Below are 46,481 nucleotides of genomic sequence, written 5' to 3'. Positions count from 1 at the left end.
TTCTCAAACATCGCCTCAAAGCAAATCAACATCGTCCTGCTATTGAAGTAATTAAAAATTATGGAGATTTACCAAAAATTGATTGTTTTCCCGGTCAATTAAATCAGGTATTTATGAATATTATTGCCAATGCTATTGATGCTTTAGATGAATCAAATACTGGTTTAAGTTTTGCAGAAATTGAGGTTAATCCCAACCGAATTAAAATTACAACTTCAGTAGAAAATCAAGGAGTGAAAATTACCATTTGTGATAATGGTCCGGGGATGAATGAAGAAGTTAAAGCCAAGATTTTTGACCACTTATTTACAACTAAAGATGTGGGAAAAGGGACGGGTTTAGGATTGGCGATCGCCCGTCAAATTATCGAACAGAAACATGGAGGAAATCTTGATGTGGCCTCAACTCCTGGAGAAGGAACAGAATTTACAATTGTCCTTCCTCTTCAGTAAACAATAAGGTACAAAATTCTAGGTTTCAGGGAACAGGGAACAGGGAACAGGTATGGAGAGAATAGAATAGAAATAAAGATAGGTGTACCTCATTAGCCTGGGAAACGCTATAGAAAAGTCTTTATTTGAAATTATACAATCTAAAAACATGAAAGAATCACTGGAACTATATCGAAATCTTATATCAAATCCATTGGCTACGGTTCCCAAGAAATCGGAGTAATATAATTCCTTCGATCTTCATACAATGCGTAAGGGCGAATGGCCATTCGCCCCTACTGACTTTTAACTTCCGCGTAGCGGCACTACCACAATTCTATCAAACTCTATTTATTTTAATACTAAATTTTAACATTAATCAAGGAAAAAATGGCAAGAAATATTACAGAATCTTGGAACTCACACAGCAACAAAAATCAGTCCCAACATTGGTTGAGAACGACAATTGTTTTGCTCTGCCTGCTGTTAGCAGGGTATCTGGGTAATTACTTAAAAATCCCCATAATTCTCCATATAGACTGGTTATTTGGCAGTATTTTCACCATGCTGGTTGTTAGACTGTACGGGTTTACTTGGGGCACAATAGCAGCAGCAATTTCCAGCTCCTATACAATTTTGCTGTGGCACCACCCCTCTGCCTTTATTCTCTACACCCTGGAAGCGATTTTTGTCGGTTGGGGGCTGCGACGGCGCAGCAGCAACTTATTACTCCTCGATGTTTTTTATTGGGGAATTATCGGATTTCCACTCCTGTGGTTCCTCTATATCTTTGTCGCTAACATTCCCCCTCAAAGTGTTTTATTCATTTCCTTCAAAAATCCACTCAATCAAATTTGCAATGCCTTAATTGCTAGTCTGATTCTGACTCACACACCCATTGTTCAATGGTTTAGCATCAAGAAGATTAAAACTCATGCCTTTGAGCAAACCCTCCTGAATTTGCTAGTAGCTTTTGTCTTGCTACCAGCAATATTACTGACCATTTGGAACTGTCAGGATGCTACCTATGCTCAAGAGAACAACGTTTTAGTTCGCCTAGAAGACACCAGAAAAAATGTCAGTTCCGATCTACATAACTGGTATCATCACAACCTGGAAAAGTTGCAAGCACTCGCATCCAATATTCAAGATAGCGATCTATTCCGGAATAGTTCAAACCGTTCCCAACTCCAGGAAATAATTCAAATTGCTCAACAAACCGTTCCCGATTTCCGCAATCTTTACATTACAAACACAGATGGGCAGATTCTCAATTCAACCACTGTCGAAAACGCCAATCAAAATGTTACTCAACTAAACAGTTTACCACTTCAGGCCTTATTCACAGCAAAACAGCCAATGCTCTCTGAGGTGATGATGATATCCGATTCGCCGACGATATTTCAGAGTATACCCATTTGGCAAGATGACAACCTAGTGGGTCAATTTGTTGCAGAAATTGATGTAAGTACCCTGAAAGAAAGATGGCTATCCAGTCAGTCTACATCAAATCGGCTAGTGAGTTTATTAGATCTACGAGACCGGGTCATTACTACCACTCGCGAAGAACTGAAAGTAGGGCAACCCTTCGATCGAGACCGGAATGGTGAAATTTATCGGCTCGATCAAAATAGCCACCTTTGGGTACCGAATATTCCCAACATAGCTAAAGTCCGGCTCTGGAGAAAGTCATTTTACGTGCATAAAAGCGCTATTGGCGATGAACTTCCATGGATAGTGGCGATCGAAACACCGACTGCTTCCCATTTGGTAAAACTTGAGGGATTTTATACCAAAAGTTTCGCTATTCTGATGGCGATCGCTATCCTGGCACCTCTTTTGGCAAAACCCATTAGTAGCAGTCTAGTCAAACCTTTACTGCAACTTGCCAATCTCACCAGCAATTTACCCGATAAACTCACAGAACATCAATCGCTACAAATTCCAGCCAGTTCAATTACTGAAATTGAAACCCTATCTAATAATTTTCAACTCATGGCAAGTGTTCTGCAAGATAAATTTCAGGAAATTCAGCAAGCAAGTTTGGAACTTCAGCAAGCAAAAGAAACTGCTGACAGGGCAAACCAAGCCAAAAGCGAATTCCTTGCTAGCATGAGTCACGAGTTACGCACTCCGCTCAATGGTATTCTTGGCTACGCCCAAATCTTAAAACGCAGCGAACCTCTCACCCAAAAAGGGCAAAACGGCATCGATATTATCTACCAATCAGGTTCTCACTTGCTGAACCTAATTAACGATATATTGGATCTTGCCAAAATCGAAGCCCGAAAATTAGAACTGCATCCCACAGCCATCCATCTGCCTTCCTTGTTGCAAAGTATTGTCGAAATCATCCGCATTCGTGCCGAACAAAAAGGAATTACTTTTAATTTCCAGGTTAGCTCCCAATTACCTACAGGGGTTTGGGCGGATGAAAAACGTTTGCGTCAGGTGTCGATCAACCTTCTGGGCAATGCTATTAAATTTACCGAACGGGGTAGGGTGACTTTTAAGGTTGAATCCATCGGGGCAAAAATTCGCTTTCAGATAGAAGATACTGGGGTGGGGATGACTCCAGAACAAATCGAAAAAATCTTCTTGCCTTTTGAGCAAGTAGGCGATAGTAAAAAGCAAGCAGAAGGCACGGGACTCGGACTAACTATTACCCGTCAAATTGCTGCGTTGATGCAAAGTGAAATCCAGGTTCAAAGTGTATTAGGTGAAGGTAGCACCTTTTGTTGGGAAGTAGAACTGCCTGAAGTGAAAAATTGGGCAGCTACTTTGAGAGTCATGGAACAAGGCGTCATTCAGGGTTACGAAGGCGATAAACGCAAAATATTGGTCATTGATGATCGTTGGGAAAACCGTTCCGTATTAATTAATCTTCTAGAACCCATCGGTTTTGAAACTATCGAAGCTAACAACGGAAAAGAGGGTATCGAACAGGTATTGAAAACATCGCCGGATTTAATTATTACTGACTTATCTATGCCTGTAATGGATGGGTTTGAGTTTTTGCATAAGTTGCGTTCAGGAATTGACTCTGAAGGAGTATTCCATCCCCAACTGCAAAACCAAATTGTGATCGTCTCCTCTGCCAGTGTCTTTGAGAGCGATCGCCACAAAAGCCTAGATGCCGGGGGAAATGATTTCTTACCTAAACCAATACAAGCCAATACTTTACTAGAACTCCTGCAAAAACATCTGCAATTAAATTGGATTTATAACACACATAACACTGAGAAGCAAAATATTGAGGTTGATTCCGATGAAATTCAGCCACCTGAAAGAGAAATATTGCAGCAACTCTGGGAATTAGCTCAAGATGGAGAACTTGATGGCATCATTGAAATCACCGAACAACTTCAGGATACCAATACTACTGCCTTTAGCCAAGAACTGATTCGCCTGGCAGAAGCTTGCGAAATCAAACAAATGCGGGCATTTATCCAAAACTACCTCGTTTAAGATCAAATCCGGATGATTAGTTATCGTATTGCTCAGGAGTTAGGAGGGAAGAAAGAAGAATAAAGACAGGACTTACGCAAATTAATCTTTAAAACGCCATATGTAGGGGCGAATGGCATTCGCCCTCACGGGATTTATATCATGTTCAGATAATCAGTTATAAAAAACCTTCTGCCCTCTTCCTTCTGCCTTTGGCCCACAGATATTATAAGTATTCAACCGAACATAATATTAGTATCCGTGCGTAAGTCTTGAAAGAAAAAGTTTTTTTGACCGCGCTATTATCCGGACATGATATAACCGGATTTTATATAATAAGGAACACAAATCAATGCCAAATCCAACCCAACCATTTATTTTGATTGTAGATGACAACCCTACTAATTTGTCTGTGTTGTCAAAAGCATTGAAAGCATCAGGCTATAAAGTACGCATGGCAGTTGATGGTGAAGATGCTCTAGCTCAAGTGCAACGCCACCACCCAGACCTGATTCTGCTGGACATTGAGATGCCGAAAATAGATGGTTTTGAAACCTGCAGTCGTCTTCAGGCAAATCAAGCAACTAAAGGAATTCCAATCATTTTTATGACTGCTATAGCTGATACTGAAAACAAAGTCAAAGGTTTGTCATTAGGTGCAGTCGATTACATCACTAAACCCTTTGAAGAAGCGGAAGTGTTAGCTCGCGTCCAAGTCCACTGGCGATTAAAGCGACTGAGCGACACTTTAGAACAGCAGGTCAATGAACGCACTCAGGCGTTGCAAGAAGCTCAAGTGCAATTGGTACAACAGGAAAAACTCTCGGCACTGGGACAATTAGTGGCTGGGGTTGCCCATGAAATCAATAATCCTGTTGGTTGCATTGTCGGTAATGTCAGTGTCGCACAAGATTACATCAACGATTTATTAAGTATCATCGATCTCTATCACGAGAAATTTCCTCAACCCGGTGCGGAAATTGAAGAAGCACTCGAAGCGAGCGACCTAGACTATGTGCGAGAAGATTTACCCAAGTTAGTTAGTTCCATGAAAGATGCAGGCGATCGCATTAAATCAATTAGCAAAAGTCTTAGCTCCTTCTCCCGCGCTGATAGCGATACAAAAAAACCTTTTAACTTACATGAAGGTATCAATAGCACCATCCTGATTTTACGCCATCGCCTCAAAGCTAACGAAAATCGTTCCGCCATTGAAATTGTCACTGACTACGGCAAGATTCCGGAAATTGCTTGTTTTCCTGGACAACTCAATCAGGTGTTTATGAATATTATTGCCAATGCCATTGATGCTTTAGATGAATCAGAACTGAGAATAGATACAGAAAATCAAGCCGTTCCTCATCGCATTACCATTAAGACGCAATTGATAGATAAATGGGTGCAAATTGCGATCGCAGATAATGGCAAAGGAATTTCTGAGGAAGTGAAAGCTAAGATTTTTGATCATCTATTTACGACTAAAGCAATAGGGAAAGGAACAGGATTAGGGTTAGCGATCGCTCGTCAAATTGTGGTAGAAAAACATGGTGGTATAATTCAAGTTAACTCTGAACTAGGAGAAGGAACTGAATTCATCATCACCTTACCTCTTTCTTCTTCCTTTTTAAATTATAACTGTTAAACCCAATATGGTATTATTGAACTCCACTTGACTAATATCTGATAATTATGGAAGCAATTTGGCAAACCATCAAAAATCTCACAATTCTGAATATACCAGTAAGAATAATATTTTTTATAGTCCTGGTTTTAATAGCCACATTAGCCTTAAAACAATTATTAACCACAATTGTAATTAAGCGAATTGAGGCTTCAACTCGTAATACAAAAACCACCCTTGACGATCAATTAATTGCAGTTATTAAAGAACCTATCGCATGGTTCATATATTTACTGGGATTTCGAGTTATACAATTAATCTTAACAGATTATATTTCTCCCCAATTCAATCAAACAATTACAGGAATTATTAGCCTAGCAATAGTAGGTAATGTCACACTAATTATCTACCGTACATCTCCAATTGTAGGAGGATTTTTGAGAATTTTATCAGCTCAAACAGACACTGAATTAGATGATATTATTAGCCCCTATATTCCGAAACTATTGAGGTTAACTGCCATAGTAATTTTTGCCCTAAAAGCAGGAGAAGTATTATTAGGAACTTCTGCTACTGCAATATTTGGTTTAATCGGCGGTTTTGGTCTGTCATTAGGCTTATTATTTAAGGATGTTATTGTTGATTGGGTAGCGACAATTATAATTTATACTGACGCTTTGTATCGAGTAAATGACTGGCTTTTACTGCCAAGTGGTCTGAAGTGTACTGTACAACATATAGGTATTAGAAGTACAACAATTTATATACCCGATGAGGGAGTTACCCAGAAAATTCCTAACTCTAAAATGATTGATGGTAGCATCAAAAGTTTCTCTCAACAGCCAATTGAAAATAAGACAGGAGCTTTTATGTCGTATATTAAAATTGATGGTATTTCATCTAAAAAAATAGCTCATATCAGGGATAAAATTCGAGAAATACCAAAATCAATTGATATTTTATATGATTCTTGTTCAGTTAGATTTGAGGGATGTCAAGGAAATGCTCGTGTTATTAGAGTAATTGGATTTACTAATGATTTAAAGAATTATTCGAGTGCTTATGACCAATTAAATTTGGCAATATTGGCTTTATTGGAGCAGGAGGGAATAGATTTATTTCATGTGAATATTTTGAGTGATACAGAAACTTATAAAACTTGGCAGTATCGTGAAAATTAGGCAATATAATTTAAGTTCATTTCCGGTTGAATAGTTATAAATAATCAGGGAGGAGTCAGTATATATCTTTGAAAATTAATCTTGTTGCCTCTTCCTTCTTCCTTCTTCCCTCTTCCTTCTTCCTTCTAAATTTGGCAATATTGGCTTGATTGGAGCAGGAGGGAATAGATTTATTTTATGTGAATATTTTGAGCGATACAGAAACTTATAAAACTTGGCAGTATCGTGAAAATTAGGCAATATAATTTAAGATCATTTCCGGTTGAATAGTTATAAATAATCAGGGAGGAGTCAGTATATATCTTTGAAAATTACAGCGGTTTTCATATGAATAAACCACAATGATACTAACTCCTTACTCATTACTCCTTACTCCTTACTCATTACTCATTACTCCTACAACAGTTTTGTGGTCTACTCAACTGAAAAGCGCTGTAATCTTGTTGCCTCTTCCTTCTTCCTTCTTCCTTCTTCCTTCTTCCTTCTAAATTTGGCAATATTGGCTTTATTGGAGCAGGAGGGAATAGATTTATTTCATGTGAATATTTTGAGCGATACAGAAACTTATAAAACTTGGCAGTATCGTGAAAATTAGGCAATATAATTTAAGATAATTTCCGGTTGAATAGTTATAAATAATCAGGGAGGAGTCAGTATATATCTTTGAAAATTAATCTTGTTGCCTCTTCCTTCTTCCCTCTTCCCTCTTCCTTCTTCCTTCTAAATTTGGCAATATTGGCTTGATTGGAGCAGGAGGGAATAGATTTATTTTATGTGAATATTTTGAGTGATACAGAAACTTATAAAACTTGGCAGTATCGTGAAAATTAGGCAATATAATTTAAGATAATTTCCGGTTGAATAGTTATAAATAATCAGGGAGGAGTCAGTATATATCTTTGAAAATTAATCTTGTTGCCTCTTCCTTCTTCAGCAGAAATTAGTAGGATAAATTGAGAAATTTCCTATGGTTTTGGAAACTAAACTTCTACATTGATGATCGGAAAATAAAACCGAAAAATACTTACTCCAGTCCTCCCCTTTCCAAGGGGGGTTAGGGGGGATAGACTCACTATATATCTTTGAAAATTAATCTTGTTGCCTCTTCCTTCTTCCCTCTTCCCTCTTCCTTCTTCCCTCTTCCTTCTTCCTTCTTCCTTCTTCCTTCAGGATTGAATTAATTTTTCTGCTAATTGAATTGCTTCAGCTTTAGTAAAAATCTTCTCCTCAGCTCGTGCTATTTGAATTTCTGTTAATAGTTGACCAATTATCGGACCTTTAGGTAATTTTAGAGCTGCAATTAAATCATTTCCTTTCAACAAAGGAGTGGGGTGAGCAACTGGGTCTTCTGGATTAATATAACGTTTAATTAAACAATCAATTTCTGTTATGGATATTCCTTTTCCTACTCCTACAACTGCTAGAGCAGGAAAATTTTTTCCTATTTCTTGAAAGAAAAAATATTGCTTTCTGACAGACATTTGAGAAATTTCTATTTCTGACAGTTTAGCTAAACCTTTAATAACTGCTATTGTACTTCTAATTTCTGCATTGCTATACTTCAACCCCATCAACTCAACTTCCGCTTTTTCTGGATCGGAATTAACTAATATTGCTAATTTAGCGATCGCCAATAAAGAGGTTTTTACTGTATCGCGCACCCCCCTTGCTAACTCATCTTTTAACTGAGACCAATTTTTTCCTAACTCCTCTGCTACTATGTCTACTTGTTTTGCTATTTCCCAATTTTCTCCCGCAGTAGGAAAATAACTAGAAAGTAAACCATCTTTCCCAGCTTTTTCTATCCAAACCATACCTTGGGGATGACTCAATAAATAACCTAATTCTGTCTGCACTCTTTCTGCTGCAACTTGGGTCAGCAAAGGTGCAAACTCTCGAATAACTGTTTGAGTTTCTGGTGAAATAATAAAATCTAACTGCGCTGCTTGACGATATGCGCGTAATAGTCGCAGAGGGTCATCTCTGAGATTAGCAGACCTTACCATTCTAATGATACCATCCTGTAAATCCTTCAGAGCATTAAATAAATCTATCACCTCATCATTAAAAGGATTATAAGCGATCGCATTTATTGTAAAATCTCGTCGCCATAAGTCTTCTTCCAGACTATTACCTTCAATTTCAGCAAAATCAACTGTAGTCTCTTTAAATACTACCCTAGCAATTTTTCGTTCGGCATCCAATACCACAAACCCTGCTTGATACTGTTTCGCAATACTTCTGGCAATATTAACTGCTTGGTCGAGGAGAATAAAATCTAAATCCAAATAATCACTTTTGCGCTTCAGCAAAGCATCCCGCACAGATCCACCGACCAAATAAACAGGTTGGGGCAACATTTTTCGGTCAAATGGCCAATTTTCCGGAGATAAAGCAGACAGTGAATTTATCAACATTGCTCAAAAAAATCAACTAACTAAAGCAATATATCCAACATAGATTTTAGATTAACCTAGATATTTAAGGATATAAAAGTCAAGATACCAAATGGCTTCTATATACTATCTATAGCAGTCCTAAATCTCTAGTGAGAATTTGACTTTTCCCTATTCCCTCAAACTCTAAAATATCTCACAGGTCAAATTAAGATTGCTATATATTCCTTCTGAGTAAAAAATCATACAGGATAAAATTAATTTGAGCTAGAATATACACTCATAAAATCATTAAAATAGGGAATTATTGCATCAATTAAGATTAGAATTTAGCATCAACGAGGTACTTAAAAATGTGTATTTGTGTTAACTGCCACTATGTAGATCGATGTGTCACCTACCATGCTGTAGAAACTCAGCACGAACAACTTCATTTAACAGAAAATCCAGACTTTGAACCGGTTGAACCTACAATCAATGTTAACATTCGTCCTCAAAATAATGAAATTGAAATGGAGTGGGATGTTGTTGGTTGTGAAAGTTTTAAAGAAGAAATGGGTAAATGGGCAAAATTAAGACCAGGTGAACTTATCCCTACTTAAGGTAATTCTAATTCTTTATTTGGGTGCATCTCAATTTTGAATCAAGCCAAAAATTTATCGCTTTTAGGGAACAGGGAACAGGGAACAGGGAATATATAGGAAAAAAGTATTTTTGCTTGCTATGAGATGCACCCCTTTATTTCCCCTCCTTTTTATAGATAGAGGGGGGTTCAACAATTAATAATTAATAATTAATTATTGCTCTGCTGAATAAATCTAAAAGCATTAACATATAAAGATTTTAGCCTTTTTGGAATCAAAAAAAGTGCGCCTGTTTCATTCTAAAACACTCAAAAAGTTAGTATTTTAGGTAAGATTTGGGCAGAACAACTTTGGGACAATTTTTACTCCTACCTCCTCGCTCCCAAGCCATTTCTCCCCTCCCCTCCACCGGAGGGGTTAGGGGTGGGTTGGGAGGGGGAAGGGCTAGGGGTGGGTTGTCTCCTGTCTCCTGTCTCCTGTCTCCTGTCTCCTTTTTCCTATCTCCTATCTCCTATCTCCTATTTTATTCTAATGAGTTATTGCTACTTTCCCACCTGCAAAAATCCACAAAATCCTACTAAGGCTGAATTTTGTCAGAGTTGCAACTCACCATTGTTACTAATTCCTCCACTAAGTGCTGAAGATGAAAAAATAGAAACAAATAAAATTATTACTTCGCCAGATAATAATCTCAAAATAGCTAACCAGTCTCGCTACCGTATTCTTAAATTAATTGGGCAAGGTGGTTTTGGTAGAACTTTTTTAGCGGTAGATGAAAAAGATTCTATTCGACAAGTTTGTGTAATTAAACAGTTTTTTCCTCAGAATACAAATTATTACCATTATGACCAAAATTCTCTTCAATCTTCAGAAAAAATTTCTGGCAGTGAGTCTCTTCAAATAAAGACAAAAATTCAAAAAGCTTCAGAATTATTCCTGCAAGAAGCACAACGGTTAAAAACTCTAGGTATTCATTCTCAAATACCCAAACTGCTGACTTATTTTCAAAAGGATGGGCAACAATATCTAGTTCAAGAATATATTGAAGGCAAAAATCTCGCTCAAGAATTAGCAGAAAAAGGTGTCTTTACTGAAGCTAAAATTCGGGAATTGTTAAATGATTTATTGCCAGTATTACAGTTTGTACATAAGTCTAAAGTTATTCATCGAGATCTTAAGCCAGAAAATATTATTCGTCGCACTACTGGTCAACTGGTTTTAGTAGATTTTGGTGCTGCTAAGTTAGTAGAAAAAAAAGGTTTACCTAAAACTGGAACTATTATTGGTAGTGCTGCTTATACCGCTCCCGAACAACTTATGGGTAAAGCAGTTTTCGCTAGCGATATTTATAGTTTGGGTATTACTTGTATTCATCTTTTGACTCAAGTTTCACCTTTTGATTTGTTTGATAGTAGAAATAGTAAGTGGGTATGGCGAGATTATTTAAAAATGCCTGTTAGTAAAGAACTCGGTCTAATTTTAGACAAGATGTTGGAAGGTGCAACAAATCGACGTTATCATTCTGCCACTGCTATTATTAGACATCTTAACCCTCAGTCTAATTATATGGAAAATGTTTATTTCTCTCCTTCTTCAGCAGTGCCGAAAAAGTTGACTGAGCAAGCAGAAATTAGACGGGAGTTGCAGGAAATTTTGGCTAATGAGTCGGTTAAAGTTCAGGTGAGTCGTGTCAAAAAAACTTTGACTGTTGTTATTAGTAGAAATCCAGGAAAAAAGACTAATTATGCTCAAATTTTAAAGACTATTTCTGCGAAGTTAACTGATTTAAGATTGCAAAATATAGATAAGGTTAAATTACTAGGTAAGCTTCAGGGTAAGACTGTGCCAGAGTGGCAACAAATATTGAGAATGGACCGTAAAGCTAGGTGGAAAAATAAAATTTTGAGATTACAAAAAAATGAGCATTTCGTTCAGCTCTCACAGTTAGGAACTCAGAATTTTTGGTTGGCTAGATTTAAGGAAAAAGAATTTTGGTTAGATGCTTTGATGTTTGCTTTTGCTTGGTTTATTTTTGGCTATCGGATAATTATTTGGCATCCGATAATTGCTGTGATAATTGCATCAGTTTTTATTACGGTTAAACATCAGGTTATAAAACAGAATAAATTGGCGACTAATAATTTATTTTCTACTGTGGCAACAGTATTTTTAATCGTGGGTTTGTTAGGGGGAAAATTATGGATTTCTGATATTTTTGGGTTGCTTTTAGGTTGCTTATTTGTGGCTTTACCAATATTTTATGCTAGAGAGGAAATTTGAAGAAGGCAGAAGGCAGAAGGCAGAAGGCAGAAGGAAAAATTGCTTATACTGACACCGGAAGTATTTGTAGAAAATATTTATCACCCCTGGTATAACAGTTGATTTTAGCCAAAAATCAAGTTAATATTCTTTCTTTGTTCCTTGTTCCTTCTTCCCTCTTCCCTCTTCCTTCTTCCTTGTTCCTTCTTCCTTCAAAATCAATGACAAATACAGATAAAAAATACGGTTTAAGAATTCATACAAGTAGTAAAATTGATTTTAGCCAAAAATCAAGTTAATCTTCTTTCTTTGTTCCTTGTTCCTTCTTCCCTCTTCCCTCTTCCTTCTTCCTTTTAGGAATTCATACAAGTAGTAAAGTTGCTTTTAGCCAAAAATCAAGTTAATCTTCTTTCTTTGTTCCTTGTTCCTTCTTCCCTCTTCCTTCTTCCTTCTTCCTTCTTCCTTCAAAATCAATGACAAATACAGATAAAAAATACGGTTTAAGAATTCATACAAGTAGTAAAATTGATTTTAGCCAAAAATCAAGTTAATATTCCTTCTTCTTTCTTCCTTCTTCCCTCTTCCTTCTTCCTTCAAAATCAATGACAAATACAGATAAAAAATACGGTTTAGGAATTCATACAAGTAGTAAAATTGATTTTAGCCAAAAATCAAGTTAATCTTCTTTCTTTGTTCCTTCTTCCTTCTTCCTTCTTCCTTCTTCCTTCTTCCTTCTTCCTTCTTCCTTCTTCCCTCTTCCTTCTTCCTTCTTCCTTCAAAAAAATGACAAATACAGATAAAAAATACGGTTTAGGAATTCATACAAGTAGTCCCGAATTAGGTTTAGCTATTACTGATTTTGCTGAAGATATTCGCTGGGAAACTTGGAATTTAGGGCGAGACTTATCTACTCATTTACATCAGAAATTGCAGGAATTTATACCACCTCAAACTTGGCAGGATTTAAGCTTTATTGCTGTTGCTAAAGGACCAGGAAGTTTTACTGGTACTCGTATAGGAATAGTAACTGCTAGAACTTTAGCTCAACAGTTAAATATTCCGCTATTTGCAATTTCAACTTTAGCAGCAGTAGCTTGGTCATATAAGAATCAAAATCAGGATTTATCTCTACAAATGCCAGCTCAAAGAAATCAGTTATTCACAGCTATTTATCAACTTGAAAAAATGGGTATAAATCCTCTTTTAGAAGAAACACTAATGACTCCAGAAGCATGGGAAGAAACTTTGAAAAACTGGCAAAATTCCTATCAGTTAATTAAGGTTGAAAATGGTTTAGGAAAATCTGTTTTAAACCTGTTAGAATTAGCTAATTTAGAATGGCAAAAAGGAAAGCGATCGCATTGGTCTGAAGCATTACCTTTTTATGGACAACATCCCGTTCTTGAGCGGAGGACCCACCCCTAGTCTCTTCCAGGAGGCAGGGTCCATTTATTGTCACTAAAGAAAAATTGATAGGGATACGGGAAGATGGGGAGATTCTTAATATTTGCACAATTTCTTGTATTTCATATCCATATAAATATTCTCGCTACGACAAAGAATTAGCTTTGTCTCCCAGGAGGGGCAGGGTCAATTTATTGTCACCAGAGAAAAAAGGAGGGGGGTGGGGAGTGTGGGAAGCACAGGATCTCAAAAAAATATAGGGTTGTAAATATTCTCGCTACGACAAAGAATTAGCCCTGCCCAGGAGGGGGAATTGGTAGGGACGTTGCATGCAACATCCCTACAGAGAAGTAAACATAAAAATAATTAACAATTATTACTGCTTCGCAATGACATCTACTGGCCTTTTTATGCACTAATAATCGGTACTTTATTACCTGCAAATCCCTAATATATCTTTAAAAGATTAGTGAACTTCGCTTATTTCTGAAGAACTGAAGTTCTCAAAAATATAGCATTCTTTTTAAGAATTAGTCTTATACTCCTTACTATTTTTCTTCCTGCGTATCATCGTTTTTTTGCTTTTTGCGATTTGCCTCATTTTTTAGCTCTATTTCTGCTCTTGCATTTTCTTTTTCTTCCATTTTTTCTTGCCAATCATTCAATTTTTTGAAAAGTTTTTGATTAACCTTAAATACTGGTTTTTCAGACATTATTTTAACCTAATATATCTATGAAAAAAAAAATCAAATATATAGATACTATGTTAACCACTATCTACTTATTAGAGCTATGAAATATTTTTCCACAGGGGTAGTAAAATTCCGACTAAAGCGCCTATCAATAAAGCTATAATAGCTAAAGAACTAATACCAAACCCTAAAGCTCGCTTCTCCGCCGCCTGATAATAACCCCAGGCAAATAAAATTCGTCCCACTACCCAAACTGTGCCAATACCAGCACCCCATAGTGGGCTAATAGACAGAGAAAAAAGCCACAAAGATGGTAAAAATAAAATTATTTGTTCTACAGTATTTTGTTGTACTCTTAATACCCGTTCAAAATTTGGATCTCCAGTCATTTGAGGAGGGATAATGTTGTATTTTGATCTAGCTCTACCAACATTAATAGTCACAACAAAATACATGAATAAAGAGACAACTGTTATTAAACTCGGCCACAAAACTCCTTGTGTTTCTAGCATAGCGATCGCTTTTGAAAGATTATTTATTAAGGCAACTTTATTCACATAATAGTTTTGATGTTTATTTTTGACAAGTAGGCGATCGTCACCATTTTATTCTGAATATTATAATAGAAGTAAGAAGGAACAAAGCAACTATACCAAGGGTGAAAAAAGAATGTGACGAATAATAAGGGTAGTAAGGGCGAATAGCCATTTGCTAACCTAGAAGCTCTCCGCTTTACGTGTTGCGGAGCAAAACGCCCCTACTTTATAGGAGATATCTCTTGGACTAAAAAGATAAATTCCTACCTAAAAACTGTTATTAAAGCCATTCCCATACGACTCCTGACTCCTGAGTCCTGACTCCTGAGTCCTAAGAAATATCCTAGCTATTTGTAGCAAACATTTATCAAATTGGTATTAGTTATCTAGGACAGAAGAAATAAGGTTGATTATTGATATTTTGTTGTTTCTCCTGCGGAGTGCTACACAAACAGATATTCCATAACTCAAGAGTAGTAATGATAGTTACTATCAGAACTGGACTTTATTGAACTTTGTTGCATAGCAGTTGCCATTACTGTATTTGACATATCAAAAGCTTAAAACTTAGACAACTCCAGATTTTTCCTTTTCTCCTAGATAACTAAAGCCTTCTTTATTCTTCCTTCTGCCTATAGTTTACCTCCTGACAATAAAAATTTTGTACCGACCAATATTACTACTTTTGCCAGACTACTATTTCTTAAAAATGGTATTAGTCGTAATTATTTAATTATGAATTATCCGTATTTATACCCAAGTAATACCTCTTACATTTACAGCATCTCAGTAAACTTATCATCAAAAAATCTACTGAACTCTTAGATTATTCATCAAATCTTTACATAAAATTAAGTGATTATAGAGTAAGATTTATAGTTAGGGTGTCATCTAATTTTTATACTTAATCAGGCTGATAAAAATTAGTTTATAGATAGTACTAAGATTGTAATAGGCAAAAGTTATCAACCAGGGTGAATATTACAAACTTTAATCTGTATTTCACATTTTACCTAATTCATCACACATATTTTCAGGTAAATACGGATATTGAGCAGATTTTTATAGTAGCTCAATTTACTATCATAATCTCAAAAGTATAGGTCTAACAACTCAGTTCAAAATTCCAATTTAATTGTTATTTAAATATCTATTCTACTAAGCCAGATATAATCATCAACCATCGCAAAAATCAACTTTATTGAAGAGCAAGTTAAATTAGCTGATAATTAATTTCATAGGGGATGTTTTAAGAATGTCAAATTATAATTTAAACTCTTTATCAAATAATAATAATAATAATAATCGTAAATCTGCCAAACAAGAACAGCGACTTTATCAGCATTTACAAGACTTAGCTCGCCAACAAAACCCCGAAGAGTCAATTGGTAATTTTAGAGTTCTATTTATTGATGCTTCTGGATACTTTATCCCTGAAATATGGCAGGCAATAGAAACAATTATTGATGCCGATCCTGATGAAGAAGAATTTCATAACATTATCAATAGAAGTTGCTATATATTGATTAACTGTTGGTTACAAAATCCACAATTACAGAAATCAATCCCAGAGTTAGTAAATATATTCCAGGAAAAACCAAATAAACTACCCTCTTGTTGGACTTCTAAACGTGTACGCACTTTAATTCGCAGTTTTACTGAAACTGAAAAATATATTGCCTTACAACGTTTGGCTAAGATGTTTATCAGGGAAACTCAAGAAAATACAAAAATTGTAGACCGGAAGTTAGAAAAATTAATCGATCGATATCCATATCTATATGAACATTGTTTTCTCAATGATGAGAGTACCGATGAAGAGCAACAAGAAATTAAAATGATGAGGCTAAAAAAACAGCAAAAATATGAAATAAATTTATCTAAATATATCACTTATCAAAAATTGCGCAGGAAAAGCAATTCTGTTGAAAATCCTACTTTAATGAGAGACGAAGAATTGAATCAAGCAATTAAGTATTTTACAACAAAAATTTATGACCGCCAAACACTACGAGACCAAGCTCAACAGTTTAAAACTTATTGTGATTTAACTTGTTCTTATCGTAATTTTAAAGATGGGCTATATGAATACTTAACTGATACAATCGATCCTGGTTATAGTAAACGTCAATTTAATCGTAAATTATATCATAAATTACAAAATACTTGGTCTGATAATAATACTCAAAAACCCAATGATTCTCTAATTTTAGGTACTTGCCAAAAAATGTTAGATTTTCTCGTTGTTGAGAGTCTTGAGCAACCAAAACATTTTATTTTTTATGACTTGATTAATAATCTTGGAGCAACAATAGTAATTGGAATGTTGTTGAAGATTGTACTATTTTGTCACCAAGCTAAACCTTATTTAGAACAAAAATTTTCTATTCTGTTTAATCATTATCAAGGAGCTACCACTGGTAAAGTTTGGTGGTTAGTAAAGTCAATGGAAACTCTTAATGTTGCTTTTAGCACTAACTTAGGAGGGATAAACCGATGCTGTTTTTAATGATTTATTCTGCCTGCTTCCAATATTAAAATTATAGTAATTCATTTGATTAATTCTAGTTCCCATTTCCCCTGCTGATTCCAGTCCGCCTCTAATTCCCCTCCTGGGAGGGGGAGGGGCGAGGGGTGGGTTAGGTCCCCCCTGCTGATTCCAGTCCGCCTCTAATTCCCCTCTTGGGAGGGGGAGGGGCGAGGGGTGGGTTAGGTCCCCCCTGCTGATTCCAGTCCGCCTCTAATTCCCCTCCTGGGAGGGGGAGGGGCGAGGGGTGGGTTAGGTCCCCCCCTGCTGATTCCAGTTCCCCTCTAATTCCCCTCCTGGGAGGGGGAGGGGCGAGGGGTGGGTTAGGTATCCCTCCAGTCCCCCTCCAGTTCCCCTCTAATTCCCCTCCTGGGAGGGGTTAGGGGTGGGTTAGGTTGGCTAGGTTGCGCTAGGAGTGAGTCTTAATCCAATCCTCAATCACCCCCAAAACTCCCTCCACCTCACCACAAACTTCTTCTTCCTGAAACCGCAAAAATCGCACTCCCAAGGACTCCAAACGCCCTTGTCTTTCTGCATCCCGTTGTTGTGCTTCAGGACTATCATGGGAAGAACCGTCAATTTCAATGGCCAGCATCAGCTTTTTGCAATAAAAGTCAACGATAAATCGATCAATGGGACGTTGGCGATCGAAGTCATGGCCACACATTTGCTTTCCTTTAAGGTGTTTCCAAAGAGTTGCTTCTCCAGGGGTCATGTTTTTGCGAAGTTCTCTGGCTCTTTCTTTTAATATTGGATTGTAGGGAATAATTTTAACTGCCATAAGAATGGTAACGCTTTTTTTGAGTCCTACTCTAACACACTTAACCCAACCCCTAGCCAAACTAACCTCTAAGCAAATACCCCTAAATCTAACCCACCCCTAGCCTAACCCAGCCAACCAAACCCACCCCTAGCCCCTCCCAGGAGGGGAATAAGAGGGGAACTTAAAGGGAATAAGAGGGGGGAGCGATCGCCTTCCAATTAGAAAGAGCGATCGCCCTATTTCCTCACTTCAGAATTAGGTGTCATGTAGGGGCGAATGGTATTCGCCCACCGAGCGCGATCGCCTGACCGTTAGAGAGAGCGATCGCCTTATTTCCTTACTTCAGAATTACCTCAAATCCTTTTAGTGATTGCCCTCTTTCCTGACTTGAGTTCACATCCTTAGCTTTGATAATCCAATTGACATAGATATTCTTGGGGCGAGTCTCATCTCCACCGGATGACTCTGTCGATAAATCACCTTCCTCGTCATACACTCCTTGACGACCGCCACTATTGCCCTTACTTTGGTTCCTATCGCTAAACGGGAGTGGGTGCGTATGCGGTCCCACCGCATCCTCCTGGTACGAACCAACCTTATCGCCAGTATTTGAACCTGGAGCGGACTCTGTACGGCCTTCAGCATCTGGATCTTGTCCTGCTCCATGATCTACGCCTCGGACAAAGCGTCCTCGCAAATCGGGTACATTGAAGGTTGTGACATTATCACCAGTTCCAAAAGAACCACCTATGATTTGATACAGTTCTGAATATTCATCCCTTAAATATGCATCGCCATCGCAGACAAGCCAACCTTGACCTTCTAATTGTCCTTTGGCGCTACCGTCAACCAAGCCTCCGTAGGCAGTTATTGTTCCAATAGGGACTTCACCAGCACTAGCAGAATTAACTTGTGTACCGAAGATGAGAGTAACAGCGAGAAGTATGGCGATCGCTGCGCCAAAAATACGTTTTTTGTTCATAAGTAAAGTAAAGATGTTCTTTAGTTTCAGTGTTTACTTGATTGTTCGATCCAATTTCCTTGGACAAGAAATAAGGGTTTGATATTTCCTGTTATGGGGGTCGGATCGATCGCTTTTGATTGCGAATTTTCATAATTTCAGATTCTCCTTTGTCTGCTTAAAGTGTAGATTTGATATTTCGCTTCCCATTCAAGGATTCGACGTCGGTGTTACCATCCCCTTGATTACTACTGAATATTTTCCACAAACGGCTAATTAAATAAGGGTTTGAGCCATCTCCATCAAAAATATAGCGTTTGCGCCAAGATGTTTGTTCGGGATAGTTGGGATCGGTATCTGCTTTTTCTTGTAGTTCGGTTCCATCGTCCCAATCTCCGGTAAACCAACCTTCTTCAGTTAAACGTCCGACGATATCATACTTTTTATAGAAGATTATCTGAGATGTTAACGCTACTGCATCTACCATAAATCGAGGATTACCTGCGCGATCGTAGATATATGAGGAAATCGTACTGCATTATGATTTCCCAAGCGTTCGGTTGTGAATCTTCGGGTGGTACAAACTGATTAGGAAGTAAGACTTTTACTACATTTCCTGCATCATCATATATACTGCGAGTGGTTTGATAAACATCGCTTCCTGCTTCAATGGGACCTGTTTTTTTGGCTAAAGTACGTCCTAATTTATCTGTGAGAGTATAAACAGGTGTTCCGTCTGCATCTGTTAGCTTTTCGACTAAATATTCTCCTGATGGATAAGAATCTTCTGCAAAAAATCCTTCTGTATTTGTGCCATATTCCTTGCTAACAATATGGGTGTTACCATTGCCGATAGCAAATGCTTTGCCTGGTATTCCTTGCTGTATCGGACGACTCAAGGGCGATGCTTCATATACTGTCCTGCTGTAGGGATAACCTTCATCATCAGGATAATAATTCGCAACTTCTCCTGTTAATTCTCCTGACTCCCAATCAATACTCTCAACGAATGATGTTCGATAACCGAAGAAAGTATTATCAAATTTTGCTGCTTTAGTAGCGATCGCCTGACGACTTAAAGTGTCATAAACGATTTCTGTTACTAGACAGTTGCTTCCTTCTAATGCTTGAGTTTGCTTTTCTTTCCCAGCACCATCACTGTAGGTAATCGCAATTTGAGGATTTTTAAAGGTAACGATATTGGCAAAAGCTACTTCATCCGCAGTGAATATTTCTACCGCTCCGGTAATATTATCTGTTATTGTCTCAGCAAATATTTGTTTACCGTCAGCATAGAATAAAACGGTATTATTGGCAGCGACTAATAACCATTCATGGGGAATTGAACCTGTATTAGGAACTTCGGAAGCGGTACCATTCAGGGTTAGAGTCCAACCTTGATTTTGCGTCCAAGTTACAGTTAATTGACTACCAATGCGAATACCTAAAGGTTGTTCTGGTGTCTTGCTAGGATGAACTGACAACCTGACTCCATAGTTACTAAAGGATGCAGTAGATTGATAAGTAATGGTGTCTAAGGTATTTCCTGTATGAACCAAAGCATTATTTTCTACCTCCCAATTATTCCCCTCCTGTTCCCCTCCAGTTCCCCTCCTGGGAGGGGTTAGGGGTGGGTTTTCCCCTCCAGTTCCCCTCCTGGGAGGGGTTAGGGGTGGGTTTTCCCCTCCTGTTCCCCTCCTGGGAGGAGTTAGGGGTGGGTTGACTGTTCCCCTCCTGGGAGGGGTTAGGGGTGGGTTGACTGTTCCCCTCCTGGGAGGAGTTAGGGGTGGGTTGTCCCCTCCGGAGGTAGATTGCCAATCTTGCCGCCATTGTTCACCATTAATAAAGTTAGCATAGACTCCTCCTCCTGCGGCACCAATAGTCAGAACACTATTAGGTTTATTTTGAGAAAAGACATAATTTTCATCATCATTTTCTTGTCTAGTCAAATAAGATGTCGTAACCGCACTAACTGTTTCAGCAATGCCAATTTCTGCTACTTTTCGTTGAAAAGAGTCATGGAAATTACGGATGGTATCGCCACTATTTCCAAGTTGCGCGCTGACAATTTTGTACTTAGGTTCATAGACATTTCCTTGGAAACTACCGATCAAAGGAATAAAGCAAATATCATCAATTAAAAGATATTTTGATGTTTTTTGATTTGATATTTCTAATTCTAAACTTGCCCCTTGAATTTGATTAGGACTAATTACAGACTGCCAATATTTCCACTCGCTGTCAGTTGCTTCAATGTCTACAACAACAAGATTTCCTACAGGCTCATTATTGCTGTAAAATTGTAGTTTTACTTCAGCTTTACCACCATCTGTTTCAAAACCTGTTTCTGTTTTAAACCAAGCAGAAATAATATAACTTTGCTGAGTATTTGTTATTGTCAGATGTGTTTTTTTAGAAAGAGTAATGTTAGGATTAAGTTGCAAACTAGCAACTCCTGTATGAGCATCTCCCGTGATAATTAAATCAGTTATATTCCCCTGATTTATACTCCAATCACTGAGATTTTCGTAAGCTTCAAAACCTGTATAGGTTGCTTCTTCAAAAGTGGCATTACCAAACTGAGCAATAGGATAAAATTGCTGGTTATCTAAAATAACTGAACTGTGAACTCCATTCACATCAATTGAATCTTGTTCTACTCCATTTGAAGTCCGAGAAATTACTTCTGAAACCTTCAACCAATCTGTTGTATTGGGTTCATTTGAATTATCCCATTGTTCAAAAACAGCATTTTCATTAAGTCCTTGATAAGTTCTGTATAAACCCCATTTTTCCTCTCCCCAATCTTTCCAAGTAGAAACAGCAATAGCGGTTGTTTTATCATTAGTTTGGTTAATAGTTTGCACAACAGGAGTCAAGATATTTTGTTGCCTCAATCCATCATATTTTTCCCAACCATAAACAGAAGTTTGTATCAGTGTATCCTCTTCGCCTAAACTGTTGTAATTCTTAGTTGTCTGTGTTTTTAAGAATCCCGTTGCTGAGTCATATTCATATTCAACCTGTTGTTTAACTCCCACATAGGAGGCATTTTCATTAGAATTTGTGCCGCTAATTTCTTGACCATAGATAATACTTTCTTCCTGTTTTTGTTGGGCATAAAACCCGTACAAATCAACTTCACTTGACTCTCCTAATAGCTTTCTTCGGGTTATTACTTCATACTCAATAGTTTGAGAACTTAGCTCATCACCTGTGGAATTATAAACTTTTTGTTGATGCAGATAACCATGTAACAAGCTATAGTAATATTCAGAATTTCCTGGAAAATCCTCTTCCTTGAATCCTAAAACTGCTCTTGAAAGTCCATTAAAGAAGTAATATTCAGTCTTTCCAAAAGGAGTCGATTGTGAATTGTCACTACCTTGAATTACCGTAACCTGAGAATATTCAGTAACAATTCCTTGAACACTAATAACTATCTTACTTGTATCATAATCATAGTTAGTCTGAACTTCTTGATATCCATCATTAATAGTTACTTGAACAACCGGAAAAGCAGTAACGTTGCCTTGAATTGATTGATTAGAAACATAATATAAATTCAAGCTAGAAGCTTGCTCAAAATCATCACTTCTGTAAGTAACAAAAGCATTAAATCCAGCTAATATTGTTCCAGATTTACCCTTACTATTTTCATCATCAACATAGATTCTTTCCGCCGTAAGATATTTAGTATCAACAACTTTGCCATTTTTTAATAACAATATCTGAGTGTCTCCATTATCCATCTCATAAGCGATATAAGAAGGTGCGCGGTTAATGATACTTTCAGGTTTAACTCCTGATGAAATTGATTGTGTATCTTGATTTAGCGATCCTTGATTATCTTTGTAAAATATACCATTTCCAATTGTTACAAAATTACCATTAACAGTTGGTTGATACTCATTTTTTGACCAAGAACCATTTATACTAGGGTATTCCCACTGATTATCGTAAGGATTGTATGCTTTTATATCAGTAGAATTAGAATTTGAAGCGATCGCTAAATCCGAACCATAACCAAATTTAGTTACTTCATCCCCACTACTAGAAACATTCAGATTACTATCTATCCAATCGCTGCCATTGTATCGCCAGAGATTACCAATATTTCCTACTAAACTACCTGTAGTAATAGAAGAGAAAAAAGGTTCTTCTGTCTCTTGAGGTACATCGTAGTAATTAGTTACAGGAGAACCGATATTAAACTCAGCATCCCATCTATAGATTTGCACTTCATAATCAATATTAGTATCAAAGGATTTAATAAAAGTTGCTGTAGCAGAACTATTACCTAAACTCCAATTAAAATAGGGATTATCTTCATCATCTTTTTCAACTGAACTGATAGTAGCAATTTCTTTTCTAGTCCAATATTTGTAAATTTCATCTTGGTAATATAGCACCAGTTCACAGTTTTTAGAAGCAACATCATAGATACTGATAGTGAAATAATTATCGAAAGCAGCTAAACTATAATTCCCTTGATTTATAGTTATACTTTGATCCTCCCACCTTTTTAACTGCTGATTCCAAACATATCGGCCTAATTGTGTCGTACCAGAAGCACAGAAAACCACAAAATTATTACCAACAGCAAGGTGTGTTTGAACATCACTTGCAGCTAAATCTAAAGAGTAATTTTCATAAGTCCATTCCCCAAAACGTCCCATCTCTTGATGAAATAAAAAAACATTCATCAAATTTTGATTTGTTTGCTTAAAACTCAGGGCAAAGAAATCTGCTTGAGTTACTACCTGCAAACTATCAATATCTAGCTGAAAATTAAACCCTCCTGTGCTTGGTGAATCATCTATCCAATTACCATTCCAACTATAGACTTTAACATCTAAATTTCCCAGACTATCATCATAATAAGTAACTACAACATAATCATTTCCAAACCAAACACGAGGAATACCTTCCCCATAAATAGTCGTTGTGTGAGAAGTCCCGACTAGATTCTTTTTTTCATAATTCAAAGTAGCTATACCACCCGCAGGATAAGTAATATTCTTTAATGCACCACGATGGATATTGTTATTTATTTCCTGGGTTTCATATTCAAATTTATAACCCGGTAAAGACTCTCCCTCTGGATTTTTCTGAGTTATTCTCGTGAGATAACGTTTATAGAAATCTGGGTCATTAAAATCATTCAAAGAAACATTATTAAATTCATAATCAAACTGAAGAGAAAATAATAGTGAATTAGATTCTTCTTTCACTTCAATAGAGCTAAGAAACCTCGTTTCATATCTATCCTGATAAGCATAAACATTTCCGCTAGGTTCATGGGGAATTTGATATTCTCTTATTTGGTTATCATACTGTTTATCTTCATAGTTAAAAGTAATAGTACGTCCATCTAAAGCAGTAATTTTTGTTAAGTAAGGAGCTTGGGTATATTCATAACCGCCACTGCCAATTTGTTTTGAATCAACTAATTCATAGCTAAAAGTAACTTTTTCTCCCCAAATATTTTCGATTTCTGCTAAATTCCAACCTAGTGCAAAAGGTTCTTGTCCTGATATATTCGTAGTGCTATCAATCCAGTTACCATTCCTGCCACCCCATTTTACTCCCCATTGAATATATGGATTATTTTCTGGGAAATTATCAGTCTTCCCACCATAAATTTGCTTGATTCCATTTTCCTTAATAATCACCCATTTTTCTTCATCTCGGTAATAGCGAATATCCCAAGGTTTATAGTCTTCCGTTTCAAAATTCCATGCACCATCTTGAGTTGTTCCATCTTGATACAACCGATTAGCCGAACCACCAGAAACAAGATAATATCGGTTATCATAGATAGCACCTGTATTTCTGTTGTCAATAGCAATCATCTCGTATGGCATACTCCATCCCAATCCGAGAATACCCGTCGGTGCTTCCAAATTCCAGGTGTCCACTAGATTTTGAATATTACTCTGGTAGATAATGACGACTTTCACATCTAGATCGCCTCTACCAGGAAGTGATATTAACTCTAAAGGAAGGTTAACATCACCTCGAAAGAGATTAACTGCATTAGGAATATTTCCGATACCTCCGCCATCCATCTGAAACGTTTGGATAGCAGGAAGTTGAGATAAGGTACTTGGAGAATAATTACTAGAAACCATAATAAATTTGTCCAAAGTCCAAAAAGTTTGTCAAGCAGAATTTTTTTCCTACTTAAATAAGACGATCATTGCTATAAATTTATTACGAAACTCAAAAATAAATTTTTTTTCCTAATCAAATAAAAACAAACTGCCGTTTGCACCTACATACGGTGTACAATTATATGTTTTGGGTAAGTCCTGAACTAAATAACTGATAACTAATAACTAAAATGACTGTTACTTATACATTTTTGGGTAAAGGTGGCACGGGTCGAACTACTATCGCATTTGCCACTGCCAAACGATACGCAAGCCTTGGTAAACGAGTCTTATTTGTCGGACAAGAACCAACTCCAACATTATCCTTGTTATTAGGTGCTAATATTGGCCCAGAACCTACAGAAATAGATTCTAATCTCAAAGCAGTCAATATTCAGGCAGCAAGTTTACTAGAAAGCGGTTGGGAAGAACTGAAAAAACTAGAAGCTGAATATATCCGTACACCCTTCTTTAAAAAGGTATATGGTCAAGAATTGGGAGTATTACCAGGAGTAGAAGGAATTCTGACTATTAATGTTATGCGGGGATATAGTGCTAGTGGGGAATATGATGTAATTATTTACGATGGCACCGGAGATAAAGAGACTTTACGACTTTTGGGTTCTGCGGAAATTATGAGTTGGTATATTCGTCGCTTCCGTCAAGTTATTCTCGACTCAGACCTCTACAAAGCTATGTCTCCATTTGTTCAACCTATTAGTAGTGCTATTCTAAATGTTGATTGGACTGGGGATAACTTTTCTCAACCAACAGAAAAAATCAATGAACTATTAGATAATGCTAAAGCTACTATAGCTGACCCAAATAGGGTGGCAGCATTTTTGGTTACTACAGATGATCGGGCAGCGATCGCCACAGCAAAATATTTATGGGGAAGTGCCCAACAAGTTAATCTTACTGTAGGGGGAGTAATTCTCAATCAAGCAGATTTAGCGGATAATATTACTGATGAATTTGCACCACTATCTGTAACTCCTATTCCCCGTCGTTCTACTGAAGATTGGCAACCTGTAATGGATGCTCTGCCAGATTTTAGTCAAGCAGTTAAGGCACCTAAGCCTATTACCATAGATATTCAAAAAAGTCAAGTTAGTTTATTTTTGCCTAGTTTTGATAAAAAACAAATTGGACTTACTACTAATGGGCCAGAAGTAACTATTGAAGCGGGAGACCAGAGAAGAAATATTTTCCTTCCACCTCCTCTGAGCGGAAAACCTGTCACTGGTGCAAAGTTCCAAAATGATTATTTGATTATTTCTTTTTGAAGGGAGTAGGACCCACCCCTCCTAGCTCCCCTCCTGGGAGGGGTGGGGGTGGGTTGGGGAGAAACTACAATTAGAAGAATTGAATTAACTGTTTTTTTACTTTGGTCAAAAATTTATAGCAATTTTCAGAGATATTAATCACACAATTAATTTAGCTTGGGGTTGGGAAACCAAACCCTACGATAAAATATTACAACCTATAGCAGGAACCAAGTTTATGAACTAAAATTTGCCATATCAACCATTAAATTAGGGTAATAAACCAGTATTTAGTTAGTATTTAGGAGAGCTAGGTGCGTTACATTTCATTAACGCACCCTACTATATCTACTAAATCTAGAAGAAAGTAATAGCTAATACCTGAATGCTTAATATAAATTACTTTTACTAATCAAAATAATCACATTAAAAATGACTAATCAAGAACAAAAAACAGAACAAGAAAAAGTTGAAAATAGTACTGCTAAAACCAGACAATTATTAGGAATGAAAGGTGCTGCAGGTGGAGAAACTAACATTTGGAAAATCCGCCTGCAATTAATGAAACCGATAACTTGGATTCCTTTAATATGGGGAGTAGTGTGTGGTGCTGCATCTTCAGGAAATTATAGTTGGAATCTAGAAAATGTGTTGATGTCTGCTGCCTGTATGTTATTAGCAGGACCTTTGATGGCTGGTTATACACAGACTTTAAATGATTTTTATGACCGGGAAATAGACGCTATTAATGAACCTTATCGACCTATTCCTTCTGGTGCAATTTCTATTCCTCAAGTTGTGACTCAAATTGTTGTTTTGTTACTAGCAGGAGTTGGTTTATCATATCTCCTAGATTTGTCTGCTGGTCACGATTTTCCAATTATTACTTTATTGTGTTTGTTCGGAGCATTTTTAGCTTATATTTATTCAGCACCGCCACTAAAATTAAAACAAAATGGTTGGTTAGGAAATTATGCTTTAGGTTCTAGTTATATTGCTTTGCCTTGGTGGACTGGTCATGCTTTATTTGGAGAGCTAAATTTGACAATTGTAATTCTGACTTTGTTTTATAGTTTTGCTGGATTAGGAATTGCAGTAGTTAATGATTTTAAGAGTGTGGAAGGAGATGAAAAGTTGGGTTTAAAATCATTACCAGTTATGTTTGGCATTGGTACGGCAGCTTGGATTTGTGTATTAATGATTGATATTTTTCAAGCTGGAGTAGCAGCTTATTTAATTAGTATTCAAGAAAATTTGTATGCTGTAATTTTGCTATTTATGGTAATTCCTCAGATTACTTTTCAAGATATGTATTTTCTCAGAAATCCTCTAGAAAATGATGTGAAATATCAAGCAAGTGCCCAACCTTTTTTAGTATTAGGTATGTTAATTACTGGTTTAGCTCTAGGTCATGCAGGAGTTTAATTCAGTTATCAGTTATCAGTTATCAGTTATCAGTAAGGAAGAAGGCTAAAAATTTTCTAATAGACATCTCCAAAAATTCAAAATCAAATCAATTATTTTTTCCTACTCCCTACTGTAAGGACGTTGCATGCAACGTCCCTACTTTTAACAGATATAATAAAATAAATTTCATCCAATGACAAAAAAAACAAGAAAAGTCGATATTAGTAGTAAACGTCTCATTGGAATTGCCCCCAGTCGTTGGGTAGAATGGGTCATTTCAGTTATCAGTTATCAGTTATCAGTTTTTTATCCCCTTAAAAGAGTCAGCTTCAGGCTAAATTTTTCGGTAACATAAATTACCAATATTACTGTTGAAGAAATAATTTATTCAGACTTCCAGTGGGTAAGTCGAGAAGGGGATGTTTTGCTCAGTGTTTCTAGTCAAGAACATGGAGAATTTCTGGTTCTCAATGAAATGCAATTAAGATATGTTCAACAATTATTAATTATTCATTATTCATTATTAATTGTTGAACGCCTTTTGTTCCTATTCTAAAAGGAGGAGCAGAAGAAGCAACTGTCAGACAAGCATTGCAACTTTTGCGGTAAGATGAAGAACTCTTAGAATTAGAAAACTTACTAGCATTTTTTGCTACCTTTGTATTAAAGACCGAAATAGTACAACAAATAATGAGGTGGGATATGGCAGTTTTACAACAATCTCCCTGGTATCAACAAATCTTACAAGAGGGAGTAGTAATTGGCGAACAACGAGGAATTGAAATTGGTGAACAAAGAGGTGAACAAAGAGGAATACTTTCTGGAATAGAAATAGCATTAGAATTGAAATTTGGCTCCTCAGGAAAGGAGATATTTTCAGAGATTAATGCTATTGAAAATATTCAGGTTTTAGAAACAATTCTCGCCTCTATCAAAACTGTAGAAACTATCGAACAATTACGGCAAATTTATCAGTCAGATTCTTAAACAATATATTCTGAAAAAAAAGTGTAAATTTTATTTCTTTCCCTACTGCCTTTTGCTCCTAATTTTATCCCCCTAGCCCCCCAATTCTGGGGGGAAAAAGAATCCATTAGCTGGTAAAAGTCCCCCAATTTTGGGGGATTGTAGGGGGCGAGTGATGTAGCAAGTGAGACTTCTCAAACAACCTCTTAAAGGAAAAGCTTTAAACCTTAATTATTCGGTACAGAATTTATTAATTTTTCTGCTTCGATGAGGGGTTCAGTTGTCAGAGATTACTTTTAACTTTTAACTGATGTCATGATAAAAGCTAATACAATTGACAAAATTAATACTCAAGTTGAGCCAGAAAAATCAGAAGAAAAGGTAGAAACCCAGAATTTATACCTGCGCCTATTTAGCTATGGTTTGCCACATAAAACACCATTTTTATTAGGCATACTATTAACAATTTTTGGCTCGTTTGTTACTTTCTTTGTTCCCCAAATTAATCGCTATGTTATTGATGTAATTATTCCCGCAAAACAATTCAATATGTTGCCTTGGGTAGCAGCACTTATCCTATTGATGAGTTTAGTAGGAGGTATATTATCTTTTTTGCAATTGTATGCGATAAAAATCTTTGGAGAAAACACAATTAAAAGTATTCGCATAAAGCTATATCAACATCTTCAATTCTTATCCATTAGTTATTTTGAAAATCAACGTACTGGTGAATTAATATTACGATTGGGAAGAGATGTAGAAATAGTCGGGCAAGTACTTAATTCTAATTTAATCGCAATTCTAATTGATAGTTTTGCTTTTCTTGTCGTTTTTATTTATTTATTAATCAGTAATTGGCTTCTAGCAATAGCGATCGCTCTGACTTGGCCTTTGATAATTTATCTTTTACAGTTTACTCAGAAAAGACTCAAAAAAATATTCCAAGATACGAATCGAGCAAGAGAGATAATTAGCAATCATTTACAAGACACTATATCGAATATTACAATCATTAAATCTTTTGGTAACGAGCAGTATGAAATTGACCGATTTAGTGAATATAGTAATAATTATATGGAGAAAAACCTCCAGGCAACTCGGTTTTTAGCTATATCTACACCGGTAATTAATACCCTAAATAAACTAGGTAATGTCATTGCATTAGTTTTTGCTTCTTGGGGAGTAATGGTTGGTAGTTTGACTATTGGAGAATTAACAGCTATTTTGAGTTATGTCACCCTCCTAAATAAACCAATTAGTCGGTTTAATGGGTTAATAGGTATGATTCAAAAAGCAACAGTATCAGCTCAAAATATTTTTTCAGTTCTAGATACTAAACTGGAAGTTACTGATAAGGAAAATGCTATTAATTTAACCTCTATTCAGGGTAATATCAAATTTGAAGAAGTGGGATTTGGTTATCAAGATAGGGAATTAGTTATTGAGGATTTCAACTTAGATATTAAACCAGGAACTTCAGTAGCTTTAGTTGGTTCTTCCGGTGCTGGAAAAAGTACTATTGCTAAAATAGCAGCACGTTTTTATGACCCGAAAAAAGGGCGCATTTTAATTGATGAACACGACCTAAGAGATGTAAGTTTAAATTCATTGCGATCGCATATTGGTATTGTTCCTCAAGAAACATTACTGCTCTACGGTACGGTACGAGATAATATTGTTTACGGCAAACTAGATGCGACAGATGAAGAAATAGAAGCAGCAGCAAAAGCCGCCAATGCTCATAACTTTATTATGAGTTTTCCTGATGGTTATAACTCTATTATTGGCGAGCAAGGAGTGAAATTATCAGGAGGACAAAGACAAAGAATAGCGATCGCCCGAGTTTTGTTAAAAAATCCCCAAATTGTCATTTTAGATGAAGCAACTTCAGCTTTAGATTCTGAGTCAGAAAAATTAATTCAAGAATCTGTAAATAATCTTTTTCAAGGACGTACTAGCTTGGTTATTGCTCATCGACTTTCAACTATTTGTGATGTTGATTTAATTGTAGTTCTGGAAAAAGGTAAAATTGTGGAAATGGGAACTCATGCAGAATTAATTGCTCAAGAGGGGAGATATGCTTATCTCTACGGACTACAATTATCTGAAAATAAGTAAGTGGTCAGCTATCAGCTTTATTACCTTTAAAGGAGAAAAAAGCAATAGCTGAATGCTTACCATTTAGCCATCAATCATACTTCAGTTCAAGGAGCAATTCAAACAGCCGTTTCAGCAGTAATTGATATTCTGAAAAGTTCTATATTTTGAAATTTAGATACAATTAAAAATTACAGATAGAAGGTTTTCAAAATGCCTAGTTTAACAGTAAAAGATTTAGAAAAGCTACAAGTACAACATCCTGATTATCGGATGGAATTAGTAAGTGGAGAAATTATTTTTATGAGTCCTTCAGGGTTAGAATCTGAAGAAGTCGCAATAGAAATTGCTGCTCAACTTCGGAATTGGGTACGTCCCCGTAAGTTGGGCAGAGTCTCTGGTTCTAGTGGTGGTTTTCGTTTGCCTAACAAAGATGGGGATGTTCGCGCACCCGATGTTTCTTTTATCTTAGCTGAACGTCTACCTCGTACAACAGAAGATTACGCGGAGTTAGTTCCTGATTTAATGTTTGAAGTGAAATCTAAAACAGATAGTTTAACTAAATTACGTCAGAAGATACAGGAGTTTTTGGAATTGGGAACTAAAATTGGGGTGTTAGTCGATCCGAGAACTCGCACGATGGAAGTGTATCGCCTCGATGCCGATAAGATAGTCCTGAAGGATGGGGATGTGCTGCAAGTATCAGAATTACTTCCTGGGTGGGAATTGCCTGTTGTTGAGGTATGGGCACCTGAGTTTGATTAGAAAGGCTTCTGTTCAGAGAGGAATTCAACATAGCAGTTTCAGCAATTATTGATATTTGAGCAATAAGATTTTTATACACAGATAAAATAGGATTGCTATAGCTTGGTTATATATTAATATAGGACCTACGCAAATTTACTTTTAAACCACTATCTGTAGGATTAAATGGTATTCGCCCTCGCTATATGTAGAGTATCTTGGTAAGCCCTGTAATAGTAATGAAACTTGATATAATACCAATTTAAAAAAAGAATGTTATCAATAATTGGGTCAACTAAAACTCTGGAAGTCAGATTGATTTTTGAGAAAAAGAATATTGTTTGACCCTAAAAAATGATATTGAAGCTATTCCTACTGCCTACTGTACGGGCGAATGGCCATCTGGCTACTATAGGGGTAATGGCCATTAGCTAGCGCACAACTACGTTAACGCACCCTACTGGACTGTTTCATCTAAAATGGTGCATTAGTGGAGTGGGGGAGTGGTGGAGTAGGGGAGTAGGGGAGATAAAGATACCTAGAAATAAAAATCTATTGCACAGTTTTAGCTGTGTCAGTCTACTACTGACTACTAGAAACAACCGTGCGTATTTGTAGGAAACATTTATCAAATTGGTATAAGAGGATAATGGTGAAAGAGAAAAAATCTAAAAATACAAGAGAAATATTATCAGGAACAGAGCAAGATATTATTAAAAAATCTCAATATACAGAGCCTAAAGTTAGCAAAAATAATAATTTTAACTCTGTATCAAAAATGTTGAGTAAAAAATTTAAATCTCCCTTACAAGCACCAAAAGTTGATGACAAAAAAAAATCGGAAAAAATAGATAATATTTCTCAAGGTAGTAGCGGAAAAAACAACAGAAAAAGCACAAAGTTGGTTGTAGAGAAAATTGCCATAACAGTTAAGATCAAAGAAATTTTTGGTAGTCGTAAATTTTGGTTAGGATTAGGTGGTTTAGGAATAGGTAGTATTATCATTTATGGTGGAATAACTTGGCTGAAATTAGAGCAAAGTTTACCAGATATTGCCGATATTTCTTCCTATAGTAGAGACGGCACTTTAACAATAAAAGCCGCCGATGGTAAAATTATTCAACAAACAGGACCTGCTACTAGAGAAAAAATTAAATTAGAAGATATTCCTACTCCCTTAGTTCAAGCTTTTATTGCTATTGAAGATAGACGCTTTTATCAACATAGAGGAGTTGATTATCAGGGAGTTATTCGAGCACTTATTTCCAACTTAATTGCCAGAGATGTTGTGCAGGGAGGTAGTAGTATCACACAACAGTTAGCGCGGATGGTTTTCCTAGATATGGAACAAACTATCTGGCGTAAACTCCGAGAAGCAATGCTAGCTTGGAAATTGGAGCGAGAGTTATCCAAAGAAGAAATTCTGGAATTATATCTGAATATAGTCTATCTCGGTTCCGGTGCTTATGGAGTCACTGATGCTGCCTGGGTGTACTTTAGCAAACCAGTTTCAGGACTAAGTTTAGCAGAAATGGCAACTTTAGCAGGTTTGCCACCAGCACCCAGTGAATATTCACCCTTAGTAAGTCCAGAAGCAGCTAAAAGCCGTCGAAATATCGTGTTGGGAGTAATGCAAAAAGCAGGTTTGATTTCTCAACAGAGAGCTGAAATAGCGATCGCGAAACCAATGGAAGTACAACCCAGTGCGCCGAAACGTCTGATAGTTGAAGCTCCATATTTTGCCAACTATATTCAGAAAGAGTTACCAAAATATGTTTCTCAAGAAGTCATAGATGCAGGTGGTTTGACAATAGAAACAACATTAGACCGCAATTGGCAAGAAATAGGAGAACAGGTAATTCAAGATGCTGTTGATATTGATGGTGCTAACCAAAGATTCGATCAAGCAGCATTAGTCGCTATTGAAACTACCACCGGAGAAGTTAAAGCATTGGTGGGAGGTAGAGATTTTGCCGAGAGCGAATTTAACCGCGCTATTCAAGCACAACGTCAACCAGGATCTACATTTAAAAGTTTTGTTTATGCTGCTGCAGTTGCTGCTGGTTTTCCTCCCACTGATGGTTATCGAGATGTACCGTTTACAGTAGATGGTTATAAGCCAAAAAATTATGGTAAAAAGTATGCTGGATGGCGATCGATGATTGATTCTTTAGCTTATTCTGTGAATGTGGTAGCGGTACAGGTATTAATGGATGTGGGATTTGAACCTGTAATGAAATTAGCTGAGGATATGGGAATTAAATCTGAGGTCAAGGCAACATATTCTATGGCGTTAGGTACTTGGGAAGTAAATTTATTAGAGTTAACAAATGCTTATGCTACTTTGGCAGCAGAGGGTAAGTTTATTGGTGCTCACGGAATTAAAAGAATAATTAATCAAAATGGTCAAGTTGTTTATGAAGCTTATACTCAACCAAAGCAGGTTTTAGACAGTGGCAGTGCTGCAATAGTTACGTGGATGTTAGAAAATGTAGTTAGATATGGTAGTGGCTCCAATGCTTATTTGTACGACCGACCTGTGGCAGGTAAAACGGGTACAACTGAGGATGCACGAGACTTGTGGTTTATTGGTTATATTCCGCAAGTGGCAACGGGAATATGGTTAGGAAATGATGATAACAAACCAACCTGGGGTGTCAGTAGTACGGCAGCATTTAATTGGCGACAGTTTATGAAACAGATAGTTGAGGATATACCTGTTAAAGACTTTCCTGACAAACCCAGTTTTTACGACCGCGAACCTACTATTGAAGCTAAACCCGTGGAACCAGAATGGATTAGATATGGTCAAATTGGACCCGATGGTAGGGATGTGAATGAGAGGAAAGATGATAGAAATTATTAACTTTGAAGCAGGAATGAGAAAATTTCATGTATGAAATGTATGAAATTTAAGATTTATCAATAAGGGATGAAGTACAATTTTTTTTTGTTTTAGGTAATTGGGAGAGATCGTCGGAAAAATTAGGGAAAAGGGATAGATGATGGCTATGAAGTTATGAAATTGAAGTACTTACTCTTAATTTTAATATTTGGAAAAAGAAAAATAGGTATAAGACTATTTTTTTAATATGCTATTATATGACAGAAGCTAGTTTTTCGATGATTAGTGAATTTTTCAACTTACAACTTAAAGGAGAAAGTTATGTCAGTGTTTGATATGAGGGGTATAGCATCAACAGCACGTCTTGTAAAAGTTTTGTCTGAAGCAGGTAAGGCAGTCGCTACATTATTCTAAAATTTTTCCCAGCTCAAGAGGAGAAAATGAAATGAGTTTTTATAATCTAAAGAACCAAAATGTTAATGGCGACCAGTACAACGCAGGGCGCAATATAAACATCTCAAAGTTTCCAGCAACTAGCACTCAGAAAGCTGAAATTAGTCGAGCGATCGCTGATGCTGAGATTGAGATACTTCAGCTTAAAGATGAACTGGAAAAGCTCGAAGGTGAGTTCTGGTCTGTCTTATGTCATCATTTGTCAATAAAAGAAAAAATAGATATGGATCTGTTTTTTACAGGCACAAAAAAGATATTAGAAGATGATTGGTTGATGCTTCGACTAGAAATTAAGTTAATGTCTACTTCAGGTGATTCAAAAATCAGAGAACTTCGGGGCAAATATAAACACAAAAGCTCTGAGTTAAAAACTCGTAAAGAATATTTATCTAGCTTACAAAACGAACTAAAATATGTAAATATCAAAAATATAGCCAGCGATGTTACACCGATAATTAAGTCTTTTTTTATATAATCAGAATTTATACCAATATCCTAAATATTTAAACCTCAAATTTCTCAACTTTAACTCTTTCCTTATCAACAAGTGATAAGTGAGAAGTTTTGTTTGTTTAAGGGAGGTAAAAACTTAGGTAATCAAGAGTTAAAAATTGAGTAAAAGCCCAAATAATATCACTCATATCATAAATTCTATTTGCCTCTTTGGCAAAGGTAAAATATTGTGGTTATCGGTGGTTTGTATGAAGTAGTGGGTAGCGTCCAGTATCTGACAATAAAATTCATAGATCATTCAAATCCTCATCACAATAAAAATTATTTTTCTTCATCTTGATTATTAAAATCAACTCTTTCGTAAAGGTCGCTAAACGCTATTTCAAAATCTAGAGCAGTTAACTTTAACCTTGACTCTTCAGATTCATAATATGTAACTTCCCATTTATCCTCAGAAGTTTTAACATACTGTTCGATATAAAGTTGATATTGGTCAATCAAAATATACTCTTTAAACTCAGGAATTGACCGATAAAATTTAAACTTATCCCCTCGGTCATAATTTGCTGTTGATTTTGATAATACTTCAACAATTATTAAGGGGTTAGTAACTGTATCTGTACGACCTTGATGATAGATTGGTTTGTCTTCAATTATCATAATATCGGGGTAAGTATATAAATTATAATCGGGTATCCATAAACGAACATCACCGATAAATACACGATAACTTTTGCCTTTTAAAGCAAACTTTAAGTAAGCACATAAATTACCTGTAATTTCATTATGATTAATAGTTCCACCTGTTATTGATATTATTTTTCCATCTAGATATTCATGTTTATATTCAGCATTTTCCTCTAATAATAAATATTCTTCTGGAGTATATACTTTCTTGTGTATCTGAATTTGCATATTTTTTTCCAAGAGTATTAGACTTCTTGCAGAAGTCAGGGAATAGGGAATAGGGAATAGGGGGATTAAATTGTTGATTTCAGATATTGAATTGATGTAAGTAAAACCTTTGCAAGAAGTCTATTGCTAATAAATAAGTAGTCGTGCAAAATAAATTTCCTAGTTGAAAGAGGGAACAGGAAACAGGGAACAGGAAGTCAATAGGATGTTTCAAGAATGCGCGAATTACCTCTCCTTGAAAAAGCGAAGAGGATTGACAAAGAGATGAAAATTTTTATTTATTATCCCCGGTCAAGGGGAGGCACCTACACCAAAATATTTCGGTAATTAATTTTGCTTATGAACTTATTAGGACTGAAGCAAAACGATCTGTTATACTAAATTAGTTTGTCAAACACTACTCAAGGTTTTTGTTGAGTTACTAAGAATCTTCACTTGTTTTATATTTTATTCCATAATATTTAGACATTAGGGGTTAACGGCCGCTAACCCCTACAAATGATGTATAATTTCGTCTTTGGCGTAAGTCTTGATTATATTATACTTTTAGCAAAAGTAACAATTCAATTTTTTTCCTATACTTAATGAATTGGCATCTACTTTTTCCCGATTATTCTATTTTGAGATAATGACTAAAAACACTAAAACTACTAAATTATATGTTTGATTGTATCATAGTTGGCTCCGGACCAGCAGGAGCAAGTGCCGCATATCATCTAGCAAAAAAAGGACGTTCTGTATTAGTCTTAGAAAAAGAATCTTTACCTCGATATAAACCCTGTGGAGGTGGAGTTTCTCCTATTGTTCAACAGTGGTTTGATTTTGATTTTTCACCTGCTATTTCTCTGAAAATAAATTCCATTCGTTATACTTGGAAAAAGGGCGATTTAGTGGAAGTTAACCTAAAAAATCAAGAACCTATTTGGATGGTACGCCGAGAAGTTTTTGATTATTTTATCGTTCAGCAAGCGCAAAAACAGGGAGCAGAAATTAGAGATAAAACTAAAGTTATAGGCATAGAATTTAAGAATAATAACTGGCAAGTTAATACCAATAATCAATCATTTACTTCTCGCTATTTAATTGCTGCTGATGGTGCTAAAGGTTCCATGGCAAAATGGTTGAGTTTTAACAATCGTAAACGTTTTGCTGGTGGTGCTATGGAAATAGAAGTACCAATTAAAAATCAGCAAATTGATAGTGCTTATTTTGAGTTTGGAATGTTAAATAATGGCTATGTTTGGAACTTTCCCAAAGCTGATGGATATTCAATAGGAGTAGGTACATTTTGGCGAAAACATGGTCAAAATTTTGGAGCTTTATTAACAGAATATGCCACTCTGTTTGAAGTAGATATTCAAAATGTTCAGAAATTTGGTCATCCTTTATGTTTGTGGAATGGCAATCAAAAATTACATACACAAAATGCTGTTTTAGCAGGAGAAGCAGCTTGTATTGTTGACCCTTTTACTGCCGAAGGAATTCGCCCTTCTATATTTACAGGTATTAAAGCAGCAACAGCAATTAATAATTCTCTAAATGGCGATTTATTTGCTTTAGAAAAATACAGTCAAATAATTAATCAAGAATGGGGTAAAGATATGGTTTGGGCACAACGTTTAGCCCAAGGATTTTCTCACTTTTCACATATTGGTTATCAAGTAGGTGTGAAACGACCTCGCGCTACTACTATTATGACTAAAATTTTGTCTGGAGAATTGCGTTATTCGGATGTAGTGGGTTCTGCTTTACGAAAACTTTGGCAAAGATAAAAACGGTGCATCTCAATTTTGAATAAAGCCAAAAGTTTACCGCTTTTAGGCAACAGCGGTCAGACCCCGCGTCGGCGTCAGACGCAAGGGAATGCTGACCAAGAGAGGCAACAGGGAACAGGCAACAGGGAATATATAGGAAAATAGTATTTTTGCAAATATGAGATGCACCCGATAAAAATTTATGGTGTTGCTGAATAAATGTATAATTTCACAGGAGTTAAATGTTAATTATTCTTATGTTTATTTCTCCCCCACTCTCCTACTCAAAAAAATGTAGAAAAACTTTTGATAAATGGTATTATACCCCTCGATTTTAGCTGATAACTGATAGCTGAATGCTAATAGCCAATTAATAAATTAAATCATCTTTAATTAAAGCTTGAAACTTAGGATTTGAGCTAATTTTAAAAAAATCAGCATCAGTTTCTGCCATCTCTCGATATGGTTGACCAGCACCTAAATTAATTGCTTGTTCTAAATTTTCAATAGCTAAATATAGCTTATCCTGCAAAGCATAACAACGAGCTTTATTATAGTAAGCCAAAGAATAATCTGACTGAATTTTTATGGCTTGGTCAAAACAAGCGATCGCCTCAGCCCAATCTCCTAAATTAGATAAAGCTTGACCTAAATTATTCCAAGCTTCCTGATAGTCTACTTTTATATCTATTGCCTTCTCATAACTAATAATTTCTCTTCTAGTATTCCCCAAATAAAATAAAGTTTTTCCTTTGAAATTCCAAGCTATATAATGATTAGGCTTAAGTTTAATGACTTTTTCAAAAGAATTTAAGGCTTCCTGATACCTTCCTAATTCAAATAATGCCTTGCCTTGATTATGCCAAGCTTGGTATAAACTTGGTTGAATTTTGATTGCTTGTTGATAATTTTCAATTGCTTCTCGATAATGTCCTAAACTACTCCAAGTATTTCCAGCATTGTACCAGGCTTGATATAGATCTGGTTTGATTTTTGTGGCTCTTTCAAAAGAAATTATCGCTTCCCGATATTGTTCTAAATTATTGAGTAAATTACCTCGGTTATACCAAACTAAATGAGAATTTGGTTGAATCTCTATCGCACGATTAAAGTTATTTAAAGCTGACTGGAATCTACCTATTAATTTCAAGGAATTACCTCGATTATTCCAGGCTTCATAGTAATCTGGTTTAATTTTTATTGCCCGATCAAAAGCAGTAATAGCCTGTTGATGCTTTCCCAATTTACTAAAATTTACTCCCACATTGTACCAGCCTTGATAATCATCTAGGGAGATTTTTATTCGTCCATCCATTTCATTTTTCAAGGAATGAAGAAATAAATAGCTTTAATCGGCATTGCTGAATAAATGTATGATTTCACAGTCCTCAGGAGTCGTAGGGGCGCCCTTGCGAAGCCCATGCCGTCAGGCTATATGGCCATTTGCTAATGCAAAGCTGACGCTTTACATGTTGCGGAGCAAAACGCCCGTACAGGAGTCAGTAGGTAGAAAAGAGTTTTTCGGTGACTTTAGAGTCAGAAATAGGTATAATTCCTGCTATTGTTGTGGGTGAAAATTTACCACTAATTAAATTTCATACATCTATTAAATTAAACTTTTACTATACCAATACTGACAGTGACAACTATTTCATACTTTGAATTATCCTAACATTTTTTCCTGTCTATATCATACCCACTTGAGCAAATTATGTTACACAACAAAGCCTAATAATAAATATAAATTTGTAGCATAAGCATTCAACTATTAGTATTCAGCTTTTCGGTGCGGAATGCTGCGCAAACAGATGCACTACCCATAATAACTTACTAAGTTTAGCTGATGACCTTTTTCTTGATAACTTTTAATTCTCCTTGGAGGCTTAATTACTCCTTCCAAAATAATGAGTTAATAGCTGATAGCTGACTGCTGAATTCTTACCGAATAATTAATAATTAATAATTAATAATTAAATAATTCTGGTTTAAAGCCTCCCCTTTTAAGGGAAAAAAAAAAGAAAATATTCCTTATATTCAATTCCGTAGCGGTTTTAACCAGAGGTAATTATCAATTATCCATTATCCATTATCCATTATCAATTAATGAATTTGTAGCAAATATTCATATCAATAGTATCAATTATTTCAAATCTAATAAACCGCTGGTTTTTAGCTTGGGATTAAAGCGAATATTTTCTTCTAAACCTCTAGTTTTTAATATTTCTAAAATATTAGCTTCCACTCGCCTAGATATATTTTTTAAGAGTTTTTCTTTAGCAATTTCATCAATTAATGGGTCGTGATATTGTATTGCTTCTGCTTCTGTCATTTCTTGTTTTGCATCTATTGGCTGATTCCACTTTGCTTCTGTGGCATCATTACCTATAGGTACAGAGCCATTTTCATTAATCCAAGCAGTTTTTATACCTTCTAATATAGTACGATTCGGACGTTCAATAGTTTGTACTTTTAGCCAATAGCAACTATGAGGTTGACGGACTAAGTGTTGTTTGATACTCTGATATATATCACGAGAATAACCTACAAATAGTAATTTTTTATCCTGATCAAAAATTCCATAAACACCAATTTTCCCTTGTAAATAAATTGGTAATTTTCCTTGAGAATCAATATAAGGTAAGTATTCTAATTTAGACAGTTCTGGTATTTGCATTTCGGTATTAGTCATTGTTTGAAATTTTCCTATTCAAGGGTAGTGTTAATTAATTCGGAATTGATTAAATTCGATTAATCTCTAGTGATTTTATGTAAACATTTCCTGCGGAATGCTGCGCAAACAGCCATTAGCGGTCAACTTTCAGGAATTAGTAGTTTGAGGATTTGAGCAATATTGACTCGTGAGCAAGTAGCTAATTTATTTTATACTTTTAATTTTTAATTTTGTTAAATCTTTCAACTCTGATTCCTCAAAAAAGGGCAATTAAGTTAATAGCTGATGGCTGATAACTGACACCTGAATGCTGACGATTTGGTAGTCCTGCATGGTAATGGTGAAGATATATATTTTATTTTTTAATTTCTCCCACACTCCCCATCTCCCCATCTCCCCATCTCCCCATCTCCCCATCTCCCCATCTCCCCATCTCCCCATCTCCCCATCTCCCCAGACTCTCTCTACCATTACTATGCAATACCACCGACGATTTTATAGATGGCGCAGAGACGGCTTGGTTTAAATATTTTAGCTTGAAACATGAAGTTAGGGGGAACGTTAATGATAATATAGTCACTGGATTCGTGATACTGCTCAAATTCTTTTGCCATTCCTTTAGGTGTTTCTTTACTGTAGGGAACTGGTTGAAATATTAATTCAGTAAATTCTAATTTTTGACATGGTAATTGTGAAGTAATTTGTTGAATAAAATTTTCACTTGTTAACAATTTAAACAACATTTGTTGACCATTTTGTTCTAACGTGAAGCTACTTTCAAAGCTTTCAATAATTTTTAGACCCACTTTTTTTCCTTTTCCATATTCATCAAATTGGGCTATAGCTGTTAAAATAGTATTGCTTGTTGCTATCAAACAGGCAATAGCCTTTACTTATATTACTATTTGTTTGATTCAACTCAACTACTTTGAAAAAAATATAAAGATTTGTTAAAATACAATTTTATTTAATAATTTATGATAGAATAGGTGGGTAAAATTTGTATGATCTACTATTAAACTATAAAACCTAACATATTTAATGGGGATCTCGATTTATGGAAGACACAGAAACATCATCAACAGTTTCAAATAATCCCCAAAGTCAGCCTCATTGGCTACAAATAGCAGAATATACTGCTTTAGGGGCTTCAATTGTTGGTTCAGGTTTGGCATTGGTATTGGAAAAAATTTCGTTTGTTGCACCTCCAATAACATTGGCATTAGTATTGAATTCAATTAATAGAAAAAGATTTGAGGAAAAAATACAAAAACATATTAACAATGATATAGAAGAACTAAAGGTAGATATTGATTCAGTGGATGGGTATCCAGAGAAAATACCAGAAAAATTTACTGAGTTAACTCCAGAATCTCCCATAAATTTTTCTCAAAATCAATCAGATTTTGAATTCAATACAATTACAAAAGAAGACTGGGATACAATAAATACTAAATTTTCAGATATTGATGAGGAATTACAATCATTAAAAGATTTAACTACAGATTTACAAAAGCATTTAGGAGATAATTTACAATCAACAAATAATGCTTCTATGTCCAATAAAATCGAGGAACTACAAGGGCAAGTGAATAGATTACAAGACTTAAATCGAGATATAGTTAGGCCATATTTTATTCGTTTAATTCGTGCAGTTAAACAACTACATAAAATGATCGAGTCTTAGTTATTAGGCTGTACAGAAAATAAAAAGTTGAAAATCAGTTTTGATTTTCCTGGCTGTATAACTTTTTTCCTGTCACTTGGGGAGCAATTAAATTTATGTTTATGGCTTATATTTATGGCAAAATTATCATTAGAAAATTTGGGGGAGAGCTAGATAAAAGGCACTTATAGAATTCTAGAAAAAAATTATTTTATCAAGAGCTGATACTATTGTAAATCAGAAATGCACTTTTAACTAATGACTATTTTTGAGACTTTATTGAAATTTCTATTAATAAGTTTAGCAACTATCTACACTTCTACTTTTGTGTTGCTAAGATTCCTGCAAAACCGATTGATATTTGAACCTGCATCATTGGTATTAGCAACTCCTGCTACTTTTAATCTTCCATATCAAGAAGTTTGGTTATCAATTCCAAATTCTCACAAACAGACAGAAAAAATATCTGGTTGGTGGATTCCTCAAACTAAAGGCAACTCTAGAGTTATTCTCTTTCTACAGGGTGCTAAAGGTAACATGGCATATCGGAAAAATAGTTACAATCTCGAGCGGGTTGCAAAACTATATAAGTTGGGATTTTCGGTATTTATGATTGACTATCGGGGGTACGGTAACAGTCAAGGACGGTTTCCCACAGAAGCTAGCGTTTATGAAGATGCATTGATAGCTTGGAATTATTTGACTCAAGAAAAAAACTTTTCACCAGAAGAAATTTTTGTTTATGGATACTCTCTCGGAGGAGCGATCGCTGCGAATCTTTGCCTTCAACAACCACAAGCAGCAGGATTAATTGCTGAAGGTTGTTTTACTTCGATAAAAGACATGGCTAAATACAGACGTCGAATCCAGATATTTCCCCTCAACTTACTGGTAACCCAAAAATTTGACTTCATTAACAAAGTAAAATTATTGGAAATGCCAGTTTTATTTCTTCATGGAATGAAAGATGAAATCGTACCTGTAGCGATGAGTCAAAGATTATTTGCAGCAGCAGCAGAACCGAAAAAATTACTCTTAATACCAAATGCGGCACATGACAATCTTGCTCAAGTAGATAGTGATCGCTACATAGCCACTCTAAATGAATTTTTTGACCAGGTAGTCAATCAACATTCTAGTATTAGCCAAGAATTTATTCATTAGTTATGTATACTATCAGGAAGAAGAAAGAAGAAAGAAGAAAGAACGGAGAAATCTTACTTTTGGGTAATCGCAGATTAAACCATAAAATATTCAACAAAAGGTAAAGATAAATGCCATTAATTGATCCACCTTATTTTTCTGGTTTTGAGGCTATACCATTAGAATATAAAAACAAATTATGGTCAGACGGTTTACCTTGGTATTATAAAAATGAACAAAATAAAGCAAATGCAGTAGTAATTTGTTTGCATGGATTTACTGCTACTCCCTATGAAGTTAGTCCTGTAGGAAGAGCTTGTTTACAACTAGGAATTGATGGAGTAGCACCTCTTTTGCCAGGTCATGGTTACTCTCAAATGGCAGAACAAAAAAAAGAGTTTTCTAAGATTACTAAAGACATAATGTTTGAGGCAATACGTCAAGAAATTATTCAAGCTAGAAAACATTATGATTTTGTCGGAATTTTCGGACATTCTATGGGTGGAGCGATCGCTTTGACCATGGCAAGTGAAGGTTTAGTGGATGCTTGCACTGTGACAGCACCAGCAATTCAATTACCACTTAGGAATGAAATTTTAATGGGTTTACTCAGTTGGGTCAATATTTCAATACCTAAAAATCCTGACAACTTTTATAATCCTAATTATCTATTTGAAAACTCTAAAGCAGCTCTGGTACTTCAGAGAATAGCTTTACATTCTCGTCAATATCTTGCTAAGATTACTTGCCCCACTTTAGTAGTTCATTCCCATAATGATCCTTTAGTTAATTCTATGGTCGTAAAATTGATTGAAGAACAAGTTAAGGGTAGTTTTGAAGCTGTTTGGTTTGATGAATCTGGCCACGTTATGACACTTGATGTTAAAAGTAAAGAAGTTTCAGAAGCGATCGCTCAATTCTTAGCAAATCAAATAATCTGGCGTTGGTAAAGCACGTGTATGATATCGCTCAATTCATAATTGCTTTAGGAGTCAGGTAGGGGAGCCAAAATTAATATAAGAGTTTGAGGTGTATAAAAACTATTACGTTATACTTTTAAACGCTATAGTTAAAGTTCATATTTTTAGCTCAAATCAACAATAATATTATGCTACAATAATTAGAGTTTTTTAGCAAAATTTATTTAGATATAGCCATGTCTAAACTAGGAAAATAAACTATATTTAGTGTCTTTTCATAGGTTATGAATTTTGTTTTTCAGGCGATCGCCAAGGGGAACCCAATCAGGAGCGCCAATACCAAGAGAACCTTAAAGTTTAACACTATATATAGCGCCCTTGCGTAAGTCCTGTTAATATTGTTTCCGCGTAACGCACCGATACAAGGGGATATTTGTGTTACTTTTACTGTGCAAATATTTCTTCAATTTGACAAATTTATATCCTAATTTCCAACTAGATTCGGCAAGGGGTCTCCCGTTATAATCGAGCCATTTAACGGGAGGGGAATTGCCGAGCTGCAAATTAAATAGGTGTCGATTGATGTTTTTCTTCTGATTTCTTGTCTTTAAGTCTTAGTGAATCTATGAAATCACTTATTACTTGGGTCATCGTTTTTTCATTTTCTGCTGCATATAATCTCAGCTTATTTAATCTGTTATGACTTATTCGTATATTTAATCCTGTTTTCTTCATTATGTATAGACAAACTCTACACAAACTATTATAATAAAGCTCTGGTCGAAAAGGAAATAAAATGATCGTAAGTCATTGTTACAAAATTAAACCAAATCAAGAACAAATAGCTAAGATAGATAATTGGTTAGAACTCTTGAGGAGACATTGGAATTATGCGTGATAGTCAAAGATTAGATTGGTTAAATAGAACTAAATGTCAAATAGACCGATGCTCAATAATTTCATGTCCTATTGGCGAGATTCCTTGTAGACCAGATTATTATTTTCAGCAATCAGCCCTTAAAGAAACAAAACAGTTATTTCCTGAATATAAAGAAATTTACTCTGAAGTTCAACAAATTAATTTACAAAAACTAGATAAAGCTTGGAAGCGTTTCGGCTAAGAGCCGACATGAAAGGTTAGTTCCTGACAAAACAGGTAAAAGATTTGGTAGACCAAAATTTAAAAAGTCTGGCAAATTAAGGTCATTAAGCTTTAGTAGAGTTAATCATTCGCTTATCAGCAGTTAAGTTTGATGGTAAGCAAATTATTATTAGCAGATTTGGTACTATTCCAGTAATAGTTCATAGACCAATTCCAGATGGATTTACTATTAAAACTGCAACCATAACCAAAAAAGCGAGTGCGTAATTCTGGGGAAACCCCAGAATGTAAGACGCACTCAAGACGCTGACGGCTATTATATTAGTTTTAGTTTGGAAGATAAGTCAGTTCCTAGTTTAATTCCTACTGATAATATCAAAACTGCTGTAGGTATTGATGTAGGTTTAAAAGAGTTTTTAACTACTAATACTGGTGAGACTGTTTCTGTTCCAAATTTCTATAGAAAAGCACAATCTAATTTAGCTAGAAAGCAAAGTAAAGCAGCTAGAAAAGAAATTGGGTCTAATAACTGGCAAAAAGCACAGAATAAAATAGCTAGATTGCATCAACATATTGCTAGACAAAGAGAAGATTTTCATTATAAAACTGCTCATAAGTTAGTTAAAGAGTATGATTTAATTGCTGTAGAAGACCTGAATATTAAAGGTTTAGCTAGAAACACAAAACTCTCAAAATCAATTTATAAGGAATCTTTGGAACAAGTGCTGATCCTGATAAAACAATGGTTGTTAAATAGAGGCTTGGAAATCAGCGAGGAGAAGACAAGGATAGTAGACATAAAAGACGGGTTCGACTTCCTGGGGTTCAACTTACGCCATTACAAAGGCAAACTACTCATAAAGCCCCAAAAAGAAAAAGTACTAGCCTTCTGTAAAAAGATAGGGAAAACCCTAGCTCAAATGAAGGCCAGGACTCAAGAAGAAGTTATTAAAACCCTCAATCCACTTCTGAGAGGTTTTGCTAACTATTACAGAGGACCCGGAAGTTGACACCAAACAGTGTCAGGAAGCTCAGGGTATTTCCATCTGATGGACTGCACAAAGTCTGGAAGCGTTGGTTGAGTGCTTACCGTTGGATATATAACTGGACGATTGCCCAACTC

37 protein-coding genes are annotated in these 46,481 nt (G+C 35.8%); 22 read left to right on the top strand and 15 right to left on the bottom strand.

Annotated features, from left to right (window positions below; all coding sequences use genetic code 11):
* From F6K15_RS25150 to F6K15_RS25135, 4 genes are all read left to right on the top strand, one after another.
* A partial coding sequence (locus F6K15_RS25150) for a sensor histidine kinase (RefSeq protein WP_293065898.1) occupies positions 1 to 452 on the top strand: 452 nt, incomplete at its 5' end.
* 369 nt (positions 453 to 821) lie between these two features.
* Entirely contained in the window at positions 822 to 3,899 is a 3,078-nt protein-coding gene (locus F6K15_RS25145; protein ID WP_293065895.1) for an ATP-binding protein, read from the top strand.
* 331 nt (positions 3,900 to 4,230) lie between these two features.
* Positions 4,231 to 5,520: a sensor histidine kinase gene (locus F6K15_RS25140; RefSeq protein ID WP_293065893.1), complete on the top strand. Its 1,290-nt coding sequence runs from the start codon at positions 4,231 to 4,233 to the stop codon at positions 5,518 to 5,520.
* A gap of 47 nt (positions 5,521 to 5,567) precedes the next feature.
* Positions 5,568 to 6,680, top strand: a complete 1,113-nt coding sequence (locus F6K15_RS25135; protein ID WP_293065891.1) for a mechanosensitive ion channel family protein — start codon at positions 5,568 to 5,570, stop codon at positions 6,678 to 6,680.
* A gap of 75 nt (positions 6,681 to 6,755) precedes the next feature.
* Here F6K15_RS25135 and F6K15_RS25130 read toward each other — a convergent pair whose 3' ends face one another.
* From F6K15_RS25130 to F6K15_RS25115, 4 genes are all read right to left on the bottom strand, one after another.
* Complete coding sequence (locus F6K15_RS25130) at positions 6,756 to 6,920, bottom strand: hypothetical protein (protein WP_293065888.1); 165 nt, start codon at positions 6,918 to 6,920, stop codon at positions 6,756 to 6,758.
* 143 nt (positions 6,921 to 7,063) lie between these two features.
* Positions 7,064 to 7,279 (bottom strand): hypothetical protein, encoded by a 216-nt coding sequence (locus tag F6K15_RS25125; protein ID WP_293065885.1) that lies wholly within the window; start codon positions 7,277 to 7,279, stop codon positions 7,064 to 7,066.
* Between the two features lie 71 nt (positions 7,280 to 7,350).
* Positions 7,351 to 7,515 (bottom strand): hypothetical protein, encoded by a 165-nt coding sequence (locus F6K15_RS25120; RefSeq protein WP_293065883.1) that lies wholly within the window; start codon positions 7,513 to 7,515, stop codon positions 7,351 to 7,353.
* A 331-nt stretch (positions 7,516 to 7,846) separates the two neighbouring features.
* Positions 7,847 to 9,097 (bottom strand): CCA tRNA nucleotidyltransferase, encoded by a 1,251-nt coding sequence (locus F6K15_RS25115; protein ID WP_293065880.1) that lies wholly within the window; start codon positions 9,095 to 9,097, stop codon positions 7,847 to 7,849.
* Positions 9,098 to 9,429: 332 nt separating this feature from the next.
* Here F6K15_RS25115 and F6K15_RS25110 point away from each other — a divergent pair, with 332 nt between their 5' ends.
* From F6K15_RS25110 to tsaB, 3 genes are all read left to right on the top strand, one after another.
* Positions 9,430 to 9,678, top strand: a complete 249-nt coding sequence (locus F6K15_RS25110) for a Ycf34 family protein (RefSeq protein ID WP_293065877.1) — start codon at positions 9,430 to 9,432, stop codon at positions 9,676 to 9,678.
* Positions 9,679 to 10,191: 513 nt separating this feature from the next.
* Entirely contained in the window at positions 10,192 to 11,940 is a 1,749-nt protein-coding gene (locus F6K15_RS25105; protein ID WP_293065875.1) for a serine/threonine-protein kinase, read from the top strand.
* Between the two features lie 762 nt (positions 11,941 to 12,702).
* Positions 12,703 to 13,344, top strand: coding sequence for a tRNA (adenosine(37)-N6)-threonylcarbamoyltransferase complex dimerization subunit type 1 TsaB (gene tsaB / locus F6K15_RS25100; protein ID WP_293065873.1), 642 nt, complete (start codon positions 12,703 to 12,705; stop codon positions 13,342 to 13,344).
* A 527-nt stretch (positions 13,345 to 13,871) separates the two neighbouring features.
* Here tsaB and F6K15_RS25095 read toward each other — a convergent pair.
* A complete protein-coding gene (locus tag F6K15_RS25095; protein WP_293065870.1) occupies positions 13,872 to 14,036 on the bottom strand; it encodes a hypothetical protein in 165 nt (54 codons plus the stop codon).
* Positions 14,037 to 14,113: 77 nt separating this feature from the next.
* Positions 14,114 to 14,527 carry an MAPEG family protein gene (locus F6K15_RS25090; protein ID WP_293065907.1) on the bottom strand — a complete coding sequence of 138 codons (414 nt, stop codon included), beginning with the start codon at positions 14,525 to 14,527 and terminating at the stop codon, positions 14,114 to 14,116.
* A gap of 1,279 nt (positions 14,528 to 15,806) precedes the next feature.
* On the opposite strand from F6K15_RS25090, the gene F6K15_RS25085 reads away from it, so the two are divergent.
* Positions 15,807 to 17,060, top strand: coding sequence for a hypothetical protein (locus F6K15_RS25085; RefSeq protein WP_293065867.1), 1,254 nt, complete (start codon positions 15,807 to 15,809; stop codon positions 17,058 to 17,060).
* Positions 17,061 to 17,487: 427 nt separating this feature from the next.
* Here the strand turns inward: F6K15_RS25085 and F6K15_RS25080 are convergent, their stop codons facing one another.
* The 4 genes from F6K15_RS25080 to F6K15_RS25065 form a co-directional block, all read right to left on the bottom strand.
* Positions 17,488 to 17,859, bottom strand: a complete 372-nt coding sequence (locus F6K15_RS25080) for an endonuclease domain-containing protein (RefSeq protein ID WP_293065864.1) — start codon at positions 17,857 to 17,859, stop codon at positions 17,488 to 17,490.
* A gap of 319 nt (positions 17,860 to 18,178) precedes the next feature.
* Complete coding sequence (locus F6K15_RS25075) at positions 18,179 to 18,823, bottom strand: tail fiber protein (protein WP_293065862.1); 645 nt, start codon at positions 18,821 to 18,823, stop codon at positions 18,179 to 18,181.
* 157 nt (positions 18,824 to 18,980) lie between these two features.
* Positions 18,981 to 19,289 carry a hypothetical protein gene (locus F6K15_RS25070; protein WP_293065860.1) on the bottom strand — a complete coding sequence of 103 codons (309 nt, stop codon included), beginning with the start codon at positions 19,287 to 19,289 and terminating at the stop codon, positions 18,981 to 18,983.
* A 10-nt stretch (positions 19,290 to 19,299) separates the two neighbouring features.
* Entirely contained in the window at positions 19,300 to 24,936 is a 5,637-nt protein-coding gene (locus tag F6K15_RS25065; protein WP_293065857.1) for a DUF6443 domain-containing protein, read from the bottom strand.
* Between the two features lie 212 nt (positions 24,937 to 25,148).
* Between F6K15_RS25065 and F6K15_RS25060 the strand changes: the two genes are divergently transcribed.
* The 7 genes from F6K15_RS25060 (at position 25,149) to F6K15_RS25030 (ending at position 35,209) form a co-directional block, all read left to right on the top strand.
* A complete protein-coding gene (locus tag F6K15_RS25060) occupies positions 25,149 to 26,243 on the top strand; it encodes an ArsA family ATPase (protein ID WP_293065855.1) in 1,095 nt (364 codons plus the stop codon).
* A 411-nt stretch (positions 26,244 to 26,654) separates the two neighbouring features.
* Positions 26,655 to 27,647, top strand: coding sequence for a chlorophyll synthase ChlG (gene chlG / locus F6K15_RS25055; RefSeq protein ID WP_293065852.1), 993 nt, complete (start codon positions 26,655 to 26,657; stop codon positions 27,645 to 27,647).
* Between the two features lie 684 nt (positions 27,648 to 28,331).
* The gene (locus tag F6K15_RS25050) at positions 28,332 to 28,616 is read left to right on the top strand and encodes a hypothetical protein (protein WP_293065849.1); all 285 of its coding nucleotides are present in this window, start codon (positions 28,332 to 28,334) and stop codon (positions 28,614 to 28,616) included.
* A gap of 294 nt (positions 28,617 to 28,910) precedes the next feature.
* Complete coding sequence (locus F6K15_RS25045; RefSeq protein WP_293065847.1) at positions 28,911 to 30,713, top strand: ABC transporter ATP-binding protein; 1,803 nt, start codon at positions 28,911 to 28,913, stop codon at positions 30,711 to 30,713.
* A gap of 192 nt (positions 30,714 to 30,905) precedes the next feature.
* Positions 30,906 to 31,457 carry a Uma2 family endonuclease gene (locus F6K15_RS25040; protein WP_293065845.1) on the top strand — a complete coding sequence of 184 codons (552 nt, stop codon included), beginning with the start codon at positions 30,906 to 30,908 and terminating at the stop codon, positions 31,455 to 31,457.
* A 628-nt stretch (positions 31,458 to 32,085) separates the two neighbouring features.
* On the top strand, positions 32,086 to 34,302 hold the full coding sequence (locus F6K15_RS25035; RefSeq protein ID WP_293065842.1) for a transglycosylase domain-containing protein: 2,217 nt from the start codon (positions 32,086 to 32,088) through the stop codon (positions 34,300 to 34,302).
* A 424-nt stretch (positions 34,303 to 34,726) separates the two neighbouring features.
* Positions 34,727 to 35,209 (top strand): hypothetical protein, encoded by a 483-nt coding sequence (locus F6K15_RS25030; RefSeq protein WP_293065839.1) that lies wholly within the window; start codon positions 34,727 to 34,729, stop codon positions 35,207 to 35,209.
* Positions 35,210 to 35,508: 299 nt separating this feature from the next.
* Here F6K15_RS25030 and F6K15_RS25025 read toward each other — a convergent pair whose 3' ends face one another.
* Positions 35,509 to 36,102 (bottom strand): Uma2 family endonuclease, encoded by a 594-nt coding sequence (locus tag F6K15_RS25025; RefSeq protein ID WP_293065836.1) that lies wholly within the window; start codon positions 36,100 to 36,102, stop codon positions 35,509 to 35,511.
* 659 nt (positions 36,103 to 36,761) lie between these two features.
* Here F6K15_RS25025 and F6K15_RS25020 point away from each other — a divergent pair.
* Positions 36,762 to 37,874, top strand: a complete 1,113-nt coding sequence (locus F6K15_RS25020) for a geranylgeranyl reductase family protein (RefSeq protein WP_293065834.1) — start codon at positions 36,762 to 36,764, stop codon at positions 37,872 to 37,874.
* A gap of 352 nt (positions 37,875 to 38,226) precedes the next feature.
* Here the strand turns inward: F6K15_RS25020 and F6K15_RS25015 are convergent, their stop codons facing one another.
* From F6K15_RS25015 to F6K15_RS25000, 4 genes are all read right to left on the bottom strand, one after another.
* On the bottom strand, positions 38,227 to 39,171 hold the full coding sequence (locus F6K15_RS25015) for a tetratricopeptide repeat protein (RefSeq protein WP_293065832.1): 945 nt from the start codon (positions 39,169 to 39,171) through the stop codon (positions 38,227 to 38,229).
* Positions 39,172 to 39,996: 825 nt separating this feature from the next.
* Complete coding sequence (locus F6K15_RS25010; protein WP_293065829.1) at positions 39,997 to 40,545, bottom strand: GIY-YIG nuclease family protein; 549 nt, start codon at positions 40,543 to 40,545, stop codon at positions 39,997 to 39,999.
* 252 nt (positions 40,546 to 40,797) lie between these two features.
* A complete protein-coding gene (locus tag F6K15_RS25005; protein ID WP_293065826.1) occupies positions 40,798 to 40,998 on the bottom strand; it encodes a hypothetical protein in 201 nt (66 codons plus the stop codon).
* Between the two features lie 2 nt (positions 40,999 to 41,000).
* Positions 41,001 to 41,333: a hypothetical protein gene (locus F6K15_RS25000; RefSeq protein WP_293065904.1), complete on the bottom strand. Its 333-nt coding sequence runs from the start codon at positions 41,331 to 41,333 to the stop codon at positions 41,001 to 41,003.
* Between the two features lie 251 nt (positions 41,334 to 41,584).
* Between F6K15_RS25000 and F6K15_RS24995 the strand changes: the two genes are divergently transcribed.
* From F6K15_RS24995 to F6K15_RS24970, 6 genes are all read left to right on the top strand, one after another.
* Positions 41,585 to 42,214: a hypothetical protein gene (locus F6K15_RS24995; RefSeq protein WP_293065824.1), complete on the top strand. Its 630-nt coding sequence runs from the start codon at positions 41,585 to 41,587 to the stop codon at positions 42,212 to 42,214.
* 237 nt (positions 42,215 to 42,451) lie between these two features.
* A complete protein-coding gene (locus F6K15_RS24990; protein ID WP_293065822.1) occupies positions 42,452 to 43,357 on the top strand; it encodes an alpha/beta hydrolase in 906 nt (301 codons plus the stop codon).
* Positions 43,358 to 43,467: 110 nt separating this feature from the next.
* Positions 43,468 to 44,286, top strand: coding sequence for a carboxylesterase (locus tag F6K15_RS24985; RefSeq protein ID WP_293065819.1), 819 nt, complete (start codon positions 43,468 to 43,470; stop codon positions 44,284 to 44,286).
* Positions 44,287 to 45,052: 766 nt separating this feature from the next.
* The gene (locus F6K15_RS24980; RefSeq protein WP_293065816.1) at positions 45,053 to 45,154 is read left to right on the top strand and encodes a helix-turn-helix domain-containing protein; all 102 of its coding nucleotides are present in this window, start codon (positions 45,053 to 45,055) and stop codon (positions 45,152 to 45,154) included.
* Complete coding sequence (locus F6K15_RS24975) at positions 45,147 to 45,377, top strand: hypothetical protein (RefSeq protein WP_293065814.1); 231 nt, start codon at positions 45,147 to 45,149, stop codon at positions 45,375 to 45,377. Before F6K15_RS24980 ends, F6K15_RS24975 begins: the two co-directional genes overlap by 8 nt.
* Before the next feature lie 247 nt (positions 45,378 to 45,624).
* Positions 45,625 to 46,368 (top strand): RNA-guided endonuclease TnpB family protein, encoded by a 744-nt coding sequence (locus F6K15_RS24970; RefSeq protein WP_363268665.1) that lies wholly within the window; start codon positions 45,625 to 45,627, stop codon positions 46,366 to 46,368.
* Positions 46,369 to 46,481 lie beyond the last annotated feature (113 nt).

This window comes from Okeania sp. SIO2B3 (genome assembly GCF_010672525.1).
Classification (GTDB): domain Bacteria; phylum Cyanobacteriota; class Cyanobacteriia; order Cyanobacteriales; family Microcoleaceae; genus Okeania.
Note: the sequence above shows the minus strand (reverse complement) of the source record. Positions and strands in the feature narration are given on the sequence as shown.

Excerpts from the sequence above, each read along its gene's own strand:
- F6K15_RS25145 (WP_293065895.1), top strand. The coding sequence starts at position 822 with ATGGCAAGAAATATTACAGAATCTTGGAACTCACACAGCAACAAAAAT.
- F6K15_RS25140 (WP_293065893.1), top strand. The coding sequence starts at position 4,231 with ATGCCAAATCCAACCCAACCATTTATTTTGATTGTAGATGACAACCCT.
- F6K15_RS25135 (WP_293065891.1), top strand. The coding sequence starts at position 5,568 with ATGGAAGCAATTTGGCAAACCATCAAAAATCTCACAATTCTGAATATA.
- F6K15_RS25115 (WP_293065880.1), bottom strand. The coding sequence starts at position 9,097 with ATGTTGATAAATTCACTGTCTGCTTTATCTCCGGAAAATTGGCCATTT.
- F6K15_RS25110 (WP_293065877.1), top strand. The coding sequence starts at position 9,430 with ATGTGTATTTGTGTTAACTGCCACTATGTAGATCGATGTGTCACCTAC.
- F6K15_RS25105 (WP_293065875.1), top strand. The coding sequence starts at position 10,192 with ATGAGTTATTGCTACTTTCCCACCTGCAAAAATCCACAAAATCCTACT.
- tsaB (WP_293065873.1), top strand. The coding sequence starts at position 12,703 with ATGACAAATACAGATAAAAAATACGGTTTAGGAATTCATACAAGTAGT.
- F6K15_RS25095 (WP_293065870.1), bottom strand. The coding sequence starts at position 14,036 with ATGTCTGAAAAACCAGTATTTAAGGTTAATCAAAAACTTTTCAAAAAA.
- F6K15_RS25090 (WP_293065907.1), bottom strand. The coding sequence starts at position 14,527 with ATGCTAGAAACACAAGGAGTTTTGTGGCCGAGTTTAATAACAGTTGTC.
- F6K15_RS25085 (WP_293065867.1), top strand. The coding sequence starts at position 15,807 with ATGTCAAATTATAATTTAAACTCTTTATCAAATAATAATAATAATAAT.
- F6K15_RS25080 (WP_293065864.1), bottom strand. The coding sequence starts at position 17,859 with ATGGCAGTTAAAATTATTCCCTACAATCCAATATTAAAAGAAAGAGCC.
- F6K15_RS25075 (WP_293065862.1), bottom strand. The coding sequence starts at position 18,823 with ATGAACAAAAAACGTATTTTTGGCGCAGCGATCGCCATACTTCTCGCT.
- F6K15_RS25070 (WP_293065860.1), bottom strand. The coding sequence starts at position 19,289 with ATGGTAGATGCAGTAGCGTTAACATCTCAGATAATCTTCTATAAAAAG.
- F6K15_RS25065 (WP_293065857.1), bottom strand. The coding sequence starts at position 24,936 with ATGGTTTCTAGTAATTATTCTCCAAGTACCTTATCTCAACTTCCTGCT.
- F6K15_RS25060 (WP_293065855.1), top strand. The coding sequence starts at position 25,149 with ATGACTGTTACTTATACATTTTTGGGTAAAGGTGGCACGGGTCGAACT.
- chlG (WP_293065852.1), top strand. The coding sequence starts at position 26,655 with ATGACTAATCAAGAACAAAAAACAGAACAAGAAAAAGTTGAAAATAGT.
- F6K15_RS25050 (WP_293065849.1), top strand. The coding sequence starts at position 28,332 with ATGGCAGTTTTACAACAATCTCCCTGGTATCAACAAATCTTACAAGAG.
- F6K15_RS25045 (WP_293065847.1), top strand. The coding sequence starts at position 28,911 with ATGATAAAAGCTAATACAATTGACAAAATTAATACTCAAGTTGAGCCA.
- F6K15_RS25040 (WP_293065845.1), top strand. The coding sequence starts at position 30,906 with ATGCCTAGTTTAACAGTAAAAGATTTAGAAAAGCTACAAGTACAACAT.
- F6K15_RS25035 (WP_293065842.1), top strand. The coding sequence starts at position 32,086 with ATGGTGAAAGAGAAAAAATCTAAAAATACAAGAGAAATATTATCAGGA.
- F6K15_RS25030 (WP_293065839.1), top strand. The coding sequence starts at position 34,727 with ATGAGTTTTTATAATCTAAAGAACCAAAATGTTAATGGCGACCAGTAC.
- F6K15_RS25025 (WP_293065836.1), bottom strand. The coding sequence starts at position 36,102 with ATGCAAATTCAGATACACAAGAAAGTATATACTCCAGAAGAATATTTA.
- F6K15_RS25020 (WP_293065834.1), top strand. The coding sequence starts at position 36,762 with ATGTTTGATTGTATCATAGTTGGCTCCGGACCAGCAGGAGCAAGTGCC.
- F6K15_RS25015 (WP_293065832.1), bottom strand. The coding sequence starts at position 39,171 with ATGGATGGACGAATAAAAATCTCCCTAGATGATTATCAAGGCTGGTAC.
- F6K15_RS25010 (WP_293065829.1), bottom strand. The coding sequence starts at position 40,545 with ATGACTAATACCGAAATGCAAATACCAGAACTGTCTAAATTAGAATAC.
- F6K15_RS25005 (WP_293065826.1), bottom strand. The coding sequence starts at position 40,998 with ATGGTAGAGAGAGTCTGGGGAGATGGGGAGATGGGGAGATGGGGAGAT.
- F6K15_RS24995 (WP_293065824.1), top strand. The coding sequence starts at position 41,585 with ATGGAAGACACAGAAACATCATCAACAGTTTCAAATAATCCCCAAAGT.
- F6K15_RS24990 (WP_293065822.1), top strand. The coding sequence starts at position 42,452 with ATGACTATTTTTGAGACTTTATTGAAATTTCTATTAATAAGTTTAGCA.
- F6K15_RS24985 (WP_293065819.1), top strand. The coding sequence starts at position 43,468 with ATGCCATTAATTGATCCACCTTATTTTTCTGGTTTTGAGGCTATACCA.
- F6K15_RS24980 (WP_293065816.1), top strand. The coding sequence starts at position 45,053 with ATGATCGTAAGTCATTGTTACAAAATTAAACCAAATCAAGAACAAATA.
- F6K15_RS24975 (WP_293065814.1), top strand. The coding sequence starts at position 45,147 with ATGCGTGATAGTCAAAGATTAGATTGGTTAAATAGAACTAAATGTCAA.